The organism is Photorhabdus africana, from assembly GCF_035181445.1.
Classification (GTDB): Bacteria; Pseudomonadota; Gammaproteobacteria; order Enterobacterales; family Enterobacteriaceae; genus Photorhabdus; species Photorhabdus laumondii.
This window is the reverse complement of record NZ_JAXBVE010000009.1, coordinates 1-57,671: the sequence shown is the minus strand read 5'-3', so window position 1 is coordinate 57,671 and position 57,671 is coordinate 1. Positions and strand designations below refer to the sequence as shown.

The window sequence follows — 57,671 nt, the reverse complement described above, 5'->3', positions numbered from 1 at the left end:
TGCGAGTAAAGAGTGACAAAATCATTGCGTTAATTGTGTCGCGTCTGGGATCTTTTTCAGAGAATTTATCGATAAGTGCCATGTTACCCCTGTTTTACCAGCGTGGTTACGACCCCATTATTATGGAAAGCAATTTTGATCCACAGCTTTTACAGGAACATCTACGTCAGTTGGCATTACGTCATGCAGATGGCATTATTTTGTTCGGTTTTACTGGATTATCAGAAGAGTCCCTCTTCCCTTGGCGTGACAAAATGGTGGTATTTGCCCGTGAATATACCGGTTTTTCTTCTGTATGTTATGACGATATTGGTGCTGTCCGTTTATTGATGAATGAATTCTATCGGCGGGGGCACAGAGATATTAGTTTTCTTGGCGTAGATGATTGTGATACCACGACAGGTTTTCTTCGCCATCAATCTTATTTAACGTGTTGTGAACAGCAATATTTGCGCCCGCTTTCTGTTCAATGTGATTTAAGCTATCAGAGTGGGTTTCAGCATGTTAATAAGGTATTGAGAGAGAAAACAACAGCTTTAATCTGTGCAACCGATAGTTTGGCATTAGGTGCATATAAATATTTGCAGCAAAATAATCGGGAAGATATACAAATAGGTAGCATTGGTAATACACCGTTATTGAATTTTTTATACCCTAACACGATTTCTATTGATTTGGGTTATAGTGAGGCGGGTAAGTATGCGGCTGGTCAATTAATTGCTCAGATAAATTGTCAATACCTCAAACAAAAAGTAATCATTCCGAGTAAGTTGGCTTAAAAATAAGAAATATTTCCGTCTCAATGTGATCTTCAACCCATTTTTGGGAACGTTCCCATGACAAGCATAACCAAATGATATTAGGATGAAATTAGTTTACTAAGCGTGCTAATTAGTAATTGATACTAACTTATGATGACTGGCTATTATGAAAAACAAAATAAATTCTAAAGATATAGAAAAACTAATTACATTAATCGGTGGTTGTGAAAATATAGCCAGTGTAACTCATTGTATTACCCGATTGAGGTTTATATTAGTTGAACCAGTTAAAGCCAAGCCGGATGAGATAAAGAATTTATCGATGGTTAAAGGCTGTTTTACCAATGCTGGGCAATTCCAGGTAGTGATAGGCACGAATGTTGGTGATTATTATCAAGTTTTAAATCGTTATCTTGATCAATCTGAATTGAATAAAAAAGATAAACAGCAGGTTGAGAAGAAAAACATGAAATGGCAAGAGCGTTTCATTTCTAAGTTTGCAGAAATATTTTTTCCTCTCTTACCAGCATTAATTAGCGGTGGGCTTATTCTAGGTTTCCGTAACATTATTGGTGATATTCCTTTTAGTGAAGGCAAAACTTTAGCTCAAATATATCCTGTTTGGAAAACGATATATGATTTTTTATGGCTGCTAGGAGAGGCAATATTTTTCTATCTGCCAGTGGGTATTTGTTGGTCGGCGGTTAGGATGATGGGTGGAACACCGATATTGGGTATTATATTGGGAGTAACACTGGTCTCTCCACAATTAATGAACGCTTATCACATAGGGCAACAAATCCCTGATATATGGAATTTCGGCCTGTTCACGATTGGGAAAGTGGGTTATCAGGCGCAGGTTATTCCGTCACTTTTGGCGGGTATTACTTTGGGGTGGATTGAAGTTCAGTTAAAGCGGGTGGTTCCTAGTTATCTCTATTTGGTGATTGTTCCGGTAGTTTCGTTAATATTGGCAACCTTTTTAGCACATAGCCTTATTGGGCCATTTGGTCGGTTACTGGGTGATGGGGTAGCTTGGGTTGTTAAGGCGTTGATGACCGGAAGTTTTGCGCCTCTTGGTGCAGCTTTATTTGGATTCTTTTACGCGCCGTTGGTGATTACCGGTATACATCAGACCACATTAGCCATAGATATGCAGATGGTTCAAAGTATAGGTGGAACACCGATTTGGCCTATTATTGCATTATCCAATATTGCTCAGGGATCGGCGGTTGTTGGTATTATTTTAGTCAGCAAGAAGCATAATGAACGTGAATTATCCGTACCTGCGGCTATCTCCGCCTATTTGGGCGTGACTGAGCCAGCAATGTACGGTATTAACATTAAATATCGATTTCCTATGCTCTGTGCCATGATTGGTTCCGGTTTAGCTGGGTTGATTTGTGGGTTGGGTGGTGTATTGGCAAACGGTATTGGTGTGGGTGGTCTGCCTGGTATTCTTTCGATCAAACCGCAATTTTGGCTAATTTACGCGTTAGCTATGCTTGTCGCCATCATTGTTCCGTTGATTCTCACGACCATTGTTTATCGAAAGAAGAATATGGCCGGTATGTTAGCTGTTGAATAATGCGGCTAAATCTTCACAAGTAACAGATATAAAAATAACCATGTGGTTATTCAATTCATGGTTATTTAATTCAGGAAATATATTGATAAGGTGTTTTTGATGGACAAAATCATTCCGTGGTGGTTACAAGGTGTCATCTATCAGATATATCCTAAGAGTTTTCAGGATACGACGGGTAGCGGAACAGGCGATCTTAATGGCATTACTTACCGGCTTGATTATTTGAAGAAACTAGGCGTAGATGCTATTTGGGTGACGCCTTTTTACCTCTCACCACAGGTAGATAACGGTTATGATGTCGCTGATTATTATGCGATTGATCCGGCTTACGGCTCAATGGATGATTTTAAGCGTTTGGTTGATGAGGCACATCAACGTGATATCCGTGTCATCGTGGATATTGTTTTCAACCATACCTCGACTCAACATCCTTGGTTTAAACAAGCGCAAGATATTGATAGCCCTTATCGGCAATATTACATTTGGCGGGATGGGGTACCTGGAACCCCGCCTAATAATTGGTTGTCGAAATTTGGCGGCAATGCTTGGGCGTGGCATGAAGCGAGCAAGCAGTATTATTTGCACCTGTTTGCTGTTGAGCAGGCTGATCTAAATTGGGAACATGAGCCAGTACGGGTTGAACTGAAAAAGATTTGTGAATTCTGGGCTGGCCTGGGTGTTGATGGTTTTCGTCTGGATGTCATTAACTTGGTTTCTAAACAGCAAGATTTTCCTGAGTCAACTCAGGGGGATGGGCGTCAGTTCTACACTGATGGCCCGCGTATTCATGAATTTCTGCAAGAAATGAACAGAGAAGTATTCCAGCCAGCCGGAGTGATGACGGTTGGGGAAATGTCTTCTACTTCACTGGAACATTGTCATCGCTATTCTTCATTAGATGGTGAAGAGTTGTCGATGGTTTTTGCTTTTCATCACTTAAAAGTCGATTACCCTAATGGTGAAAAATGGGTTGCAGCGCCACCCGATTTTATTGAATTGAAGAAAATTTTTGCCAAGTGGCAGCAAGGCATGTATGAACGGGCATGGAATGCGCTGTTCTGGTGTAATCACGATCAACCCCGTATTGTTTCACGCTTTGGCGGTGAAGGTGTTTGGCGGGTGCCGTCCGCTAAAATGTTAGCGATGGTACTGCATGGTATGCAGGGAACCCCTTATATCTATCAAGGGGAAGAGCTAGGAATGACTAACCCTCACTTTTCTCATATTGAAGATTACCGGGATATAGAAAGTTTAAATATTTATCAAGAGAAGATTGAGCAGGGCAATGATAAACAGCAAATCTTATCGGTCTTAGCGAAGAAATCTCGTGATAATGGGCGAACGCCAATGCAGTGGGATACGACTGCTAATGCAGGGTTTACTCAAGGGAAACCGTGGATAGCGCTGAATAGTGATTACCAAGATGTGAATGCTGAAAACGCTATGCAGGATGAGGATTCCGTTTTTCATTGTTATGCACGTTTAATCAAGCTGCGTAAGGAATATCCTGTATTGACTTATGGCAGCTATGAAGATTTATTACCATCTCATCCTTCTCTTTGGTGCTATGTGCGTCGTTGGGAAAATCAGACGTTGTTGGTTATTGCTAATCTCAGTGTTGAAGTGCAGGAATGGTCGCTGGACGCTTCTTTATCCGATTGCTCATGGGTTAAATTGATGGGGAACTATCCTGAAAGCCAATTACCGGCAAAAAATATGCAGCTACGGCCTTATGAAGCTGTTTATTGGTTAGCGGAGTAACAACGGTCTTTGTTGTTAGTTAAATGAATCGCAGGGTAGACCGCATTTTTTGCGGTCTACCTAAATTACCATCTGTCAATTCTTATTTATACCCGTCATCTTTCAAGTTGCCTCTTTGTTGGCTGCACTCACTCACCCCGGTCACATAGTTTGCTATGCTCCCGGGGATTCGCTCCCTTGCCGTCGCGATGCATCTTGAAATCTTTAGGGTATAGAATTTACTGGAATTAACGTTTCAATGCTTCTGATAATTCATCACGCATTTCAGACAGAATATCTTTAACAACGCGTGGATTACCTGCAACAATGTTGCCAGAATGAATATAATTATGACCGCCAACGAAATCAGTTACGATACCGCCAGACTCACGAACTAACAATTCGCCACCCATAAAATCCCACGGTTTTAGGCCAATTTCAAAATAACCATCCACCCGACCAGCCGCAACATAAGCCAGATCCAGAGCCGCTGAACCTGTACGACGGAAGTCAGCACAATGAACAAATAATTTACCCAATGTATTAATAAAAACAGTGGAATGATGTTTTGCTTTGAAGGGGAAACCTGTTGCCAGAATAGTGCCATCCAGATCACGGGCATTGGTGCCACGCAGACGGTAGCCATTCAACTGCGCCCCTTGACCACGGGTTGAGGTGAAAAGCTCATTACGCATTGGGTCATAAACAACTGCAACTTCAGTACGGCCTTTAATGCGTACGGCAATAGAAACGGCGAAGTGAGGGAGGCGTTTGATAAAGTTAGTCGTGCCATCCAGTGGATCGATTACCCATTGAATATCAGCCTCTTCGCCTAGCAGCTCGCCACTCTCTTCGGTAATAATCGAGTGTTTGGGATAAGATTTGCGAATAACGTCGATAATGAGTGCTTCTGCGGCTTTGTCAACATTGGTAACAAAATCGTTACTGCCTTTTTGGCTAGCTTCAACCGCATCGGGAGTTTCATAATTTTTGGCAATTAAGTTGCCGGCTTTACGCGCTGCGCGTATGGCGATAGTCAGCATCGGATGCATGGGATATCTTCCACCAGGATGTTAAAGAACAGGTAATTAATCGGCGCATAGTATAGCAGTAATTCGGAAAAATGACTAATGCTGTGTTAAGATATTTGGCTCTTATAACTATCCAGACCATTCAGAAGTTGTCATGTTAGAAAATATCCGCATTATTTTGGTTGAAACTTCCCACACCGGAAATATGGGGTCAACCGCCCGGGCAATGAAAACAATGGGATTAACTAATCTTTATCTGGTTAATCCTTTGGTTCAGCCAGACTCTCATGCGATTGCACTTTCTGCGGGTGCTAGTGATGTTATTGGTCATGCGACGATTGTCGATAGTTTGGATAAAGCGCTGGCGGGTTGCGGCTTGGTGATTGGGACCAGCGCCCGTTCAAGAACATTATCATGGCCGATGGTCGAACCTCGTGAATGCGGTGAACATAGTGTTCAACAAGCTGAACATGCGCCGGTTGCTATTGTTTTTGGCCGTGAGCGGGTAGGGCTGACCAATGAAGAATTGCAGAAGTGCCATTATCATCTGAATATTCCAACTAATTCGGAGTACGGTTCATTAAATCTGGCAATGGCGGTTCAGCTTGTCAGTTATGAAATCCGTATGGCCTATTTGGCGCGTCAGGATAAAACTGAGCAAAAAACCGATGAAGTGGAGTATCCATTAGCTAATGATATGGAACGCTTTTATCATCATCTTGAACGTGTGTTAAATGATTCTGGTTTCATTAGAAAAGCACACCCAGGTCAAATAATGAATAGATTGAGGCGTCTTTTTACCCGTGCCCGGCCTGAGATGCAGGAACTGAATATTCTGCGTGGCATCCTGTCCTCCGTTGAAAAATGGGCGAAGAAATAGTTGAGTAAATTACTAGGTTAAATAGTTGACTAAAACACTCAGGAATGACACAATTTCTTCATATTTCACCACGGGGTAATTCATTTATGAGATTGACATCTAAAGGGCGTTATGCGGTAACAGCCATGCTTGATGTGGCGTTACACTCACAAGAAGGTCCGGTACCATTGGCCGACATTTCTGAACGTCAGGGTATTTCCCTCTCCTATCTTGAGCAGTTATTTTCTCGCCTGCGCAAAAATGGTCTGGTTTCAAGTGTCCGTGGTCCGGGTGGCGGTTATTTGTTGGGCAAAGATGCCAGTGAAATTGTTGTTGCCGAAGTGATTTTCGCAGTTGATGAATCAGTAGATGCTACCCGTTGTCAGGGTAGAGAAGGGTGTCAGGGCGGTGATCGCTGTCTGACTCATGCTTTATGGCGCGATTTGAGTGATCGTATTATCGGTTTCCTGAGCGGTATCAGTTTAGAAGAATTAGTCAATAACCAAGAAGTATTGGATGTTGCTGGTCGCCAGGATAACGATAAACGCCGTGCACCTAACGGCAGAGCACAAGAAACAATTAATGTCAATCTGCGCCCATAAGCAGAACTTGTGATGAATTGAAGTATTAGAAGTAGGGAGTATGTGAGCAATGAAATTACCCATTTATTTAGATTACTCAGCAACGACACCGGTTGATCCGCGTGTTGCTGAAAAGATGATGAACTATCTGACCAGGGACGGGATATTTGGTAACCCCGCTTCTCGTTCACATCGTTTTGGCTGGCAGGCTGAAGAAGCGGTTGATATTGCCCGTAATCAGATTGCTGATTTAGTCGGTGCGGATCCGCGAGAAATTGTTTTTACTTCTGGCGCAACGGAATCTGACAATCTTGCCATTAAAGGGGCGGCTAATTTTTACCAGAAAAAGGGCAAACACATCATCACCAGCAAAACCGAACATAAAGCGGTGCTGGATACTTGCCGTCAATTAGAACGCGAAGGGTTTGAAGTTACTTATTTGGCACCTCAGAGCAACGGGGTGATTGATTTAAACGATCTGGAAGCCGCGGTGCGTGATGACACTATTCTGATTTCTATCATGCATGTTAACAATGAAATTGGTGTAGTACAGGATATTGCCGCTATCGGTGAAATGTGCCGTAGTCGCGGTATTGTTTTCCATGTTGATGCGACTCAGAGCGTAGGCAAGCTGCCAATTGACTTAACCAAATTGAAAGTCGATCTGATGTCTTTCTCCGCCCATAAAATTTACGGGCCGATGGGGATTGGCGCACTGTACGTCCGCCGTAAACCCCGCATTCGTATTGAAGCACAACAACATGGTGGCGGTCATGAACGTGGGATGCGTTCTGGTACTTTGCCTGTTCATCAGATTGTGGGGATGGGGGAAGCTTACCGTATTGCCAAGCAGGAAATGGAGAGTGAATCTCAGCGTCTGCGTGGTCTGCGGTTGCGCCTGTGGCAGGGTATCAAAGATATCGAAGAGGTCTTCCTCAACGGAGATTTAGAGCACGGTGCGCCGCATATTCTGAATGTCAGCTTCAACTATGTTGAAGGTGAATCACTGATGATGTCATTAAAAGATCTGGCGGTTTCTTCGGGTTCTGCATGTACTTCTGCCAGCTTGGAGCCTTCCTACGTATTGCGTGCGTTGGGGATGAATGACGAACTGGCTCACAGCTCTATCCGTTTCTCTTTAGGGCGCTTTACGACAGAAGAAGAGATCGACTATGCCATTGAATTGATTCACAAATCTATTGGCCGCCTGCGTGAACTTTCTCCACTGTGGGAAATGTTTAGACAAGGTGTGGATCTAAATAGTATCGAATGGTCTCATCATTAATCAGACGGTTTCAGGAGTAATAACATGGCTTACAGCGAAAAAGTAATTGATCACTATGAAAATCCACGTAACGTCGGTTCTTTCGATAGTGAAGATCCCATGGTTGGCAGCGGCATGGTCGGTGCCCCTGCGTGTGGTGATGTAATGAAACTGCAAATCAAAGTCAATAATGAAGGCATTATTGAAGATGCGCGTTTCAAAACTTACGGTTGCGGTTCTGCGATTGCTTCCAGCTCTTTAGTCACTGAATGGATGAAGGGCAAATCTCTGGAGCAGGCAGAAGCGATTAAAAATACTGAAATTGCAGATGAATTAGAACTGCCGCCAGTGAAAATCCACTGCTCTATTCTGGCAGAAGATGCGATTAAAGCAGCGATTGCGGATTACAAAAGTAAACGCCAGGGCGGATAACGGCCCTTGATAATAACAAGATATACCCTATGGATTTCAAGATGCATCGCGACGGCAAGGGAGTGAATCCCCGAGAGCATAGATGACTATGTGACCGGGGTGAGCGAGTGCGGCCAACAAAGAGACAACTTGAAAGATAACGGGTATAGAAAAAAATTTGGTGGATACGGGTTGTTACATACCATCCGGTATCCGCCTTTGCTGGTTTTAATAAGTGAGGTTGTTGTATGTCAATTTCCCTTACAGAAAGTGCCGCACAACGCGTTTCGTCATTCCTGAGTCACCGTGGAAAAGGTGTTGGTTTGCGTCTGGGCGTCAGAACATCAGGCTGCTCAGGTATGGCCTATCTGCTTGAATTTGCCGATATGATTAACGAAGATGACACTGTGTTTGAAGATAAGGGTGTCAAAGTTATCATAGATGGCAAGAGCATGGTCTATCTCGACGGTACGGAACTGGATTTTGTTAAAGAGGGCCTTAACGAAGGCTTTAAATTCAACAACCCAAATGTTTCCAGCGAATGTGGTTGTGGAGAGAGTTTTAACGTTTAATTCCGTTTTTCGGCCAAATCCAGAGTAAGTTTAGATTATGGACTATTTCACTTTATTTGGGCTGCCGGCTCGTTATGCTGTTGATCGAGAACAACTGGCAAGCTGTTATCAAGAATTGCAGCGTCAGTTTCATCCGGATCGCTTTGCTAGTCAGCCAGAGCGTGAAAAAACGCTGGCATTGCAGCAGGCAGTGACTATCAATGACGGTTATCAAACGCTTAAACATCCACTGAAACGCGCTGAATATATGCTCTCTCTGCATGGTTTTGATTTAGCCAATGAACAGCACACCATGAATGACAATGCTTTCCTGATGGAACAGCTTATGTTGCGGGAAGAATTGGAATGTATTGCCAGTGAAACCAATGCAGAAGTGGCATTGGCTGATTTTGCTGCTCGCCTGAATAGGATGATTAAAACCCGTAGTCAGCTAATGGTGCAGCAATTGGATGAACAGCTGTGGGAGCAAGCAGCCGATACGGTGCGTAAATTACGTTTTTTGGATAAATTGCAACAGCAGGTTGAGCAACTAGAAGAACGTTTACTGGACGACTTTTAAGGAAGGCGTATATGGCTTTATTACAAATTAGCGAGCCGGGTTTATCCGCTGCACCACATCAACGTCGTTTAGCTGTCGGTATTGATTTAGGCACGACACATTCATTAGTTGCCACTGTTCGCAGTGGGCAAGCGGAAACATTGATGGATAGTGAAGATCGTTACCTGCTTCCTTCGGTTGTTCGCTACCATGAAAAGGGGCTTGACATTGGTTGGCAGGCCCGTCAACAGGCTGCGTGTGATCCTGCGAATACCATCAGCTCAGTAAAACGTATGATGGGACGCTCTCTGGCTGACATTCAGCAACGTTATCCAAATCTTCCTTATCAATTTCAAGCGAGTGAAAACGGGTTGCCGTTAATCAACACCGCAACGGGTTTGGTCGATCCTATTCAGGTTTCCTCTGATATTCTTAAATCGCTGGCGCAGCGTGCAGAAGAAACACTGGATGGTAAGCTTGATGGTGTAGTGATCACTGTTCCTGCCTACTTTGATGATGCACAGCGTCAGGGAACAAAAGATGCGGCGCGTTTAGCCGGGTTACATGTTTTGCGCTTACTTAATGAACCGACTGCGGCTGCGATTGCTTATGGACTGGATTCTGGTCAGGAAGGTGTGATCGCCGTTTATGATTTAGGTGGCGGAACATTTGACGTTTCTATTCTCCGGCTAAGCCGTGGTGTCTTTGAGGTGCTGGCAACGGGTGGTGATACAGCCCTTGGCGGTGATGATTTCGATTTAATACTGGCTGACTGGATCCGTGAACAGGCGCGGATTGACAATCGAGATGACCATAGTTTGCAACGTCAGCTACTGGATATGGCTACTCAGGTAAAAATCATCTTGAGTGATGCTGATATTGCAGAGATAAACATTGCTGGCTGGCAAGGTAAAATCACCCGTTGTGAATTTGAAGCCCTGATAACCCCGTTGATAAAGCGGACTTTACTGGCAAGTCGCCGGGCATTGAAAGATGCAGAAGTCTCTGCGGATGAGGTTCTACAGGTGGTTATGGTGGGTGGTTCAACCCGTGTACCGTTGGTTCGTCATAGGGTTGGCGAATTCTTTGGTCGTGAACCACTAACTTCCATTGATCCAGATAAAGTGGTGGCTGTGGGTGCTTCGATTCAGGCGGATATTCTGGTGGGTAACAAGCCAGATAGCGACATGCTGCTGTTGGATGTGATTCCGCTTTCACTTGGGCTGGAAACGATGGGGGGCTTGGTGGAAAAAGTTATCCCACGTAACACGACCATTCCGGTTGCCAAAGCGCAGGAATTCACCACCTTCAAAGACGGCCAGAGTGCAATGAGTATTCATGTGGTGCAAGGGGAAAGAGAATTGGTCAGTGATTGCCGTTCACTGGCCCGTTTTACCTTGCGTGGTATTCCGCCATTACCGGCTGGTGGGGCCCATATCCGGGTCACTTTCCAGGTAGATGCTGATGGCTTGCTGAGTGTCAGTGCGTTGGAGAAATCCACTGGCGTCGAAGCTTCTATTCAGGTGAAGCCTTCCTATGGCTTATCTGATAAAGAAATTGCTCGTATGATAAAAGATTCTATGGCAAATGCTCGGGAAGATATCAGTGCCCGCCAACTGGCAGAACAAAAAGTTGAAGCGGCACGGGTACTGGAAAGTGTCACCAGTGCGTTAGAAAAAGATGCTGATCTACTGAATGAACAAGAACAGGCGGCAATTGATGCTGCCGTAGAAACACTTATAACAAGCGTTCAGGGCAATGATCCTGAAATTATTGAAAACGCGATTAAACAACTGGATAAGCAAACGCAGGAATTCGCTGCACGCCGGATGGATTCATCTATTCGTCGGGCGTTGGCGGGCCATTCTGTGGACGAGATTTAATTATGCCGAAAATTGTATTTTTACCTCATAACGATCTTTGCCCTGATGGTGCAGTTCTGGAAGCCAATGAGGGGGAATCCATTCTGAATGTTGCATTGCGCAATGGGATTGAAATTGAGCATGCTTGTGAAAAATCCTGTGCTTGCACAACTTGCCATTGCATCGTTCGTGAAGGTTTCGATTCACTGGAAGAGAGTTCTGAACTGGAAGATGACATGCTGGATAAAGCTTGGGGGCTGGAACCGGAAAGTCGTCTGAGTTGTCAGGCTAAAGTTTCTGACGAAGATTTGGTGGTGGAAATTCCAAAATACACCATTAACCATGCCCGTGAGCACTGATTGGCAGGAGAAAAATAAATGAGCCTGAAATGGTCTAACAGCCGTGAAATCGGTGAAGCGCTATATGACAAATTTCCAGAGGTGGACCCAAAAACCGTTCGCTTTACTGATATGCACCAATGGGTTTGTGAACTGGACGATTTTGATGATGCGCCTGAAAAATCCAATGAAAAGATTTTAGAAGCGATTCTGCTTGTTTGGTTGGATGAGTTTGAATAACAAATAGCATTAATTTGTTATTTGTCTGTCATCGTTTTAAGTTAGGCTGAACTTCTGAAAAACTGGCTTTGGCCGGTTTTTTTGTAGGATGAATATCTGGCAGGCGAGCGAATCCCTGGGAGCATAGGTAACGATGTGACCGGGGTAAGCGAGTGCAGCCAACAAAGAGGCAACTTGAAAGATAACGGGTATATACCCAATGGATTTCAAGATGGATCGCGGCGGCAAGGGAGCGAATCCCCGGGAGCATAGCAAACTATGTGACCGGGGTGAGTGAGTGCAGCCAACAAAGAGGCAACTTGAAAGATAACGGGTATAGAAGCTTGAATAAGCTCCTCACTGCCATCAAGCGGTAATAATAAGAGGCGAGAAAAGAATGACTAAACAAATCATGCCAATAACACTGTCTTATGAACCAGCAGCAGCCTGCTGGGGTGAAAAAGCGCTGATGAGTTCTAGTGAGCAAGGGGTGATGATTCACCTGGTTGGTAAAGGTAAATTAGGGGCGGTTCAACGTGCCGGACGTAAAATTGACGGGCAGGGAATTCGTCATGTGGCTCTGGTTGGCGAAGGTTGGGATTTAGAGAAAAGTTGGGCTTTCTGGCAGGGATTTCGTGCGCCGAAAGGTAATCGTTCTATCGAATGGCCTCAATTGCCTGCGGCTGAAAAACAGGAGCTGGAAAGCAGAATTAAAATTATTGATTGGGTGCGTGACACCATCAACATGTCAGCGGAAGAGCTTGGGCCGGAACAATTGGCGAAGCGTGCGATTGACCTGATGTGTGGTATGGCTTGTGAATCAGTAAGTTATCGCATTATTAAAGGCGAAGATTTACGTGAGCAGGGTTATACGGGTATTCACACCGTTGGCCGTGGTTCTTCTCGTGATCCGATCTTATTGGCGTTGGATTACAACCCAACTGGCAACCCGCAAGCGCCGGTGTTTGCCTGTCTGGTAGGTAAAGGCGTCACATTTGATACTGGCGGCTACAGCCTGAAACAATCTTCCTTTATGGATTCCATGAAATCGGATATGGGGGGAGCCGCAACTCTGACAGGTGCATTGGCGCTGGCAATCAGTCGTGGCTTGAAACAGCGAGTTAAACTGTTCCTCTGCATAGCGGATAACATGGTCAGTGGTAACGCCTTTAAACTGGGTGATGTTATTCATTACCGTAATGGCAAATCTGTTGAAGTGATGAATACGGATGCGGAAGGTCGTCTGGTGCTGGCTGATGGTTTAATTGATGCCAGTAAAGAGAAAGCGAAATTAATCATTGATGCGGCAACCTTGACCGGTGCAGCGAAAACGGCTGTGGGTAATGACTACCACTCTGTACTCAGCTTTGATGACAAACTGGCGGCTGATCTGTTGGCGGCGGCGGCATCCGAGAATGAACTGTTCTGGCGTTTACCATTAGCTGAATTCCATCGTAGCCAATTGCCATCGAATTTTGCTGACTTGAACAACGTTGCTGCGTCATCGCATACTGCGGGTGCTAGCACCGCGGCGGCTTTCCTGTCTCACTTTGTGGAAGCATACCAAAAAGGTTGGATTCACATTGATTGCTCGGCAACTTATCGTAAATCCGCGGTAGAACATTGGTCCGCTGGGGCAACGGGTTATGGCGTTCGTTCAATTGCTAATTTATTGTTGGCGAAGGCGAAATAAATTTATTTTATCTAAAAAAACTGATTGGAGATTTTTATGGGTTCATTAAGTGAATTAATTTCGGTTGAAATTGATGTTCCAAGTGGTAGTAAGCTAACACTTAGCCAACCGGAAGAATATCCTTCGCAGCTCATTGAAGCTTTGGTCAGTTTATTTAGCCAACGTAAACCTGTTCGCCGTGCTTTTATCATTCAAGCTCATGATAAAAATGTGGATGAAACCCCCAACTTATTAATTGGGCTGGAAATAAATGGCACCGCAGACGAAATTGAACAACTGATCCATGAAGCGGGCACGATTGCGTGTGAATACACATCGGAAGAAGAGCCGATTGACTTCTGTTTAGTTGATGAAAAAGAGAGTGGCATTAGTCACTATTTGATTCAGCATACGCAGCCATTTTACCAGCGTAAATTAGGCAGTTGGTTACGTGGAAGCATTCCGGTTATGAATAAGTGATTATTTAGCGGTGATAATATAATTGTCGGTAGAATTGAAGTCTCCTATTTATTACCACAACCATTATCGAATCAAGTAAGAATTAAAGAGTCTGAGCCCAGTAAAATATAGGGCTCAGACCTTGGTAATCCAGTAGTTTAACTTGTTCAATTTTTTGAGAATAATTCACAGAATTGGGGAGTTTTGGTTGCTATATTTTAGTTCAATGGTTCCCTTCTGGCACTCTAAGCAACTATATCCTATGGATTTTAAGATGCATTGAGATGGCAAGGGCGCGAATCCCCGGGAGCATAGTGAACTATGTGACCGGGATGAGCGAGTACAGCCAACAAAAAGGCAACTTGAAAGATAACGGATATAGCAGCTTTATCTGTATCTGGTAGTCAAGCTCAATAACTTTTACCAGGTTTTTAACTTGAAAAGCCGACCAGATTCTCCTTCGTCATGCAGTTGAAGAACAATTTCTGTACTGTCAAACACTGGCAGCTCTTTAGGAGATCTAGTAGGAAGATCTGAATCTATTAGTGTGATAACAGACTGAATACCTAGTTCAACGTAATCACGTAAAATAGCCAATAAATTCTCTTTCTTTCTATTATCCAAAGACTCGAATATTCCATCATGAAAGGCAAAATGAGGAAATTTCTCATCTTTATGAGCTCTTAGTACAGATAAATCAAAAGCGATACATAGCAGCTTTCTATAAGTATGTCCTAAATCTGCACTCGTTGCGTTGCCTGATTCATCAAGAATTTCCGCTTTAAATTGCAAGTGTCCCTCTCGATTTGGAGATACACTGAGTAATGCTTTACGGCTAATGACAGTATCAACAATTTCACTAAAATAGAGCCGAATTTGAGAGAAAATGCTAGCTTGATCGGAGTTCTGAGACTCAACATTATTCTCAATTTTGGATTGTAAATGACTACACTCTTCGGAAAGCGATCGAATTTTAGTTCTAAGCTCTTGCAACTTGTGTAGATGTGCCTTTTGTCTCTCTAGAGTTTCAATATCCGCACGTAAGGAAACGAGTTCTCTTGAGAGAATTTTATATTTGGAAAAAACCTCTGTGTCACTTAAGAATGACAAACTTTTCGAACGACGTTTTCCTAGTTCGTTTAGCCTAGTGTTTATGCTTCTCAATTTGGCTTCAATTTCTGACTTTTCTTCAGTCAGATATCCAAATCGTTCTTCAGTTATCGCTTTATTAAATCCTAACAGTTGTTCGAAGTCCTTTTTTATCTGACCGCTAAAAAGCACGCCTGCCTCATTGAAAAGCTTTTCAGCTTCTTCAGTATTGAATAAAACTTTATCCTCCTCTAAGGATTTTAGGATTTTCTTTCTATTCTGATTTAACGAATATCTTTCCTGATTAAGACTTGCGATCTCTTCATCTATCTCTTCAACAAGTACTTTTGTTTTCTCTTTGTCTTGTTGTCGAAAATCAAACGCATCAAGAAGTTCCTGTTTCTTCTCCGCATCTTTCTTCTTTAATAGCAAAATGCCTTCAACTTTACTGATGTCTTCGAGTGACCCCCCCAACTCTTTCTTTACCGCTTTTTCAGTTGTCTGTTTCTCTTCCAGAGCTTTTTCTTTTTTATAGTGTTCTTTTATAAGCTCTGCATTAAATCCGAGTATATGAGAGAGATAGGGCTTCCATGATGCATCTTTGGAACGAAACTTTCTCAATTGGAAAACATCGCTATAATCATCCTGAGATCGAATAAGGTATCCAAGACTATTGCGGTAACTCCAGGGTTTTATCACGCTAAGATCAAGTAAACTATCTAGCAGCTCTTTGGCTTTATCAAAAGAGACATCTTCATGATCCCATTGATCTGTAGGCAAAAGAGAGTAATCTTGATTTTTTTCTTGATGTTTCTTGAAGCATATCTTCGAGGGTTGGGCAACATCCCTACGGATAGTCAAGAAACTTGAATCTTTTAGTTCGATCTCAAGAAAAAAGACAAACTGATTAAATATGTCAGGGTGTTTAAATAGGAAAAAGTCTGTATTTCGCCTAGATAATAGTGCGAAGTCTATCACACGACCCAATGTGCTTTTCCCTAGATTATGTGTGTCTTTTTCTTTGTTTTCTGGGAGCCGAATTTCACCATATATAACATTAAGCCCTTCGTGAAAAGCAATGGGCTCAAAAAGAGATGGCTTGTTTGAATAAATCTTAGATAGTTTCATTGTTATTAGCTACATATTCAATGGCATCAGTTTTAGAACGATATTCAATGATACCCATAATAAATAAAAAGTTTAGAGCTGGGAGAAACAATACATCACCACCGGAAACTGCTTTCTTTGTATAGCTCAGCAGGTCGCTATAATTCTCAATTCTCAATCCTTTAAGACGTGAAATAATAATCAAAGCAACATTGATTACTGTTCTGTCTGGATGGGAATGTTTAGTTGGTCGCAGCATATTCTTCTTCACTACCGATGTCGCAATTCCAATACATGTAAAAAAGCATTATTTTAGTAAGTCGTCTATGCTTTTTTAGAACAGGATCCCTTCCAAAAAGAAGATCGAAAAGGTAATTCATTACGCTATCAAAGTTTTGATATTCCTTTCTTTTTGCAATTATTTTAAGTTGAAACTCTTCAACTACATTTTCATAGAGCTGCATAATTTCTGCATTTTCTGGTGCAGCCAGAAAAGCTTTAATCTGAGCTGTCTCTTTCAAATATCTTCTTCTTAATATTTCAGCATATTCGTTGCTCATGTTGTTAATTTGGTTTTTCTGACTATAGGGTATTCTGGGGGTTGGTGGATCGTCTTTCGTAGATAAACCTTTTTTTTGCTGAGCCGCTAAAGCGTATACAACATCAGAAAGATCGTCGGGGCTTACGATTAAAGGGGAGTCCACCGGATCAAGAGCAGCTCTCCCAGCAACCTTCGGAAAAGATTTAAGCCATGTTTCCAATAATTCTATACCACAAAGGCAAATAGAGGATTCGGGTATATCGCACTCTTTTGCTAAATAGGATCTTATCTCACTTTCTGCATTACCTGCCAGCCGCCTGTTAGAAAACAACATGTAGTGATCTAATTGTTTCGCATTTCGTAGCTTTTTAATCCTGACAATTTCTTTACTTAAAACACTTGAGTTGCCATCAGGATTGTAGAAATCAGATTCCGAAAAGAGCTTGTTGTACCCGTTAGTATGTTTTGCTTGGATAATGATGGTGCCACTCCAAGGTGCAGATATGCTGGGATAAAGAGCACTGGTACCTATAAACTTGGCATCTCTGCCGCCATCGGGGCCTTTCGAGAAGCCTTGTACGGCAATCCCATGTAGTTCTTGGCATAAAAAAACGATCAGTTGCTCAAATTGGTCGTCACCCAAATCTTCATAAGCATACTTCATTTATCTATAAATTCCCCTGTTGGTTTAATAGGGATAATTTCAAGCCGCATTCCAATCGCATTTAATGATGAACACAGAGTTCTTATGGTCGGATTCCCTGTTGCTGAGAGTGCTTTGTAGAGAGATTCTCTAGATAAACCAGTCTCTTTGGCAATAAAGGAGAATCCACCATGAGCCTTGGCAACTTGTCTTGCAGTTTCCAGTAACAAACGAACATCTTGAGTTTTCCTGCTCTCATTCAATTCTGGGCTAAGGTGTCCAATAGCACTCTTGTTTTTTACAGACTTACCCAATTTTCCTGCCCCCTTTTAACTTGTTATCAGAAGTTAGAGTACTGTAGTTTAAAAGATACAAATAATAAATAATAATCTTAGCTGAGCAACTGGGATATACCCGTCATCTTTCAAACTGCCTCTTTGTTGGCTGCACTCACTCACTCCGATCACATAGTTAGCTATGCTCCCGGGGATTCGCTCCCTTGCCGCCGCGATGCAACTTGAAATCTATTGAGTATAGTTGTCGGTAGAATTGAAGTCTCCCATTTATTACCGACTATTACCGAATCAAGTAGAAATTAAAGAGTCTGAGCCCAGTAAAATATAGGGCTCAGACTTTGATGATCGCGTGATTTAATTGCTCAATTTTGGGGGGCAACTCACAAGGTCAGGATAGTTTTGATTGCCGTATTTTTTTAATAAATATTAGTTACAAAAATTTTAATTACTCTTATTGAATATTATTTGCAAAATAAATTAATTTTATCGTTGTTTTATAAGTTTTCTTTTAACTCGAATAGATACAATAAATAAGGAAGAGATAATTATAATCCAATTTTATTTTATATATAATAGGATAATATTAAATTGGAGATTTAAATTAATAAATTAAAAACCAATAAAATAAAGATATTTTTATTTTTTTATAAAGAAAATAATAGTGAGATTTAATGTAAAAGATAATGACGAAAAAATAAATTAAAGCCCTGATAATCTGTGAATAATTCAGTGCCTCCATTATGTGTTAACTTCTTGTCTTTTAAATAAATAAAATCATGCGTAATTTATTTTTATATTTTCTCATAAAAAATTAAATTTAACTCTCTCAGGGAAAATCTTTATAGAATAGATAAAGTATAATCTGGTAATACATATTTTCTTTTTTTATGGCTTGTTTTAATAGTTACTTTATAAAATTGTTAATAAATTATTTTATAAAGATTTTTAAAGTTCACTATATGGATAGTTAAATAGGTAATAATTTTAAAAGAAAATATTGTTAAAAATTAGCAATATTTTTTGCCTTAAATAGCTATGTTATACAAAACAATTGTTTATTTGTTTTATGCTATTTTTATCACATTTATATTAAAAAAATATGTTAATTGTTTTTTACGTAATTAACTTTAGTGTTACGTTTATGGACAGGGATTTTAAATTGCGTGGCCGGGATAGCCCATCACTTCTAGGTTTTATTGACAGGTGTTTAATTAAATAGAAAGGTTTTTATACCCTATGGATTTCAAGATGCATCGCGGCGGCAAAGGAGCGAATCCCTGGGAGCATAGCAAACTATGTGACCGGGGTGAGTGAGTGCAGCCAACAAAGAGGCAACTTGAAAGATGACGGGTATATCTAAGCTTTGAACTTATGGAGAAATATATGTCTTTAAAGAGGAAAGTTTCATATTCGGAAGAGGTTAGTGGTTCAGCAAAGGCAAATGAGGTATTGACCTGGCTACAGGCTTATATTCCAGGTAAAGATCCTAATATTGTCGTTGGGCATGAGCCCAGTAAAGATGCGGCGAAAGAATTAATCCGAAGTGATTACCGTTGGGGGCATCAGAGTGATGACAAATCTGAAACTTTTCAATTAACGTATAATTTTCTGGAGAGTGAACCGGATGATATGCTGTGGAGTATTTCTGGATTTTCAGCATTTAATGAAGAACAAAAAGCTGCTGCAAAACTGTCAATTCAATCTTGGGCTGATGTCGCGAATATTAAATTCACCGAAACCTATGATATCAAGGAAGCGAATATCACTTTTGGTTTCTTTGATTTTAGTTTAACAGGTGATTATGCGTTTGCTGAGATGCCGAATCCAGGTTTGAAACAAGTCGGAACTTGGTATAACTCGGAAAGCCGTACTTTCTTAAAAAATGATATTGGAGTGAATGGCTATGGTCGCCATACGTTTACTCATGAGATCGGCCATACATTAGGGTTGGATCATCCGGCTGATTATGATGCGTCTGATAAGGTAGTACCGACTTACAAGAATAAGGCTACTTATTTTGAAGATAGCGGTGCTTATACCATCATGGGTTATTTCAGTGAAAAAAATACTGGACAGGACTTTAAAGGTATTGATTCTTCTGCGCCATTACTTAACGATATTTCTGCTATTCAGTCGTTGTATGGCGCAAATAATACTACTCGTACCGATGACACGGTATATGGTTTTAATTCCAACACAGATCGCGATTTCTTTACGGCAAAAGATGCAAAGAGCAAACTCGTGTTCACTGCCTGGGATGCGGGTGGTAATGATACCTTTGATTTCTCTGGTTTTACTCAGGATCAACGCATTAACTTGAATGAAGCTTCTTTCTCGGATGTTGGTGGTTTGAAAGGAAACATTTCTATCGCTCGTGGTGTCACGATTGAAAATGTGATTGGCGGCAGTGGAAATGACATTCTGATAGGAAATGACGCCAACAATATTCTAAAGGGTGGTGCAGGTGATGACATCATCTATGGTGGCTTGGGAGCTGATCAGCTTTGGGGTGGGGAAGGCAAGGACACATTTGTCTATCTAAGCGCCAAGGAGTCACCTTTCCTTGAGCGTGATTGGATCCATGACTTTGTTTCCGGTGAGGACAAGATCGATGTGTCATTGTTCGATCTGGGTGAAGCAGAAAAAGGCACTATTAAGTTTGTCGAGGAATTCACTGGCGCTATTGGGGAAGCAGTGATCAGCTATGATAGTGTTAACAAGGTAAATGATTTCGTTATTAATATGGGGGGAGAATTATCCCATGATGGTTTTGGGGTGAAGATCGTCGGAGAACCGCTGACAGAGGCTGATTTCATCCTTTCATAACACAACCACACAACCGCATCTGACCGGATGCGGTTATTCGTTTAGTCACTTTGAGCGTCTGGGCGTGCAATTTTGCTGTCTTCTGTATTCCGTCTTCCGTCTTCTGTCTTCTGTCTTCTGTTTCCTGTCCATGTGATTGGAGTTCCTAATCTATTATTTTTCTATTATATAATAAGTCAAATACATTTGAATAAGTAATTAATGGTGTGATTTTTTTATTTTAGAACAATAAACAAATAATTTATTTTTAATTTAAAATTATTTATTGATGATATTAAATGTAATTAATGCATACATTGTTCGTATTATTTCATTATGACAAAACAATATATGTGGAAGTTAGTTTTAGTTTGAAATTGTTTCATGTCGGTGTTAAATGTAATTAACGTTTACATTAGTTGTATAATTTGATTATTATAAAATAATATGTAATCAGGCTAGTTGATAATTTTTATGTGTATAAATATACATTAATCAATATAACTAAATGATAAATAATGCATTTTTATGGTGAAATCTGTTTCCTATTGGAATGCGGATAGGTCCATTTCTCAGAGAATTATCAAAGTAAATTCGGTGTTAATTGGGGAATAGGAGGTTTGGTTTGTCTCACTAATTATTTAATTTTTCGTGAAATGATTTACATGTGATATTAATTCAAAATGGACATAATACAGCAGGGATTTAGTACTCATGCCAGTAAATATATGCAGTAAATCCATTTTCATTTAGTTATGAAATTCAGCGTAGGCCAATAAAAAATTGCACAAAATCAAAGGCGCTTATTAAAAAAATAGGAAAAAAATGGAATATCTTTTGCCGGTTCACTTGGTGAATCGTTTATTCCGTTATCAGGAAAATAATTGTCGAAGAATTGCTAATTATGCGGCTATTAACCGGGCTATTACCTCCAGCGTCCAAGAGAATGTGCTGTCTGAGGATTTTAATTGATGCCTGGTGTGTGCCCGTTTTTATTTCTTGTAGGGAAGAAATAAGGGCAAAACATTTGTGATGACTGTTGAGAACGACAGTTTTCAAATAACTAACAGATTCGTTGAGGTAGTAAGTAGATGAAAGATAGCATGGCTAAAAAGGAAATTATCTTTGACGCTGGATTAGTGCAAGTACCGTCAGACAAGGTTGGTGACGACATATCTGTTCAGAAACTTAATTTGTTGTCCGAGGCTGAACGTACATTGCTGTTGGAAACTTGGAATGCCACTGAAACCGTCTATCCTGACCAGTTAGGTATCCATCAGTTGTTTGAACGACAAGTGGAGAAAACCCCGACCGCGACGGCGTTAATCGCAGGGGATAAGACCTTGAGTTATGCGGAATTGAATGCTTGCGCTAACCGACTGACTCATCAACTGATTAAACAGGGGATTTGCCCGAATGATCATGTGGCAATCCTGTTAGAGCGGTCTATCGAGTTGGTAGTAGCACAATTGGCTATTCTCAAGGCGGGGGCGGTTTATGTCCCTATCGATACCGGCGTGCCGGACGAGAGAAAAAAGTGGTTGATAAACGATGGCTTAGCCAAATTGTTGCTCACTGGCGCACAAGTGAATATCCCGGCTAATCTGGATATCCCGCTAATTCGTCTCTCTGATGAGACAGACGCGAACAAGGCGGAAGAGAGCTTTAATCCTGACTTACTTTATTCCAGTACTGCGCCAGCATATATCATGTACACCTCCGGCTCGACTGGCACCCCCAAAGGGGTGATCGTGCCTCACCGCGCTGTGGTCCGACTGGTTATTCATAATGGCTATGTTGAAATTGAACCCAATGATCGGGTTGCTTTCGCGGCTAACCCGGCTTTCGATGCCAGTACTTTTGAAATGTGGGCCCCTTTACTCAATGGCGGGGCATTGGTGGTTATCGACCACACCACTTTGTTGACGCCGCAGGAATTTGTACAGGCATTAGACCGTTATCAAATTAATATCTTATGGTTAAGCGTCGGCCTGTTTAACCGGCTGGCGGCGGAGTTGTCCCCAGTTTTGCCGCAGTTAAAAAACCTGATTGTCGGCGGCGATATGCTTGATCCCCATGTGATTTCCCAGGTTTTACGCAAGAACCCGCCTCAGCAGTTATTGAATGCCTATGGACCGACCGAAGGCACCACCTTTACCACCATATATCGAATTGAAACCTTGGCCACGGGAACGACCAACATTCCTATTGGTCAACCAATTGCCAACACGCGGGTTTACTTACTGGATGAGCAGGGCCAGCCCGTGCCATTGGGGAAGATGGGTGAGATTTATGTTGGTGGCGACGGGGTGGCCTGTGGTTATCTCAATCGCCCTGAATTGACCGCTGAACGCTTTTTGGTTGATCCATTTAATGATACGCCGGATGCGCGGATGTACCGGACCGGCGATTTAGCTCGCTACCTGCCGGATGGCAATCTGGAGTTTTTGGGCCGCAACGATCAGCAGGTGAAAATCCGCGGATTCCGGATTGAACCGGGAGAAATTGAAGCCCGATTGGTGGAGTATTCGGCAGTACGTGAAGCGGTGGTATTAGCGTTAGGTGAGGGGCAGGACAAGCAGTTAGTTGCTTATGTGTTGGCAGCGTCGGATAACGAATTGCCTACCCACTTGCGTGAACACCTAAGTGCGCGATTGCCTGATTATATGGTGCCGGTGGCCTTTGTACGGTTGGATGAATTCCCGCTAACTCCCAATGGCAAACTGGATCGCCGGGCGTTGCCAGCGCCGGGGGAAGACGACTTTGCCCGTCAGGTTTACGCCGCACCGCAAGGAGAGCGGGAAATTGCATTGGCTACTCTCTGGCGTGAGTTACTGGGTATTGAGCAGATAAGCAGGTATGACAGCTTCTTTGCCTTGGGCGGCCATTCACTGCTCGGTGTGCGCATGATTGAACAGCTACGCCATTTAGGGTTGACATTGGCTGCCCGCGACCTGTTTCAATTGCCAATACTGGCGGAGTTGGCCCAAACATTGGGGCAGCATCAGATTGTGACAGTACCGCCGAATGTCATTACCCCGGCGACCACCGTACTGACGCCAGCGATGTTACCGCTGATTGATTTGACTCAGCCTGACCTTGATCACATCGTCGAGCAGGTGCCGGGTGGGGGGGCTAATATTCAGGATATCTATGCGCTGTCACCGTTGCAGGACGGTATCTTGTTTCACCATCTGCTGGCGAAAGAAGGTGATCCTTACTTGCTGGCCTATCCAATGATCTTTGCTGACCGTGGTTTGCTAGACCGCTATTTATTTGCGGTACAACAGGTGGTTGACCGTCATGATATTTTGCGTACCGCTTTTATCTGGCAAGGATTATCTGTTCCGGCGCAGGTAGTTTGGCGTCAGGCCCCATTGTCAGTAACAGAACTGACGCTTAACCCGGCTGACGGACCGGTCGGTGATCAACTGGCGCAACGTTTTGATCCACGGCAATACCGTCTCGATCTGAGTCAGGCACCGTTGTTACGCTTTGTGATAGCACAGGAAGAGGATGGCCGTTGGTACGTACTGCAATTACAACATCACCTGATTGGCGACCATACCACGCTGGAAGTCATGAACCTCGAAGTTCGGGCCTATCTTGACGAACAGCATGATAACCTGCCGACACCGGTACCTTTCCGCAATTTGGTGGCTCAGGCTCGGCAAGGGGTTGACCAGACAGAACATCACCGATTCTTTACCGACATGTTGGCGGAAGTGGATGAACCGACATTACCGTTTGGGCTGACCGAGGTACATCGTGATGGTTCTCAAGTCACACAAGCGCACCGGATGCTGTCTCCCACGCTGAATGATCGTTTGCGTGCGCAGGCGAGACGTATGGGGGTCAGTCTGGCAACCCTGTGTCATCTGGCTTGGGCACAAGTGCTGTCGCGTACCAGTGGACAAGAGAAAGTTGTGTTCGGCACCGTGCTATTTGGGCGTATGGCCGCCGGGGAAGGGGCCGACAGCGGCATGGGGCTGTTTATCAATACCTTACCGTTGCGGCTGGATATTGATGATACCCCGGTACACAATAGCGTCAGGGTAGCGCATACCCGGTTAGCTGGATTACTGGATTATGAGCATGCTTCACTGGCGCTGGCTCAACGTTGCAGTGGGGTACAGAGCGGTACACCACTTTTTAGTGCCCTGTTGAATTACCGGCATAATGACCAATCGATGGTTTCGCATGAGATGGTGCCGGGCATTGAATTTCTTGGCGAACAGGAGCGGACCAACTACCCGTTTGTGCTGTCGGTGGAGGATGGTGGTTCCACTCTGGGGTTGACTGCCCAAGTGGTACAACCGTTTGATTCAGAACGGGTATGCGGTTATATGCAACAGGCGCTGGAAAGTCTGGTGGATGCCCTTGAACTGGCACCGGAAACGCCGGTACGGGCGTTAAACGTTTTGCCTGCATCGGAACGCACGTTATTGCTGGAAAATTGGAACACGACAGAAACAGCCTATCCTGAACAACTCTGTATCCATCAATTAATTGAACAACAAGCGGAGAAAACCCCAGAGGCCGAGGCGCTGGTGTATGAAAATCAGACGCTTAGCTATGGACAACTGAACGCCGATGCTAACCGGCTTGCCCATCAACTGCTTGCCTTGGGCGTCGTGCCAGATCAACGGGTGGTGATCTGCATGGCAAGTTCACCGGCGCGGGTAATCGCGGTGTTGGCGGTGCTGAAAGCAGGCGGAGCTTATGTACCGTTGGACCCGGCTTATCCGGGAGAACGACTGTTGCATATCCTAACCGATGCAGCCCCGGTTAAGACAAGGGGGTTGAAGACAATTGTGCTAGTGGATAGTACCGGGCGGGCTGCATTAGGTGAACAAACGCTTGCGGAACTGACGGTACTAGACCCGAATATCTTACCTGACCAGCCGGACAACAATCTGCAGGTTTCTGCCTTAACTTCTCGCCATCTGGCCTACGTGATTTACACTTCTGGATCGACCGGGATACCCAAAGGGGTAATGATTGAGCATCGTGGGCTGGTCAATCTTATCCGGGATAAAATCACCCAATTCGACATTCGCCCTGTTAGCCGGATGTTACAGTTTGCTTCATTTGGCTTTGATGCCGGTGTTTGGGAAATCATGATGGCATTAGGCAGTGGTGCCTGCCTGGTTATTCCGACCGAAACTGTTCGTCAAGACCCGAATCGCCTCTGGCATTATCTGGAAGAACAATCGGTGACGCACGCCTGCTTGACCCCGGCTTTGTTGCGAGAAGGGGCTGATTTGCCAACGATAACAATAAAACCGACATTGATATTGGGCGGTGAAGCCCCTAGTTCCGTGCTACTACGGGCGCTAAGTCATCAAGCAATCCTATTTAATGCTTATGGCCCGACAGAAATTACCGTCTGTGCGACCAGTTGGCGTTGTCCATCACACTATACTGATGTGTTGGTTCCTATTGGGCGTCCGACGGCGAATACACGTCTTTACCTACTGGATAACCACGGCCAGCCAGTCCCATTGGGCGCAGTGGGGGAACTCTATATTGGTGGGGATGGCGTTGCCCGTGGCTATCTCAATCGGCCAGATCTGACCGACGAACGCTTCTTGGCTGATCCATTTAGTGACGCTGCCGATGCTCGGATGTACCGGACCGGGGATTTAGTGCGCTATTTGCCGGATGGCAATCTGGTATTTGTTGGCCGTAACGACCAGCAGATTAAAATCCGTGGTTTCCGCATTGAGCCGGGGGAAATTGAAGCACGATTGGCGGAACACCCTATGGTGCGCGAAGCGCGGGTCGTGGCCTTGGGGAATGGGCAGGATAAGCGTTTAGTTGCCTATGTTGTAGCCGAAGCGGATAGCGGGCTGGCGGCCAGTTTGCACACTCATTTGAGCGCGATGTTACCTGATTATATGGTGCCGGCGGTCTTTGTGCGTTTGGCGGCCTTTCCGCTGACGCCAAACGGTAAATTGGATCATCAGGCATTACCGGCACCGGGGGAGGATGCTTTTGCTCGTCAAATTTATGTCGCGCCACAAGGGGAAATGGAAATCGCAGTGGCGGCTATCTGGTGCGAATTACTGGGCGTTGAGCAAATCGGCCGACATGACAATTTCTTTGCCTTGGGCGGACATTCCCTGTTGGCAGTGCGGATGATGAACCGGATAGCCGCTTTCGGTGTTGACCTGCCGTTGGCCGCGTTGTTTATGTTTCCGTCATTGGCGACATTTACTGAGAAGATCTGCGCACAACGTAATACGGGCAGTGATAAATTGCCTGAAATTAGGTCCATATCCCGTGATAGTGTTTTGCCGTTATCGTTTGGTCAGCAGCGTCTGTGGTTTCTGGCGCAATTTGAGGGGGTTAGTGATACCTACCATATTCCGACAACCCTACGTTTACGTGGTCGGCTAAACCTTTCTGTCTGGCAGCAGGCCCTGAATCGCCTGTTTGCTCGCCACGAGGCGCTACGTTCGGTCTTTATCACAGTCGATGGTCAGCCTCAGGTTGAACTGTTACCGGCGGAATTTGGTCTACCGGTGAAAAAATACGATTTGCGTAAAGCATCTAACGTGGATGAACAATTTAAGCGCTTGTGTGTACAGGAAGCCAAAACGCCGTTTGATCTTGCCCGTGGTCCCCTCATTCGTTGCGCATTGATCCAACTGGCCGATGAAGAGCATATATTCTTACTGACTCAGCATCATATTATCTCCGATGCTTGGTCTTTAAAGATACTTGAATCAGAACTGGTTGCACTTTACGCTGCTGGTCTAAATCAACAGCCAGATCCGTTGCCGCCATTGACCATTCAATATCCTGATTATGCGGCTTGGCAGCGGCAGGTATTTTCAGGTGAAGGAGTACAGGCACAGAGTGATTACTGGCGTCGTACACTGGCAGATGCACCGGTGTTACTTGAATTGCCGATAGACAAACCTCGACCCTCTCAGCAATCATTCACCGGAGGTCGGGTAGCCGTACACATTGATGCTACGTTGGTACAGGCCCTAAAACATTTGGGACAACAGCACGGTACCACACTGTTTATGACACTGTTAAGCGCTTGGGCTGCATTGCTATCGCGCTTGTCCGGGCAGGATGATGTCGTCATTGGTATACCAAGTGCTAACCGTAATCTGCGGGAAATTGAACCACTTCTTGGCTTCTTTGTTAACACATTGGCGTTGCGTATCGATTTATCCGATATGCCGGATGTGGTCACCCTATTGCGGCGTGTACGGCAGACGACACTAGGAGCGCAGGAGCATCAAGATCTGCCTTTCGAGCAGGTAGTGGAAATTGTTCAACCGCCGCGCAGACCGGAATATACACCGCTATTCCAGGTAATGTTTGCCTGGCAGGAGAATGAAACAGAGGAATGGCAATTACCGGAATTGACGGTAACACCATTCGAGCAAGAATACGATATAGCGAAATTCGATCTGCAACTGGAATTGACAGAGAAGGCGGGCGAAATTGTTGGGGAACTGAACTACTCTTCTGCCCTGTTCGACCATGAAACCATCGAAAGGCAGGTGGGTTATTTGCAGGCCATATTGCGGGCAATGGTGAACCAATCTCAGCAACCGGTCACGGCTATCAATATTTTGTCATCCGCTGAGCGGGAGTTATTGCTGGAAAATTGGAATGAGACCGAAGAACCGTATCCTACTCAGGTATGTGTCCATCAGTTGTTTGAACAACAGGCAGAGAAGACCCCGGATGCCATAGCGGTAATGTATGAAAACCAGACGCTCAGCTATGCGGAACTGAATGCCCGCGCCAATCGGCTAGCCCATCAGCTTATCGCCTTAGGCGTAGCGCCGGATCAGCGGGTAGCGATTTGTGTGACACGCTCACTCGTGAGGATCATCGGATTGTTGGCGGTTCTGAAAGCGGGCGGGGCTTATGTGCCGTTAGATCCAGCCTATCCCGGTGAACGTTTGGCTTATATGCTCACTGATGCCGCGCCGGTTATTTTGTTGGCGGATAATACTGGGCGGGCAGCACTAAGTGAAGACATTCTGGCGACACTGACGGTGCTCGATCCGAATATCTTGCCGGAGCAGCCAGACAATAACCCGCAAGTCTCTGGACTGACCTCACAGCATCTGGCCTATGTGATTTACACCTCCGGTTCAACCGGCAGACCAAAAGGCGTGATGATTGAACATCGTAGCGTGGTTAATTTGACGCTGACCCAAATTACCCAGTTTGATTTTTGCGCCACCAGCCGAATGTTGCAGTTTGCCTCATTTGGTTTCGATGCCAGTGTCTGGGAAATCATGATGGCGCTGAGTTGTGGGGCCATGCTGGTTATTCCTACAGAAACCGTGCGGCAAGATCCACAGCGCCTTTGGCGTTATCTGGAAGAACAGGCGGTGACCCATGCCTGTTTGACGCCGGCTATGTTTCATGACTGTGCCGATTTACCGGCAATAGCGATAAAACCAACATTAATATTTGCAGGAGAAGCGCCGAGTCCCGCGTTATTTCAGGCACTGTGCGGTCGGGCCGATTTATTTAACGCTTATGGGCCGACGGAAATTACCGTGTGTGCGACTACCTGGGGTTGCCCGTCAGATTATACCGGAGGCGTCATCCCCATCGGCAGCCCGACCGCCAACAAACGCCTCTATCTGCTGGATGAACACGGCCAGCCAGTTCCATTGGGCACAGTGGGGGAATTGTATATTGGTGGCGTTGGAGTAGCGCGTGGCTATCTCAATCGCCCTGAATTGACGGCTGAACGTTTCCTGAATGATCCGTTTAGTGATGAAGCGGATGCCCGAATGTACCGTACCGGAGATTTGGCCCGCTACCTGCCGGATGGCAATCTGGTGTTTGTTGGTCGTAATGACCAACAGGTTAAAATCCGTGGTTTCCGCATTGAACCGGGAGAAATTGAAGCACGATTGATTGAACACCCTGAGGTAAGTGAAGCGCTGGTATTGGTGTTGGGTGACGGACAGGATAAACGACTGGTGGCTTATGTGGTGGCGCCAGCGGATGACGGACTGGCGACCAGATTGCGTGAGCACCTGAGTGATATTTTGCCTGACTATATGATCCCGGCGGCTTTTGTGCGTTTGGATGCCTTTCCGCTGACCCCTAACGGTAAGCTGGATCGCCGGTCGCTGCCAGCACCGGGGGTGGATGCCTTTGCTCGCCAAGCTTACCAAGCGCCACAAGGGGAAATTGAGATAGCATTAGCCACTATCTGGTGTGAATTGCTGAATGTTGAACAAGTTGGCCGACATGACAGTTTCTTTGCCTTGGGCGGTCACTCGCTGTTGGCAGTCAGGATGATCGAACGTTTACGGCGTATAGGGTTGGGCTTGTCGGTGCAAACGCTATTCCAGCATCCGACATTAAGTGTATTGGCCCAATCTTTGGTGCCGCATCGTGAAATTAGCGTGCCTGATAACGGTATTACCGCGGATACGACGGTGCTGACGCCAGCAATGTTGCCGCTGATTGATCTGACTCAAGCTGAAATTGATCGTATTGTTGAGCAAGTACCGGGTGGAATTGCCAATATTCAGGATATTTATGCGCTATCACCGTTACAGGATGGCATTTTATTCCACCATCTATTGGCAAATGAGGGTGATCCCTATCTACTGATTACTCAACAGGCTTTTGCTGATCGCCCCTTACTTGACCGCTATCTGGCTGCGGTTCAACAGGTGGTTGACCGCCATGATATCTTGCGTACCGCCTTTATCTGGGCGGGATTATCTGTACCGGCTCAGGTCGTTTGCCGTCAGGCGCCTTTGTCAATAACGGAATTGACGCTCGACCCGGCTGATGGGCCGATCAGTCACCAACTGGCTCAACGTTTTGACCCGCGCCAGCATCGTATTGACCTGAATCAGGCACCGTTATTACGTTTCGTTGTGGCACAAGAGAGCGATGGTCGTTGGATTTTGCTGCAATTGTTGCATCACCTGATTGGCGACCACACCACGTTGGAGGTGATGAACAGCGAAGTACAGGCCTTTCTCTCCGAGCGAATAGACACCGGGCAAATAGACAGCCTGCCTGCTCCGGTCCCGTTCCGTCATTTAGTGGCACAGGCTCGTTTGGGTATCAGCCAGACAGAGCATACTCGTTTCTTTACCGACATGCTGGCTGAAGTGGATGAACCAACACTGCCATTCGGGTTGGCGGAAGCACATCATGACGGTTCACAGGTGACGGAATCTCACCGGATGCTGACAGCGGAACTGAACGAGCGCTTACGTGGTCAGGCGCGGCGGTTGGGCGTCAGTGTGGCGGCGCTATGTCATCTGGCTTGGGCACAGGTGCTATCGCGTACCAGTGGGCAAACACAAGTGGTGTTTGGTACGGTGCTGTTTGGGCGTATGCAGGCGGGTGAAGGATCGGATAGTGGCATGGGGCTATTTATTAACACCTTGCCGTTACGATTGGATATCGATAATACCCCGGTGCGGGACAGTGTACGCGCAGCACATAGCCGACTGGCGGGATTGCTGGAACATGAGCACGCTTCACTGGCGCTGGCGCAACGTTGCAGTGGCGTAGCCAGTGGAACGCCGCTTTTTAATGCGCTGTTGAACTATCGACATAATACCCAGCCGGTCACACCAGACGAAATCGTGAGCGGCATTGAATTCCTTGGCGCACAGGAGCGGACCAACTATCCATTTGTGTTGTCGGTAGAGGATAGTGGCTCTGATCTAGGGCTGACGGCTCAAGTGGTGCAACCATTCGATCCAGAACGGATATGTGGCTATATGCAACAGGCGTTGGCAAGTCTGGTGGAGGCGCTTGAGCAGGCGTCCTATATGCCGGTACAGCAGTTAGACATTCTGCCGACAACTGAACGGACATTATTGTTAAAAACCTGGAACACCACTGAAACAGCGTACCCTGAGCGGTTGTGCATTCATCAACTGTTTGAACAGCAAGTGGAGAAGACCCCGGATGCCACGGCGCTGATACATGAAAACCAATCCCTTAGTTATGTGGAATTGAATGCTGATGCTAACCGATTGGCTCACCAACTTATTGGGCTGGGTGTAGCGCCGGATCAGCGGGTGGCGATTTGCGTAGCAAGTTCACCGGCGCGGATAGTGGCGCTGTTGGCGGTGTTAAAAGCGGGAGGCGCTTATGTGCCGCTGGACCCGGCCTATCCGGGTGAACGTCTGGCCCATATTTTGACTGATGCTGAACCGATTATTTTATTGGCAGACAGTGTTGGACGTTCAGCCTTAGGTGAACAAATGCTTGTGGGGCAGACAGTCATTGATCCGAATTCATTGCCTGATCAACCGGATAACAACCCACAACTGTCTACATTGACCTCCCGTCATCTGGCTTATGTGATTTACACCTCTGGTTCGACCGGCACGCCAAAAGGGGTGATGGTCGAACATCGTGGGTTGGTCAACCTTATTCAGGATAAAATCGCCCGATTTGACATTTTCCCCGCCAGCCGGATGTTGCAATTTGCTTCATTTGGCTTTGATGCGGGTGTCTGGGAAATGATGATGGCGCTATGCGGTGGTGCCGTTCTGGTTATTCCTGATGAGTCTGTTCGTCAGGACCCACACCGCCTTTGGCATTATCTGCAAGAGCAGTCAGTGACACACGCCTGTTTGACTCCGGCTTTGCTGCGGGATGGGGCTGATTTGCCGGTGATAACGGTAAAACCTACCTTGATATTGGGCGGTGAAGCGCCCAGTGTGGCGTTACTTAAAGCGTTGCGCAACAAGGCCACGGTATTCAATGCTTATGGTCCAACGGAAATCACCGTTTGTGCAACCAGTTGGCGTTGCCCGCCAAACTATACCGATGTGTTAGTTCCCATCGGGCGCCCAACGGCCAACACCTGTCTCTATCTGCTAGATGCTTTCGGTCAGCCCGTGCCATTAGGGGCAGTGGGCGAACTCTATATTGGTGGCGTCGGTGTGGCGCGTGGCTATCTCAATCGTCCTGAACTGACCGACGAACGTTTCCTTGCAGACCCATTTAGTCATATTGCTGACGCCCGGATGTATCGAACCGGGGACTTAGTTCGCTATCTGCCGGATGGCAATCTGTTGTTTATTGGCCGTAACGACCAGCAGATTAAAATCCGCGGTTTCCGCATTGAACCGGGAGAAATCGAAGCCCGGCTGACAGAATACGCCGGGGTGCGTGAAGCGCTGGTACTGGCCTTAGGCGACGGGCAGGATAAACGGCTGGTGGCTTATGTGGCGGCGGAAGCGGATGACGGGTTGGTTAACCGTCTGCGTGAACATCTGAGTGGATTATTGCCTGATTACATGGTACCGGCGGCTTTTGTGCGGCTGGATGCTTTTCCGTTGACGCCTAACGGCAAGCTGGATCGCCGGGCGTTACCTGCACCGGGGGAGGATGCTTTTGCCCGCCAAATTTACGCTGCGCCGCAAGGAGAAACCGAAACCGCACTGGCTGCTATCTGGTGTGAATTACTCGGCGTTGAACAGATCAGCCGGTACGACAGCTTCTTTGCCTTGGGGGGCCATTCATTGCTTGCGGTACGGATGGTTGAACGTTTGCGTCATTTGGGTTTAACGCTGGCAGTACGTGATCTGTTCCAATCCCCGATACTGTCTGAACTGGCACAAACATTGACGTTGAATCAGACCGAAAAAGTGCCGGCCAACACGATGACACCGGCCACCACGGCGTTAACGCCAGAAATGTTACCGCTGATTGATCTCACTCAGCTTGAGATTGATCGCATCGTCGAACAGGTACCGGGCGGGATAGCTAATATTCAGGATATCTATGCATTATCGCCGTTACAGGATGGGATCTTGTTCCACCATTTGCTGGCAGACGAAGGCGATCCTTATCTGTTGGCCGGTCAAATGGCCTTTGCTGATCGGAAGCTATTAGATTGTTATCTGGCGGCGGTTCAGCAGGTGATTAACCGTCATGACATCCTGCGAACAGCCTTTATCTGGCAAGGATTATCCGTACCGGCACAGATTGTTTGCCGTCAGGTGCGGTTGTCGGTGACGGAATTAACATTAGATCCGGCTGATGGGCCGATTAGCGACCAATTAACGCAACGTTTTAACCCACGCCAATATCGCCTTGATTTGGGACAGGCACCGCTGTTGCGCTTTGTGGTGGCACAGGAGAGCGATGGGCGCTGGATTGTTTTGCAACTGATGCATCATTTGATTGGCGACCATACTGCACTGGATGTGATGAGTCACGAAGTTCAGGCATACCTTGACGGTCAAGAAAGCAGTTTGCCTGCTCCGGCGCCTTTCCGTAATCTGGTGGCCCAGTCCCGGTTAGGGATGAGTCAGGCAGAACATACCCGTTTCTTTACTGAAATGTTGGCTGAGGTGACTGAACCAACGTTACCGTTTGGGTTGGCGGAAGTTCGCCACGATGGTTCGCGGATGGCCGAATCGCACCGGATGTTGGTCCCTGAGTTAAATAACAGTTTACGTGGTCAGGCGCGGCGGTTGGGTGTCAGTCTGGCGGCACTGTGCCATTTAGCTTGGGCACAGGTGTTGTCGCGTACCAGCGGACAGCCGCAGGTGGTATTTGGCACCGTCTTGTTTGGACGCATGGCGGCGGGTGAAGGGGCTGAAAATGGCATGGGACTGTTTATCAATACCTTGCCGCTACGGTTGGATATGGATGATACCCCGGTACGAGACAGTGTACAGGTAGCACATCACCGGTTGGCGGGATTGTTGGAACACGAATATGCCTCGTTGGCACTGGCTCAACGTTGTAGCGGGGTGCAGGGAGGAACGCCGCTGTTTAGTACCTTGCTGAACTATCGACACAATACGTCGTCGGCGACATCGAATGAAATTATGAGTGGCGTCGAATTCCTCGGTGCACAGGAGCGGACTAACTATCCGTTTACGCTGTCAGTAGAAGATTTTGGTGATGCACTGGGGCTGACAGCGCAAATCGCCCAGCCGTTTGATGCCGAGCGGGTGTGTGGTTATATGCAACAGGCGCTGGAAAGTCTGGTGGGCGTACTGGAACACGCCCCGGAAACCCCGGTTCGGCGGTTGGAGATTTTACCGGCAGTAGAAAGGAAACTGCTACTGAAAGTCGGCAATGGCCCGCAAACGGCCTATTCCGACCCGTTGTGTATTCATCATCTGTTTGAACAGCAAGTGGCGAAAAATCCTGAGGCTACGGCACTGGTCTATGAAGAGCAGACTCTCAGCTATGCAGAATTGAATGCATGCGCTAACCGACTGGCTCATCAGTTAATTGCACTCGGAGTGGAGCCCGATCAACGGGTGGCGATTTGCGTCACGCGTTCACCGTCAAGAGTGGTCGCGTTGCTGGCGGTACTGAAAGCGGGTGGCGCTTATGTTCCTTTAGATCCATCTTATCCGGGTGATCGGTTGGCTTATATGCTTACGGATGCGGCACCATCAGTGGTACTGGTGGATAATGCGGGCCGTACCGCGCTAGGAGAACAAGCGCTTGCTGCGTTAACGGTGCTTGATCCCACGATCTTGCCTGATCAGCCGGACAGCAATCCACACGTCCCGGCGCTGACCTCACAGCATCTGGCATATGTGATTTACACATCCGGTTCCACCGGCACGCCGAAAGGGGTGATGGTGGAACACTGTGGCTTGGTCAATTTGATTGGAGAGAAAATCACTCAATTTGACATTCGCGCGGATAGTCGGCTGTTGCAATTTGCCTCATTTGGTTTCGATGCCAGTGTCTGGGAAATCATGATGGCGCTGTGTGGAGGAGCGACACTGGACATTCCGGTTGATAGCGTTCGTCAAGACCCGCTGCGCCTGTGGCGTTATCTGGAACAACGGCGGGTAACACACGCCTGTTTGACCCCGGCTCTGCTACGGGATGGGGCCGATTTACCGGCGATAACGATAAAGCCCACCTTGATACTGGGCGGAGAAGCACCCAGTGCGGCGTTGTTGCAAGCATTACATGGTCGGGCAACGTTGTTTAATGCTTATGGCCCGACAGAAATCACCGTCTGTGCAACCTGTTGGCGTTGCCCGTCAGACTATACGGATATGCTGATCCCTATCGGGCGCCCGACAGCGAATACACGTATCTACCTCTTGGATAATCACGGCCAGTCAGTGCCATTTGGGGCTGTGGGAGAATTGTACATTGGTGGTGCTGGTGTCGCGCGTGGCTATCTCAACCGCTCTGATTTGACGGCTGAACGCTTTCTGGTAGATCCGTTCAGTGATCAACCGGATGCCCGCATGTACCGAACCGGGGATTTAGCCCGCTACCTGCCGGATGGCAATTTGTTGTTCGTTGGTCGTAACGATCAGCAGATTAAAATCCGAGGTTTTCGCATTGAACCGGGTGAAATCGAAGCGCGGTTGACGGAATATCCTGATGTGCGTGAAGCGATTGTTTTGGCGTTAGGTGATGGTCAGGATAAACGTCTGGTGGCTTATGTGGCGGCACCAGAGGATAACGAGTTGGCAAGCCAATTACATCGTCATTTAAGAGCTTTATTGCCTGATTATATGGTGCCGTCGGCCTTTGTGCGTCTGGACGCCTTTCCGTTGACGCCGAACGGCAAGTTGGATCACCGAGCATTGCCGGTGCCTGATCAGAGTGCTTTTGCTCGTCAGATCTATGAGGCGCCACAAGGAGAAACAGAGATTGCCTTGGCGGCTGTCTGGCGTGAATTACTGGGGGTTGAGCGGATTGGTCGGCATGATAATTTCTTTACCTTGGGTGGACACTCGCTGCTCGCTATGCGGATGATCAATCTGGCCGCAGAACGGGGATTAATTTGCTCATTGAATAATCTGTTCCAATTCCCGGTGCTAGCAGAACTGGTGGCAGAGATCACCTCAGATAAGCTGTTTCAGTGGCAAACCAGCGCCATACCGGTACGACCGGATGGTACCGAGCCGCCGCTATTCTTCGTACCGAGCGGAATGGATGATTACTCATATGTTTTCGGGCTGGCTCAGCATATTCAGGCGGATTACCCGATTTATGCGCTACCTTGGCCGTCCATCAATGAGGAACAGGTGTCAACCATTGAAGCTTTGGCGACCAGAATGATCACCTTTATGAAGGCGGTGCGACCAGAAGGGCCGTATCGGATATACGGCTACTCTTCTGGCGGTATACTGGCTTATGCCATTGCTCAGCAACTGTTGCATGCCGGAGAGACAGTTAATTTCTTGGGGCTAATTGATACACCCGCTCCTCACTGCTTCAAGACACGAGTCGATCAACCTAAACTTCAATTCCTTGCGGAATTGGCAAGGCAGTCAGTGGATGAGTATCCTCAAGAGATTGCCGCATTGCATCAGAAAATGGACGAACTGAATTTAGTGCAATTTATTGCCGCAGCGCAAGAGTTGGAATTATACCCATCAAATCTGCGTCCTGACTTAATTGCCAAACGTTGGGTACAGATGGGAAATTATGTCCAAATGGTCAAAGATTATCAGCCGAAAGCACTGGCGATAACGCTACATCAGTTCTATGCAATGGAGTCTTATCCACAGATCCCGTTTGTTACGGATGTTGCGCTACAGTCCGTCACGATGGAACCATCGTTAGGTTGGGAGCAGGTAGTTCCTGACTCTTCGCTACAGTTAACCTCGGTGCCGGGGGATCATTTTAGTCTGATGGAAGATAGTGAAAATAAAACTATTTTAGCTAAGACCTTAAGCATGGCGCTGGCAATGAATTGTGAAGCGGAGGCGATGTAATGTCAGTGATATGACGAGATAAAAAGCTATGTTTAAATAAAGATATACCCTATGGATTTCAAGGTGCATCGCGACGGCAAAGGAGCGAATCCCCGGGAGCATCGATAACGATGTGACCGGGGGTGAGTGAGTGCAGCCAACACTATTTTCGTTAACAGAATCGCTGTCAGGATAAATATCATTACAGATATTCCGATAAAGATATTTGGTTGTATGGGTGAGAGCCATGATGATACTTTTCTCAGTGAAGAGGCAATATTGCTATGGGGTTTTATTGATATTGTTGGCTATCTTATTATTCGTATGGCATGAATGAGGTTTAAAAAGGCGTGATGAGACTGAAACAGAGATAATCTATTAGATAAAATGAAAATAGGCATTGTTATCATATGGATGTGATTAAAATCGCCTATTCAGGCCGTCTTCATTTTATGGAAAATAATGCCAGTTTACTTTTGTCAATAAATGTCACGTTATTGTCATGAAGTTTAAATATTTTGTTTGGCATGCTGTTATATCGGCGGTGATAAAGAGGCGTGCATTAAAAATTGTATTTTTTTGAAAAAAAGAGTTGATTTTTATAAGCACCCGTTAAGAGGATAGTAGCATTCAGAAATCTCTCATCCTGTTTATGCATGATGTATTGCGGAAGGGTGAGTGGCCTAGGCAAATATCTTTGATCCGAATGGATGATCATACGTACAGAATGGAAAACCTCCCTTGCAAAAGCAGGTTGGGGTGGAAATCAGTCAATTGAAAATAAAAGATGAAGAGTAAATGATGAGTGAACCGAAGGAACATGAGATTTTTATTCATCCTGAATATGATGAACTTGGCCTCTCTTATTACAACGTGCCGCATGCCAGAATTGAAGAAAATCTGGTGGCGACTTGTTTGAAATACGCGACTAAAGTGATCCCGGTAATTTTCCTGCCTATTCAGAACTGCTGAATGGCAGAGATAAAATTTTAGGCATTGTGCATGGGGTGATGCCTAATACCGGTTCGCCCATGACTTATAAAAGGATGAAAACCGGTGAAGATGGAATGGTTGGAATGGTTATCGGCAGTCATGGTGTGGAGATGACCCCGGTGTTGGCGCAATCTCCCAGTTACATATTGCCGATGGTAAAATGACACACAAATTGCCGGAATCCGACCCTTATCAGGAAATCTATCTGGAAAAGAACCGAGGGTGGGGATTATGTGAAACCCGGTTTTTAAACCCGGATAAAAAAGATAAATGGAAAAAGGAAAAGAAAGTGACAACTGAAATGTTAGCCAATATGCAGACTCGTTGTATCGGGCATTATCTGATTGATATTCCCTTGGCATTTGAAAACATCATCAACAATGAGATATTTATTGGTGATGCAAAAATAGAAACTAAGCGTATGCATCTATCCACATTTGAACAGCGGATAGAGATGAGAGAGCAAAAATTGAGGACGACTAAGACTGCCGATCCGAAAGATCTGCCCTTTTTAAAGAAGACTTATCATCTCCAGGGAAACTTATATGGTGTGATTTTTGATAGAAATAATAGTGTCAGTGAACCCGGTTTTTCCCGAGTATTAGAAGCCCATTTATATGATAATGGGGTTGCTTTTATTATAGAAATGAAGTTGACAGAGATATCAGATGATAAATACAGTTATTCAATGGATCGTTATATAAAATCTGGATTGAATGAAAACCAATATAAAATGCTTTCTCAAACTCTGGACAAAATGCAGAGGCTAATTGCCAGAATCAGTGGCAGAAAGGATAGCGATATTCCGACAGCGGCAGGAATCTGTATCCCTGACGGTTTTATTGCCGACTATAATAATGAAAAAGAAAGTATAAAGTTTGTCTATCAGGGAAATCAGGATGATAATTTCATATTCAGTCTTGAAATCATTAATGACCTAAAAGGGGAAGGCACTTTACTTGAACGTATTAGTGAGATTGAAAGGGATTGGTTTATTAACTATGGCAAGGTAATAAGAAAGGAGGAAAGAGAGATAAATGGGATTCATGGAGAGGAGCTATTAGCAGTAGGTCTGCAATCTTTTGACAATAATCCGCGTTATCAATTTGATTTTATTGCAAATGATATGGTGTTGGATGATAAAAAAGTCTGTGTTGTTATTATGTTAATGAATTACCAGTTGCCTGCAACGCCATATACCGAAGATGAATTGATCATATTTTGGGATGCAATAACGAAAACTTTTCGTAAAAGACCGGATGATTTTGAATAGTAATAAAGTGAGAGATATAGTGTTTTAAATAATTCACTAATGGGAGGTCCAAGGTGTTATGGTATATTTTGCCAATGATTTTTTTGACTTATATGTTGCTTTTAAGTCCGGCAATATTGATTGTTGATATACTCATCATTTGTCGGATAGCTAAAGGTGTTGTGTGGAAAAAATATAAAATTGTTTCAGCGGTAGCCTTATTAATAGAGCAAGGCTACCGTTATTTATGCTGGTATGTCCAGATTGAAATTTATTGTCATAAGCAGAGTGGTTTAATAATAAAATTGCTATGACAATAAGAATTTTTCTGGTACATAATGATGAAAATTATTCGCTAAACAGTATTCTTCCAGTTGTTGGCTGGAATGAATCCCTATCTTGTTATATATCCGGGCCATATAGGTTTCAATGGTGCAATAAGTAATATTTAATATCTGTTTAATTTTTTGTCTGGTGTATTTTTGTAAAAAGAAAAAAATGATGTCCCATTCATGCAGCGTAAAAATATCGCTTGGTGGTTGAAGCATAATGGATGCCGGTAGTTCTTTATAATATTGATGTAGGCTGGCTAATGAGTAGCTTTTGGCTTCCCAACAATGATACATGACGCCGATACAATTTCCATCTTCATGATAAAAAGGCAATTTTTCACAAAAGTAAGATGACAAGATTTGATCTTGTCCGAATATATGTGTTTCAACTGAACATATTCTCTGTTCTTTTACCATGACCATACTATCTTGAATAATAAATTCCTTAGCAAATTCAGCGCCGTTCCAAGGGAGTTCATGATCATAAAGCCCATCATAATTAAATGAGGCTTTAAAATTATGAATATATTTCTTTGTTGCTGAGTTACCATAAATGAAATTTGAAGAACTATCTTTTATTCCCCACGGCTCATTGCTGATTTCCATCGTGTTGATAATTTGAGGTGATATTATATAGTTCTTCATAAAGACTCCTTGAAAATTTTAAGCTTGAATGAACATTCTACTTTGAGATTCCCTAGCGCTTTCTGGGATATAGCGGTAAAATTGATGTTTTTCATAAGAATTTTCTAGTGTTATATGATTTCATGATTATAAAGCTTTCTGCAATCGAATGATTTTTCAAGATTATGAATAAATTATTTTGTTGCTGGATTGCCGTAAATAAAACATGAAGAACTATCTTTTACTCCTCTACAATTCATTATCCATTGTATTGACAATCTGAGGTGATATTGCATAGTTCTTCTTCATGAAAATTTCGTTGTGATTTAGCGCCTAAGAAAACATTTTGCTTTTCCGTTTCACAAATCTCTCTGGCACGTAGAGGTCATAGTCATTCGTGCGACAATAGTCTTCCAATTGACGACTGGAATGAACACCAATTCGTTTATATATTCGTGAGAAATGGGTTTCAACCGTACGATAGGAGATATTTAACATCCTACCGATTTGTTTACTGGTATACTTATGTAACATGAGGAAAATAACATCCCATTCCCGTTTCGTAAATATATCGGTTGGTGGAGAGAACAGAATAGATGACGGTAGTTTTCCATAAAATAGACGGGTAAATGAGAAGTCCTGAGCTTTCCATGCGTGGAACATGATTCCGATACATTCGTTATCATCATTATAGAATGGATATTTTTCTTGGAAATAAGATGAAAGAAATTTATCTTTCCCGAACATATGTGTTTCAAGCGAACATACTCTTGAATCTTTCTCCATTACAGTTTTATCATGAATAACAAATTCTTCTGCAAACCCCGCTCCATCCCAAGGAATTTCATTATCATACCGGCCTTCAAAATCAAATGAATCTGAAAGATTTTCGGCATGATTAAGTGCTAAATTACCATAAATAAAACATGAATTTTTATCTTTGATCCCCCAAGGTTCATTACTTTGCTGCATGGTGTTAATAACTGAAGGTGAAATATCTACCTTATTAATTTTGTTCATAATGAGATCCTATTGTAAAGTTAAGTTAGTAATTATGGTTTATAACTCTCTACTGCCAATAGTGATAAAACGTTCAGGAATATAAAGATGATAGTTATTTTTCTGACAGAAATCCGCTAATTCTATCTGTAGTGGTAAATTAAATTTCTGGTAAATTGACTGAATATGATTAACAACATCTTCTGTGCTCATCGTTAATTCTTCACCGATGCTCTCTTCATCCTGTGAACGCAGGGTTAGAAAAAGCACTTCCCACTCGGTTTGCGTCAATATATTATTTGGTGGCGTAAATTGCAGGTTTGATGGCGATATTTTGTCATAATAGTAAGAAACAGAAAAATCTTGAGGTTGATACATATGAAAGAAGATCCCAATGCAATCATTATTCTCATCATAAAGGGGAAATTTATCACAAATATAGCTTTGTTTGACGTTATTTTCTCCAAACCGATGTGTTTCCAGTGAAGTGATGCGTTGCATAGTTTGGATGGCTTTTTGATCCTGACGGTGGAATTCTTCTGCATATTCGGCGATAGGCGAGGGTAATTCACCCGTGGTAAGCCCGATAATATCGAAATCTTCAGGAAGGTTGAGTAGTTGATAGAAAGCAGGGTTAGCATAAATAAATCTTGACTGATGATCTCTGGCACCCCAAGGTTCATTGCTTTTGTCCCACATCAGGGTTAATTGTGGTGTAATAAGGGTGGATTTGTTTCGTATGTTTGACATAGTAACTCCTAAATTCCTATTTAAATCATTATCTGAATGGTTGCTTTTTCGATTATATCTTAAGTGGACAGCCATATAATAGAATATAATGCTTTTCTCGTCAAAAAGCGTATGTTTATTAATTGAATTTTTACTATTTAATAATGAAACTTTAAATAGAGAGGAATATAACTATATATACTATTTTGGATGAGGATTATTTAAATGATTTATTGAAAGAGCAAGTAGAGGTTGTTGCTATGCTCGCTGCTGTGCCTGATATCAGCTATTTTTAGCTGAAAAATAGGTATTATTAATGGTAAATGAGTGCAAATTATGCTTGAAATTATCAGCATCCTCATTGTTGTCAGTTGCTCAATAGTTATTTGTCCTAATGCTTAAGAGCTGTTCTGTTAAACTATTTGATTTACTCGTCTTTGTAATAAAGAACAAATCTGAGCAGCGGCATGAAAAAAATGAGGGTTTTTGGTCATATTTTTGATGTGACATAAAGATTAAACTCAATAAATTACTCCTGTTGTGTTAAGTATATGCTGTTAGTTTTTTACATTGTTTGTGCTCATTACCCCTTTAAAAGGGGTGTTGCCAAGAGTGATTCTCGTTGGGATTAAGTAGTCAATACTTAATGAGCGACGCTAACATAAATTTTTTCCTAACTTTATCAATGCATATTCAAAGGATTTGAGCAAAAAACCAAGGTGTGATTCAGAATGCATTATTGACGAATTTTATCTTTGAGTCATTTTCTCTTGATATACATCAAGAATCAGAGGATATCCTGATTGGTGGAATTGCATATAATGATTTTAATTTTATCGACAAAGAGGCCATTAAAACGGGTAAGCAAACAAAGGGGTATGCCGCTGAATTACGGTTTTTTTTAACTCATCTCGCTATACCCTATGGATTGCAAGATGGATCGCGACGGCAAGGGAGCGAATCCCCGGGAGCATAGGTAACTATGTGACCGGGGTGAACGGTTATTTTTTTACTATAGATATTTTATTGCAAAGAAATAAGTTAAATTTTCTTGAATTTCTGGTGCAACAACATTAATAACTCAACGTTATTAATTTTATTTATGAAAAAATTTTTAATAATTAAAATAAAAAAATTGGTTGAGTTGCAATTTAATTTTATTTTTTACTATCTTATTTGTATTGTTAATACCAATGTAGGGATATAGGGCAATATATGGGGGGTAAACAGACTTTCTTATGTGTTAATGTTGATTTTGAGTTTTGGCTCTATATTATTTTATTCTACTTATTCATTTAACCGTATTTGCAGATATATAAACTCATTATGTCTCTGAGCTTAGGGTTTTTGCTTCACTATATATTTTACAATCTTTGTGAGTAAATTTCTTGTTGAGGAAGAAATATGTTTAAAAAATTCTAACAAATCACTTCTGATATTAATGATAACAAAGGCGTTTTTTCTTATTATTTCATTGCTTGGAAAGCAAACAATCAATGGAATAATAGCTTAATAGAGTTAGAATAATCTGCCTAATTAGACAGGATTATATAAATAATGCCCGATTGATGGCTGTCATTATATTTTTTTACCGTGGGAATAACGGTGGAGTTGCTCTGTCCATGGAAAACTAGATTCTCAAAACCGTTGCTGTATCTGTCAGATGCAGTGGTTTTCTATACCCTATGGATTTCAAGATGGATCGCGGCGGCAAGGGAGCGAATCCCCGGGAGCATAGATAACGATGTGACCGGGGTGAGCGAGTGCAGCCAACAAAGAGGCAACTTGAAAGATGGCGGGTATATTTAACCTCAGATTAAATTAAGGGATTATTTATGGGAAAATCATCAAACCGCAGTACAGAATATTTCTTCACTGGAAAATACTACGATGATGATGATGGCAATAATATTGTTGCCATTGGTGTCGGAGGGGTTATTTATGCCAAAGGAGGAGATGATCGTATTACTCTAGGGTCAATTGGCGCGACGGTCTATGCTGATTCTGGTAATAAGGTTGTCAATGGTGGCGCCGGATATTTAAAAATAGTGGATAAGGAAGGTAATCTGGCCGTACAGGGCGCTGCGGGTTATTCGGGTATTGATAAATGTGGTAATGGTAATATTTCATTTACTGGTGCGGCGGGGGGTGTTTCTATGGATCACCGGGGTGACCATGGTGATCTCAATTTCTCAGGAGCGGCGGCTTATAATGGTCTGAGTCGCAAAGGGCAATCCGGTAATGTGACTTTTAACGGTGTTGGTGGTTATAACGAATTATGGCATGAAACGAATCGAGGTAATTTAAATTTTACCGGCGTTGGTGCTGGCAATAAAATTGATCGTACTTGTTATGAGCATTATGAGAAAAGCCACGGTGATGTGAAATTTGAAGGTGGGGGAGCAGCGAATAGTATCAGTTCTCGGGTTGAAAGTGGCAATATTAATTTCACAGGTGCCGGGGCTGATAACCACATTATACGTAAAGGTAAAGAAGGCAATATTATTTTGCATGGCGCAGGGGCATCGAACCGCATTGAGCGCTTGCGTCAAAATCAAGATCAATATGAACAGACCCGCGGTAATATCGAATTTGAAGGCGCCGGTGGTTATAACCGAATTTATTCTGATATTGCTCATGGCGATATTACCTTCGACGGGGCCGGTGCTTACAATGAAATATCAAGAATCGGCGAAGATAGTGATTCTCGTGATGAAGCACTGGAATATGCTAAAGCTGAAGAGATTGTATTAACAACGGCGACGATGGGAGAAAATTGGATTCAGCAATTCCAACAAGTAACCGGTATTAAATCAATGACCGAGCCTAACACTTATCTCTTTGCATTTGCCGACGAAATGTACACTAAGATTAGCAAAATTCAACTCCGAAATGATCCTGAAACCGGTAAGCTCAGTTATTACGCCACTTCTTGGTACAAAGAGGGCAATCACCTTAATCATCTTGCTACGCAAAATATCTCTTCAAGTAATGGATTTTTCGATATACGTTCCAATCGTGGTTACCGTCTCTTTAATCTAATCTTTGAACATCATCACCCCGTTATTATTCAGCATACTGTTGAAGAAGATTTGCAGGAAAACCAGTGGGTGACTTATGCCGGTGGAACCAATGCCAGAGCAGGAAATGTCACGTTGACTAATGCCAAAATGCATGGGAATGCAATCCATTCTAGTGGTTTGATATTGGATGTTTCAGCGGTGAAATCGAACCGTCAACCGAACACTTATATTTATGCCAAGTATGTTGAGTCATATACCAAAGTAGTGATGGTTGAGTTGAGAAATGATGCTAAAACCGGTGCGCTGCAATATTACGCCAGTGCGTGGTACAAAGCGGGTGATCATACCGGCAATCTGGCTGCTGAAAAGGTTTCCCCCCAAAATGGTTATCGCTCAATGGATATAGACGGATATTCGTTAACCAATCTGCAATACAAAGTGAATACAGTGCGCCGTGTTTCTGAACATTTAGCACACACAGAAGAATATAGTCATCAGGAGTTGGTGAAATCATCCGCGGATATGGGGGACAGCTCCGGTGACATTAATTTCAATGGCATGGGAGGTGGCAATGTCATTATTTCCAGTGTCACACGTGGCAATATCAATTTTGAAGGCGCGGGTGCTGCTAATGTCATCGTGAAAAAGGGGGAACAGGGCGATTTGACGTTCCGTGGTGCAGGTCTGGCAAACGTGCTGGTTCATCAAAGCCAACGTGGAGAAATGGATGTTTACGCTGGCGGTGCGGCAAACGTATTGGTCCGAATCGGTGATGGGCGGTATCTGGCTCATCTTTTGGCGATAGGTAATATCTCAATCCACCAAGGCAATGGCGATAGCCGAGTTATCATGCTTGGGGGTTACAACACTCATAGCCAAATAGGTAATGGCAACGCAAATTGGTTAGGTGCAGGCGGTTTTAATGTGATGACCCAAACCGGTAAGGGGAAACTCTCCTCGGTACTGGTGGGGGGTGCCAATGTGCTGACTAAGCTTGGTGCTGGTGATTTAGTTGCCGGTATGCTTGGTGGTGCAAACATTATCACGCATCTCAACGATGATGAAATATCAAATACCACAGCGGTTGCGTTAGGTGGCGCCAATATTCTGACGAAAAAGGGCAGAGGTAACGCTATTGCGCTGATGGGCGGTGGCGCCAACGTGTTTACTCACATTGGCAATGGGAGTACGACGGGGATGATGTTAGGTGGCGCTAATATCTTGACTAAAGTCGGAAACGATGACACCACGGGTATCATGCTCGGCATAGGTAATGTGCTGACTCATGTCGGTGGTGGTCGGACGCTGGGAATTATGGGAGCCGCAGGCAATGTTTTTACCAAAGTGGGTAGTGGAACTGCGATTGCGGCCATGATTGGCGTGGGCAATATCTTTACTCATGCTGGCAGCGGTGATGCATGGGGGTTGATGGGGGGCTTGGGGAATGTTTTTACCAAAGTGGGGGAGGGTAAAGCGTTGGCATTGATGATAGCCGCCGACAATGTGTTTACTCACATTGGTGATGAAATGAGTGTTGCCTTGATGTTGGCTAAAGGCAATATCGCCACCAAAGTGGGTAACGGCATGACGCTGGCTGCAATGATCGGTGAAGCTAATGTGATGACCCATATTGGTAATGGCTCAACCTTTGCCGCGATGATCGGACAGGGCAATATCCTGACGAAAGTGGGCAATGATTTGGCGTTCGGTTTGATGGTGGGTGAAGCTAATATCTATTCGCATGTAGGTAATGGCACCAGTATTGGCTTGTTTGCCGGTGAGCTGAATGTGATGACTAGGGTAGGTGATGGTACAACATTGGCGGCAATGTTTGGTCAAGCCAATATCATGACTCATTCCGGCAATGGCTTAACCGGCGTTTTAGCGTTAGGAGAGGCGAATATTGTCACCAAAGTGGGGGGTGATTTTATGGGCGTGGTTGCGGCGGCGGAGGCTAATGTCATCACCCATAAGGGATCATCAACCACTGCTGCCGTGCTATTTGGTAAGGGTAATATCCTAACGAAGGTGGGCGACGGGACAACAGTCGGTTTACTTATTTCCGATGTGGGTAACATCATGACCCATGTTGGTCATGGCACAACGGTGGGCTTTGCTAAAGGTAAAGCCAATATCATTACCAAAGTGGGGAACGGTACCGGCGTTAATGCGGTTTGGGGGGACGCGAATATTCTAACGCAGGTTGGTGATGGTGACCGTTATAACTTCGCGAAAGGTAAAGCAAATATTATTACCAAAGTGGGTCATAATCAGGAAGTCACGGTTGTTCAGGGTGATGCCAATATCATCACCCATGTGGGGCAAGGTGATGATTATACCGGCACTTGGGGCAAAGCTAATGTGATTACCAAGGTCGGTGATGGGCGCAATGTCGTGCTTGCCAAAGCTGATGCCAACATTGTGACTCAGGTCGGTAACGGTGACAGCTTTAATGCCTTGTGGAGTAAAGGAAATATTGTCACCAAAGTGGGTGACGGTATGCAGGTTACTGCGGCGAAAGGCAAAGCCAATATCACGACCACGGTGGGAAATGGTTTAAGTGTCACTGCGACGCATGGCGATTTTAATATCAATACCAAAGTGGGTGATGGTATTTCTATTAACGCCGCGTGGGGTGAATATAACGTTAATACTAACGTTGGGCATGGTCTCAATGTTGCGATCATGAAAGGTAAAGGCAATGCCAATATTCATATTGGTGATGGTCTGGGGATTAACACCTCTTATGCCCGTAATAATCTAGCGATTAAGGTGGGTAACGGTGATTTCCACACGCTTTCTATTGCTGAAAGTAATACGCAAAGTAATAACCTTCCTTTTCTGTTTAAAAACATTAAACGAACTGTGTTGAGTGTGGAAGGTAGTCAGGCAATTAATTATCTGATTTACGCTAATGAGACGAATACTTCGGGTACGTATAGAGGACGAGGAGCGATTAATTTAACTGAAGTTTCTGCCATTGATGGTTTCCAGATGAATGCCATTGATGACGTTAGTTCGAATCTGCGGGATAAATTAAGCGGCACGGTAACTCAGGTGGAGATTCCTGATACTGAGGCCATCCAGAACGCCTTGCATATTGGAGACAAGGTTGATTCGACGCAGAGTGAATCATCATCACAAGCTGACGCTGTTATTAAACATGCAAAACAGGGTAGCGCTGAGCAAAATGCGTTAAATGATAAAGAGAAAGCGGAGGAAAATTATCGCATTCTGGCACAAGAAAGGGATAACCAACTTAAAACAATTTCAAAATCACAATTCCAATTGGAGTCAACAGATCAAAATGTGCTGAATACCAATGGGCAAGTCCAGCGTGATGCAATAAGTGGAGAGTCCAGGGCAGTAACGAAAGAGTTGCTTTCCCTAACTCAACGTCTGAATGCGCTTAATGACTATGCCAATGACTCGGGTCAATCGGGTGATGAGTGGCGTGACCGGTTTGCTGTGGGATATTTGGATCGTACTCAGGGGAAATTAGATGACGCCAAATTTATTTCACAGAAAAAATTAGCTGATTTATCGCCGTGGCTTATTGATAACCAACAACAAGTAAAAAATGCAATTGGCAAATCAGAAGCAGGTTTAGAGCAAAGTTATCAGAATATAAAGAACGCAGACGACAATATGGAGGATGCGCGTACAAAAGCGAAATCAAGACAGAGAGAAGCAGATTTACAACGTCTGTGGGCAGAAAAAGCGGAAAGCGACGCCTATGCCGTGTATGAAGAAGCGAAACAACGCGGTGAACATGATAGTTCGGTAGCGAAAAATAAAGCCGCTCAGGTACAGGTTGACGCGAAAGGGGCGAAACAGGCGGGTGATGCAAAACCTGATCGTAGCGGAGCGACCGGCAGTGGCTTGTCTGGAAAGGTTTATACACCAATCGACGTAGCGAAACCGAAAAGTCATATCAATCCTGAAGCCAAAACGGAAGCTAATGGCTGGAACAGGGAAGATCTAACATTAACAGCCGCAGATTTGGCGGCATTGAATAGTGCGCAACGGGCGATTAATCGGCTACAGATCAACAGGAGTATTCGCCCAGAGAATGTCGGTGCTTCGATCATTTCGCTGCTTACCGGAACACCATCCGATAGGGTTGTGGAACCTATCTCGAATCAACCCAGAAAGTTAATCACAAAAGCACCTGCAATTTCGGGTATCAATTTGCAAGGGTTAGGGCAAGTTGTTGGTGGAGATAGCCTTAAATCCCATTCTTCCATCCTGAGAGAGTTTGAGCCTTTCTTGCTGAGTCAGGGTGACAAACGGTTTATTGATTCAACGAAAAGATATCTTGGTCAGATAAATACCGATCGGCCCAGTAAGGCGCTGGTGGCAGTACGTGAGGCGTTCAACAATGCGGTCGAACAACCTGATGAACAGCATGTGTTGCAACTTGAGCAAGCGCTTGCTCATTGGCAACAGCATGATCCCAATGAATTTACCAAGCGAGGTCGATTAGTCAAAAGTCTGCGTTTTGAGATGGGCGAACGGGTTGCCTACCTTCAAGCAAAAAGAGCTGAATCAGCCGGGATTTTAGGGGTTAGCTTAGCGCCTGACCATGTTGCACAGTTTGACCAACAGGTATCCTTTGACGGGTTCGGGCGTGTGGTCGGTCTGAAAGGCGATATCGCACAAAGCGAAATTAATCGTCTTACTGATTTACAAATCAAGTCATTGACCCAGATTAACTCTGCGGCGGAGCGGGAAGCGCCTAAAACTGAAAGTGAAAGTCTCATTGTTTTCGTTAGCCGATTGCAACAGGAAGCGATTCCCGAAGGGATGCCGCTAATTGAACGAGCGAAAAACCTTTGGCTTAGCGGACAAGTAACACGACAGGAAACCACTAAGCTATTTGAGGATGCGGTTACCCAATTGCAGACACATCCTGAATTACACACGTTAGCTCAGCAGTTACTGGCTGATGCCCGTAAGGAAAAGGCAACGGGACAATATATTGACAACCTGTTTGGTCGCCATTTTGATTCTGAATTTGCCCATGAATTGGTGAAAACCGCGCCACAGGATGCCATGACCACTTCCAGGCAGACAGGACAATTTCTGGTAGAGAGATTTGAACAGTGGATAGGGCATTTTTATCCTGATGTCGCCGAGCGTGAAAAGATTATTGCTAAAAAGATGGCCGGTTTTGCCAGGGCCATTAACAAAGACTTTCGTCCCTGGTTTAGTCAGGTGCCTGAATTGACGACGTTCCTGGACGAACCGACTTTTGCCAACTTCAAAGTCATGATGACTCAGGTTAATGATGGTTTTGCTGTGATTAAGGTACCATTTCTGGCAGTAAAAATGGCCATTACCTCAGGAATGGGGATGGATCGTGCGGAGTGGAAAGTTAAAGGGGATCATTTCTATGGGGAGGTTATCACTGAAACCCGTTCGACCAGTAGTCAACTGACTAGCGGGGCTGATGTCACATATGACGTTGAAATAACCGAAAAGCAGACTAACGATTATGGTACGGCGTTGCCCTACCAGCCTGCTAATAACAAGCATGATGACTTTTTGTATGGCAGAAAGGTTGCTGCTGGCCGAATTTTGGTCCCCGGATGGGAAACAAGATTTGAGCATCATGCGTTAGCGCAAGGTCACTCTGTGGTGACAGGAGCCTCCGGCTCGACCAATATCATGGTTCACCTCAATAACTATATTGCCAGTGAACAGATTGCCAGTGAACAGCCAGTTTTCTCGGCTAGACAGAGCTATCTCAACACGCTGGCGTTTCTGGTATTTGATGGTGGTCATTCTGTCAACGAAAGTCTGGCGGTTTATCAGGCACTACAGGTAACCGGTGATGAACAACGTAAGCAGTTACTAAATAGCTACACTGCCAATTATAGGGAGCTGGTGGATATTGCCGGTGGAGAAGGCAAAGTGTGGATAAGCCAGGCGCTGGATAACGCTTTCCAGGAAACTGGGGAGTTCTATCAGAAACATGCCAGGGTGAAGCCACAAAGTCACCCAGCGGTGGAAGAGTTAGACCGGTTATCGAGTAAGAATAAGCGGCCAGAGCCGACTATCATCGACGATACTCATCAGGATAAGAAAATAAGCAGGCCACTCGGTGACTGGCAAATAGAGACGGTGACGCCACAAGCTGATGGCCGTGAAACTCGCTTTGATGGTCAGATTATTATCCAAATGGAGGATGATCCAGTCGTCGCTAAAGCTGCGGCCAATCTGGCGGGTAAACACTCAGATTCTAGCGTAGTGGTTCAACTTGATTCTAAGGGCAAATATCGTGTGGTTTATGGCGATCTTGCCAGATTATCCGGTAAGTTACGCTGGCAGATTGTCGGTCATGGTCGTGATACGTCGGAGCAGAATAACATTCGTCTGAGTGGTTATACCGCTGATGAACTGGCGACCAGATTAACGTGGTTTTATCAGGATGTTAATCGGGGTAAAAGCATAACTCACAAACCTGATCACATCAGTATTGTGGGCTGTTCTTTGATAAGTGATGACAAACGGGATGGCTTTGCTCGTCGTTTTATCACTGTGTTAGATAAGCAAGGCATGCGCAGTGATGTTTCCGCTCGCAGTAGTGAAGTGGCCGTTGATGCCAGTGGACGCAAATTTACCCGTGATCAGAATAACCAGTGGGTTAACAATCTGCCTGATAACAAAATCGTATTGAGTTGGAAGAACCAAAATGAGTTGATCACGCATACCGAGCTAGTTCGCCGTGGTATTGCCGAAAGTGATATCAACCTCTCCAGGGTAGGACATACCGAAGCTGATACCGTTATTAAAGGCGTGATTACGGGTCACAATGGAGTGTTGGTTAAACCAAAGGAACGTGAAAATACGATTCAAATTGATTCCAATGAGAAAGCGAATAATCAACTCAGTTACTCCGGCAATATCCAGGTGAATGTGGGAGATGGGGAATTTACCGCGCTCAATTGGGGAACCTCGAACGTTGGTATCAAAGTGGGTAGCGGTGGTTTTAAATCACTGGCCTTCGGTGATAACAATGTGATGGTGCATATCGGTCATGGTGACAGTAAACAGAGCTTCGATATTACAGGTTATCAAGCGCTTGAAGGGGCGCAAATGTTTATCGGTAATCGTAATGTCAGCTTCAACCAAGGCCGCAGTAATGACCTGATTGTGATGATGGATAAATCTATCCCAACGCCGCCGTTGGTTAATCCGTTTGATGGTGTGGTGCATATTGCCGATGTACTGCAAGGTGTCGCGGGTTCCAGTGAGGATCAGGATTGGTTAGCGGCACAAGATCAGCAATGGACCATTGCCGGTGCGAAGAAGTTTGTACAGGATCTCTCTGGCTTAGACCAAACCAGCAATGTGGACTACAACACGCTGGTGGAGCTGGATTCGCAACATGAACGTAGCAGCCGTGGTTTGAAATATGATGCCGAATTAACCCTGAACAAGAAGTTTAATCAGTGGCTAGGGGAACATGGCAAGGGCGCTGATATGGGCAAAATAAGTCGTATAGAACAATTCCGTCAGGCTAATCAGAAACTGGCCTTCAACTTTGCTGTAGGCGGGCGTGGCGCGGATATTCAGGTGACAACCGGTAACTGGAACCTGATGTTCGGTGACCATATCCAGTCGATTCTGGATACTAACTTAGGTTCGCTGTTTGGCCTGATGACGCAGCAATATTCAGCAACCGGCATGGCGAAGACTACCTTTACCTATCATCCACAGGACTTGCCGCGTCAGCTTAAGAATAAACTGATTGGCCGATTAGCGAGTGTAAATGCAGATACCACCTTAGCGGATATTTTTGGGGTGAACTACACCGCAGAGGGGAAAATGATTTCCCGCACAGGCGAATCGGTTGATGGTGAGGCAATTCTGCAAGAGATGTTGGAAGTGATTGGGGAGTTTAGCGGTGATCAACTGCAAGCGTTCGCCAATCCAGAAACGTTACTTGATAGCTTGGAGGCGGGTATCGATATGGGCGAGGATGGCGTCAGGTCATTTGTGGAGAGTCATGGCCTGAAAGAGAAAGCGCCCGATGAGCGTCAGGAACCAGGATCTTCGGTGAATATCAATGGAGAAAATGCTCAAACCAATAATAAACCCAAGCCTGCATTTGGTTTTAATTCGCTGAACTTACCTAATCTGTTTGCAACGATGTTCAGCGAAAAGAAGCAACAAGAGATGAAATCGTTAGTGGCTAATCTGAAAGAAAATCTGACGACCGATCTGCTTAATATGGAGGAAAAAACGTTTGATTTCCTGCGCAGCAGCGGTCATCTGCAAGGGGATGGCGATATCCATATCTCGTTGGGGAACTATAACTTCAACTGGGGCGGTGACGGTAAAGATCTTGGTGCCTATCTGGGCGATAACAATAACTTCTGGGGTGGCCGCGGTGATGATGTTTATTACTCGCTAGGGACTTCCAATATTTTTTCGGGTGGTGAAGGCAATGATTTAGGCGTCCTGATAGGGCGTGAAAACTGGATGTTTGGCGGTCATGGGGATGATACCGCAGTGGTGGCCGGGCGGATTAACCATGTCTTTATGGGGGAAGGCAATGACCAGACATTTGTCTTTGGTGAAGGCGGTTTTATTGATGCGGGTAACGGACAAGATTACGTTGTCACCTCCGGCAACTATAACCGGATGGATACTGGGGAAGGTCAGGATTATGCGGTGATCATCGGCAATAATAATCAAGCCGAATTGGGTGGGGGCGACGACTTTGCCAGAGTATTTGGTAATGACAACCGGATTGATGGTTATTCCGGCAATGATGCAATTAAGCTGATGGGCTACCATGCGGTGATCAATGGTGGAGAAGGTGATGATCATTTGATAGCCGCGGCGATTTCGAAGTTCAGCCAGTTTGATGGCGGTGAAGGTCAGGATCTGCTGGTGTTAGGTGGGTATCAGAACCATTTCCGGGGCGGTGCAGGTGTGGATAGCTTTGTGGTCAGCGAAGAAGTGATTGATAACCGAGTGAGCGATATTAACACAGAAGATATGATCTTGTTTAACGGTGTTGACTGGCAAAATTTGTGGTTGCAGCGTAGTGGGTATGATCTGGTGCTGTCAGTGAAGCGCCATATTCAGGACAACACGGCTCAAGGGAGATTTGAATCGGAGGGTTCTGTCATCTTTAATGATTACTTTAATGGCAATCGTGCCAAATTGGTGACTCGGATGAGTGATAAGAACGCGTCAGGGGAACGCGAATTTACGGCATTGTCAGACAATGCCGTGGATTCTTTGATCCAGGCAATGAGCGGTTTTGCTCCGGCAGTGGGTGATAATGGTTTTATTGCGGGTCTGGACAGTCAGGCGAAAACGGCTATCGCAACGGCGTGGACTGATGTCACGATTGGTAAGGGGAAATTTGCTTAATCAGCTCTTTATAAATCAGTAAAAAAGTTTTAATAAGGTGGCTCACAGAAAGGTGGGCCATTTTTTGGAATTTTTATTCAGTAATTGTTTATAAGTTTTATTTGTTAATGCTTTTACTGATTTTTTATTAATATTTTAATATTAAATTTATGGTTTTGTTATTAAATATAGTTAATTGCAACGTTTAATTGTTTTTACAGTGGGACTATATTGTTTTTGTATGTTCATATTAATGAGTTAATTTATTGTCAGTGTGTCTATTTTGGTTATACATTAAAATAGGAATGTCAAAAAAATATAATTTTTAAAATGAAATTTAACTAGTATTACAAGAGTATGAGAACATAGAATAATAACTTTCTCCTTGTTTATATATTCTTATTCCTAGCATATGTTTGGTTTTTTTCCATAAAATAAATACGATTAAATCAGTTAATGATTTATTAATTTATAAGATTGAATTTAATTTCTCAATTGTATTAATTTATGCAGTGTAAAATATATGACAGATTTAAATTGTAAGTTCTTGAATCGTTATTGTTATCTGGCAAAGGAAAATTTTAAAAAAAAGTCAGAATAACAAGTAGTACAAATATAAAAAAGGAATAATGGAATGAATACAGATACTTATTTATTTCTTAGCACAGAGAACACAAAATATAGTGAACAATTTTATGCAGCATATAACGATTATCCCCAGCCTATTAATAAAAATTGGCCTAACCTTCCGGCCGATTTCCAAAGACATATTGATGATGTGATTAATTTGAATGGTTATTTGTATTTTTTCAAAGGATCACAGTACCTTAAATTCGATATAGCAAAAGCACAGGTGAGTGATGGACCAAAGCCCATTGTGGAAGGATGGCCTGGATTGAAAGGTACTGAATTTGAAAATGGAATAGATGCCGCTACAGAATTAATGGATATAAAAAAAACCAATTTGACAGATGTGGTTTGCTTTTTTAAAGGAGGTGATTGTATCGATTATACCGTAAGTTCACATACCATTAATCAGAATCGCATTGCGACCAGATGGAAGATGGCTGGAAAATACGCAGGATTCGCTGAAAATCTGGATGCTGCTGTTTTATGGCGAACCAGGGGGCACCATTTTATTTATTTTTTCAAAGGAAACGCCAATACCCGATTTAATTTGGAGTTGAATACTATTGATCATGAGCTGCTCTCTATTCAAAGCAATTGGAAAGGCGTTACTTTCAAAAAAGTTCAAGCGGCGGTATCGGTTGATACCGATTTATTAGGTAGTGATCGAGGCAATGATAGAGGAGGAAGTTGTGGTGGAGAATGCGGTATTAATGATATCGGTAAACATTGTTTCCAATTACCCTACAGTATAAGATTTGGTTTGGCAGCTTATGTTAATACGGACATCCATCAACAAGTCATAAAAATATATATTGACGACCTTTTGGTAGATACATTAACTAGAAAAGGAACAGATAATGCCATTGGTATCAAAACTTATACATCAGGTAAAGGGAAGGTCTGTGTTGAAATTGAGGGAGATGGTAAACCTTGTAAACTTCGTTATGCCTATAATACATTTGACGGAAAACCGGGGATAGCCGTTATCGGTGCAGAAAATGGCTCCAACAATAATTATAACGATAGTGTGGTGGTATTAAATTGGCCATTAGTGTGAGTTAAGAATGCTTTAGGTGTTAATATAAATAACATCGATGAAACTATTAACAATTTTTTAGGTGGAAATGAAAATGGTAAAAATAATCTCATTTATAGTTTGTTTGCTTCCTTTTGCTGCGTTTGCCGGAAATCCATTAGTTGCAGTTTGCGATGGTGTATTTATTAAAGAAACCCGCATAGATAGTGTAAGTTACTCATCAAACTGGCTAGGATCAGGACCCGGTGTGAATGTTAAAGTTAATGGTACTTGGTACGGGAAATTAATGTCTGATAACGCAGATAAATTTACTTCAGCACTGAATGACGCCTATTTGAATAGAGTTGTTGTGAATGTTTGTGTTGTAGGCGGTTACTTGCGAGGATTTGAGTTTCAACCTTTGGATTCTGGGAAGCAATTATCCGAAAGAGAAAAGCTAGTGATTAAATAACCTGAGCTTTGCGTGATAAGAGGGAATAAGAAGAAAATTCGATGCCTGAGAACCTGTTTACAATAAAGTTAATCACGGAGTTCTCAGGTATGAATAGTGTGTATATTAAAGCATTATTTGAATTATGTTCTTGAATCATTGAACAGTGTGATACGGAACGCCCTTAAGAAACATAAAATCTTGCCCCGGCTAACACAGGGGCAGATTTTGCTTAGTGCTGTCAGTCTAGTGTCCAATCTTCCACTCTCAACCCATCAACTCTATTGAATTCCTTCGTGTTATTGGTAACAACTATCAGCCCCTTGCTTCTTGCATGCCCTGCAATATGCAGATCGTTATCTCCGATCCGTTTTCCGATTTTTTCTAGCGATGCACGAATATTTCCATAGTGAAATGCGGCTTGTTCGTCATAAGGAAGAATAGTTAATCGAGAAACAAAATCTTCTATAACTGCCAAATTTCTCTCAGGATTTCCACTTTTTTCAGCCCCAAAAATCAGTTCTGCTAATGTGATCGTAGAAATAGCCATGAGGTCTATATTCTTATTGAATTTAGGCAGAATAGATTCAGGGCGTTTTTTTATCGTGAAAATCACAATATTAGTATCAAGCAGATACTTAATCATCGAAAGATTCTCTTTTACTTGTGACTTGCTCAGGACGTTCAGGCAAAAAATCGTCAGTCACAGATTGATCAGACAGAAAAAAACTATCCCATGTGTTCTGTACGGGAGCAATAATTCGTTCCTTGCCTCTTGACCTAACAGTAACTTCTTTAACATTATCAGGGAAACGGAGATCTGCGGGTAACCTTACATTCTGAGTTCGGTTGCTCATAAAAACTTTACTTTGATATATCATGGCACACCTCTTTGATTGCTGCTATATATCACGAGTATATAGCATAAAATCAAATATGGGCAAAGTCTATGTTAAAAGATTGGAAGATTTGCTGGTCTCTAAGGGGCCTGTTAGCCCCGATTTTAGGATTCAGGTCAATATTCACTTCATATTGTGTTCTACCTCCTGCATAGATTGCTGCACGAACTCTGCAAATGGCTTCACATTCTTTCCTACCGAGGCTGATTCTAACGCTGATAGATACTGAGTTCTATTTTTGAGTTTAATCACCGTCCAGGGGTATCCTCCGATTACCAGTAAGAAATTCAT

The 57,671-nt window shown here is 44.1% G+C and carries 34 protein-coding genes and 1 pseudogene (1 of these 35 running past the window's edge); 25 read left to right on the top strand and 10 right to left on the bottom strand.

What is annotated here, in order from left to right; genetic code table 11:
* From treR to treC, 3 genes are all read left to right on the top strand, one after another.
* Nucleotides 1-779, top strand: partial view of a trehalose operon repressor TreR gene (gene treR, locus SLS51_RS07320; protein ID WP_323836895.1) — the 3' portion only. It extends 169 nt beyond the left edge of the window; only the last 779 of its 948 coding nucleotides appear in the window; its start codon lies off the left edge, out of view; it ends in the stop codon at nucleotides 777-779.
* A 148-nt stretch (nucleotides 780-927) separates the two neighbouring features.
* Nucleotides 928-2,349 (top strand): PTS trehalose transporter subunit IIBC, encoded by a 1,422-nt coding sequence (gene treB, locus SLS51_RS07315; RefSeq protein ID WP_323836893.1) that lies wholly within the window; start codon nucleotides 928-930, stop codon nucleotides 2,347-2,349.
* A 99-nt stretch (nucleotides 2,350-2,448) separates the two neighbouring features.
* Nucleotides 2,449-4,110 (top strand): alpha,alpha-phosphotrehalase, encoded by a 1,662-nt coding sequence (gene treC, locus SLS51_RS07310; RefSeq protein WP_323836891.1) that lies wholly within the window; start codon nucleotides 2,449-2,451, stop codon nucleotides 4,108-4,110.
* 227 nt (nucleotides 4,111-4,337) lie between these two features.
* Here treC and suhB read toward each other — a convergent pair whose 3' ends face one another.
* Nucleotides 4,338-5,141, bottom strand: a complete 804-nt coding sequence (suhB, locus tag SLS51_RS07305; protein WP_323836889.1) for an inositol-1-monophosphatase — start codon at nucleotides 5,139-5,141, stop codon at nucleotides 4,338-4,340.
* Nucleotides 5,142-5,274: 133 nt separating this feature from the next.
* On the opposite strand from suhB, the gene trmJ reads away from it, so the two are divergent.
* From trmJ to SLS51_RS07250, 11 genes and pseudogenes are all read left to right on the top strand, one after another.
* Nucleotides 5,275-6,000, top strand: coding sequence for a tRNA (cytosine(32)/uridine(32)-2'-O)-methyltransferase TrmJ (trmJ, locus tag SLS51_RS07300; RefSeq protein ID WP_323836887.1), 726 nt, complete (start codon nucleotides 5,275-5,277; stop codon nucleotides 5,998-6,000).
* Between the two features lie 86 nt (nucleotides 6,001-6,086).
* The gene (gene iscR / locus SLS51_RS07295) at nucleotides 6,087-6,581 is read left to right on the top strand and encodes a Fe-S cluster assembly transcriptional regulator IscR (protein ID WP_323836885.1); all 495 of its coding nucleotides are present in this window, start codon (nucleotides 6,087-6,089) and stop codon (nucleotides 6,579-6,581) included.
* 49 nt (nucleotides 6,582-6,630) lie between these two features.
* Nucleotides 6,631-7,845, top strand: a complete 1,215-nt coding sequence (locus tag SLS51_RS07290; protein ID WP_323836883.1) for an IscS subfamily cysteine desulfurase — start codon at nucleotides 6,631-6,633, stop codon at nucleotides 7,843-7,845.
* Nucleotides 7,846-7,869: 24 nt separating this feature from the next.
* Entirely contained in the window at nucleotides 7,870-8,256 is a 387-nt protein-coding gene (iscU, locus tag SLS51_RS07285; protein WP_323836881.1) for a Fe-S cluster assembly scaffold IscU, read from the top strand.
* A 227-nt stretch (nucleotides 8,257-8,483) separates the two neighbouring features.
* Nucleotides 8,484-8,807: an iron-sulfur cluster assembly protein IscA gene (gene iscA, locus SLS51_RS07280; protein ID WP_113041710.1), complete on the top strand. Its 324-nt coding sequence runs from the start codon at nucleotides 8,484-8,486 to the stop codon at nucleotides 8,805-8,807.
* A gap of 37 nt (nucleotides 8,808-8,844) precedes the next feature.
* On the top strand, nucleotides 8,845-9,366 hold the full coding sequence (gene hscB / locus SLS51_RS07275; protein ID WP_323836879.1) for a co-chaperone HscB: 522 nt from the start codon (nucleotides 8,845-8,847) through the stop codon (nucleotides 9,364-9,366).
* Between the two features lie 11 nt (nucleotides 9,367-9,377).
* Nucleotides 9,378-11,228 (top strand): Fe-S protein assembly chaperone HscA, encoded by a 1,851-nt coding sequence (hscA, locus tag SLS51_RS07270; protein ID WP_323836876.1) that lies wholly within the window; start codon nucleotides 9,378-9,380, stop codon nucleotides 11,226-11,228.
* A gap of 2 nt (nucleotides 11,229-11,230) precedes the next feature.
* Nucleotides 11,231-11,566, top strand: a complete 336-nt coding sequence (gene fdx / locus SLS51_RS07265; protein ID WP_323836874.1) for an ISC system 2Fe-2S type ferredoxin — start codon at nucleotides 11,231-11,233, stop codon at nucleotides 11,564-11,566.
* Nucleotides 11,567-11,584: 18 nt separating this feature from the next.
* Nucleotides 11,585-11,785 carry a Fe-S cluster assembly protein IscX gene (iscX, locus tag SLS51_RS07260; RefSeq protein ID WP_323836872.1) on the top strand — a complete coding sequence of 67 codons (201 nt, stop codon included), beginning with the start codon at nucleotides 11,585-11,587 and terminating at the stop codon, nucleotides 11,783-11,785.
* Between the two features lie 376 nt (nucleotides 11,786-12,161).
* Nucleotides 12,162-13,457: an aminopeptidase PepB gene (gene pepB, locus SLS51_RS07255; RefSeq protein ID WP_323836870.1), complete on the top strand. Its 1,296-nt coding sequence runs from the start codon at nucleotides 12,162-12,164 to the stop codon at nucleotides 13,455-13,457.
* Nucleotides 13,458-13,523: 66 nt separating this feature from the next.
* Nucleotides 13,524-13,916, top strand: a pseudogene (locus SLS51_RS07250) (enhanced serine sensitivity protein SseB C-terminal domain-containing protein); the annotation flags it as partial.
* Between the two features lie 399 nt (nucleotides 13,917-14,315).
* Here SLS51_RS07250 and SLS51_RS07245 read toward each other — a convergent pair.
* From SLS51_RS07245 to SLS51_RS07230, 4 genes are read right to left on the bottom strand one after another with little or no spacing between them, the layout of a single operon-like run.
* Nucleotides 14,316-16,112 (bottom strand): DUF2326 domain-containing protein, encoded by a 1,797-nt coding sequence (locus SLS51_RS07245; RefSeq protein WP_323836868.1) that lies wholly within the window; start codon nucleotides 16,110-16,112, stop codon nucleotides 14,316-14,318.
* Complete coding sequence (locus SLS51_RS07240) at nucleotides 16,099-16,350, bottom strand: ABC-three component system middle component 8 (protein ID WP_323836867.1); 252 nt, start codon at nucleotides 16,348-16,350, stop codon at nucleotides 16,099-16,101. Before SLS51_RS07240 ends, SLS51_RS07245 begins: the two co-directional genes overlap by 14 nt.
* Nucleotides 16,334-17,296 (bottom strand): ABC-three component system protein, encoded by a 963-nt coding sequence (locus SLS51_RS07235; RefSeq protein ID WP_323836864.1) that lies wholly within the window; start codon nucleotides 17,294-17,296, stop codon nucleotides 16,334-16,336. Before SLS51_RS07235 ends, SLS51_RS07240 begins: the two co-directional genes overlap by 17 nt.
* On the bottom strand, nucleotides 17,293-17,589 hold the full coding sequence (locus tag SLS51_RS07230) for an addiction module antidote protein (RefSeq protein WP_323836862.1): 297 nt from the start codon (nucleotides 17,587-17,589) through the stop codon (nucleotides 17,293-17,295). The genes SLS51_RS07235 and SLS51_RS07230 overlap by 4 nt, the downstream gene beginning before the upstream one ends.
* 1,365 nt (nucleotides 17,590-18,954) lie before the next feature.
* On the opposite strand from SLS51_RS07230, the gene prtA reads away from it, so the two are divergent.
* From prtA to SLS51_RS07195, 7 genes are all read left to right on the top strand, one after another.
* The gene (gene prtA, locus SLS51_RS07225) at nucleotides 18,955-20,397 is read left to right on the top strand and encodes a serralysin (protein ID WP_323836860.1); all 1,443 of its coding nucleotides are present in this window, start codon (nucleotides 18,955-18,957) and stop codon (nucleotides 20,395-20,397) included.
* Between the two features lie 804 nt (nucleotides 20,398-21,201).
* Nucleotides 21,202-21,348: a hypothetical protein gene (locus SLS51_RS07220; RefSeq protein WP_323836858.1), complete on the top strand. Its 147-nt coding sequence runs from the start codon at nucleotides 21,202-21,204 to the stop codon at nucleotides 21,346-21,348.
* A gap of 119 nt (nucleotides 21,349-21,467) precedes the next feature.
* The gene (locus SLS51_RS07215) at nucleotides 21,468-37,082 is read left to right on the top strand and encodes a non-ribosomal peptide synthetase (RefSeq protein WP_323836856.1); all 15,615 of its coding nucleotides are present in this window, start codon (nucleotides 21,468-21,470) and stop codon (nucleotides 37,080-37,082) included.
* Between the two features lie 126 nt (nucleotides 37,083-37,208).
* Complete coding sequence (locus SLS51_RS07210; protein ID WP_323836854.1) at nucleotides 37,209-37,394, top strand: hypothetical protein; 186 nt, start codon at nucleotides 37,209-37,211, stop codon at nucleotides 37,392-37,394.
* A gap of 465 nt (nucleotides 37,395-37,859) precedes the next feature.
* Entirely contained in the window at nucleotides 37,860-38,033 is a 174-nt protein-coding gene (locus SLS51_RS07205) for a hypothetical protein (protein WP_323836852.1), read from the top strand.
* A gap of 59 nt (nucleotides 38,034-38,092) precedes the next feature.
* Entirely contained in the window at nucleotides 38,093-38,218 is a 126-nt protein-coding gene (locus tag SLS51_RS07200; RefSeq protein ID WP_323836850.1) for a hypothetical protein, read from the top strand.
* Complete coding sequence (locus tag SLS51_RS07195) at nucleotides 38,215-39,327, top strand: Tli4 family immunity protein (RefSeq protein WP_323836848.1); 1,113 nt, start codon at nucleotides 38,215-38,217, stop codon at nucleotides 39,325-39,327. Before SLS51_RS07200 ends, SLS51_RS07195 begins: the two co-directional genes overlap by 4 nt.
* Before the next feature lie 287 nt (nucleotides 39,328-39,614).
* Here SLS51_RS07195 and SLS51_RS07190 read toward each other — a convergent pair whose 3' ends face one another.
* The 3 genes from SLS51_RS07190 to SLS51_RS07180 form a co-directional block, all read right to left on the bottom strand.
* Nucleotides 39,615-40,283: a LuxR C-terminal-related transcriptional regulator gene (locus SLS51_RS07190; protein WP_323836846.1), complete on the bottom strand. Its 669-nt coding sequence runs from the start codon at nucleotides 40,281-40,283 to the stop codon at nucleotides 39,615-39,617.
* A gap of 312 nt (nucleotides 40,284-40,595) precedes the next feature.
* Nucleotides 40,596-41,282, bottom strand: coding sequence for a helix-turn-helix transcriptional regulator (locus SLS51_RS07185; RefSeq protein WP_323836844.1), 687 nt, complete (start codon nucleotides 41,280-41,282; stop codon nucleotides 40,596-40,598).
* Nucleotides 41,283-41,321: 39 nt separating this feature from the next.
* Entirely contained in the window at nucleotides 41,322-42,011 is a 690-nt protein-coding gene (locus SLS51_RS07180; protein WP_323836842.1) for a PAS domain-containing protein, read from the bottom strand.
* A 718-nt stretch (nucleotides 42,012-42,729) separates the two neighbouring features.
* Between SLS51_RS07180 and SLS51_RS07175 the strand changes: the two genes are divergently transcribed.
* The 4 genes from SLS51_RS07175 (at nucleotide 42,730) to SLS51_RS07160 (ending at nucleotide 56,502) form a co-directional block, all read left to right on the top strand.
* Nucleotides 42,730-42,966, top strand: coding sequence for a hypothetical protein (locus SLS51_RS07175; protein ID WP_323836840.1), 237 nt, complete (start codon nucleotides 42,730-42,732; stop codon nucleotides 42,964-42,966).
* An 859-nt stretch (nucleotides 42,967-43,825) separates the two neighbouring features.
* Nucleotides 43,826-54,406 carry an MARTX multifunctional-autoprocessing repeats-in-toxin holotoxin RtxA gene (gene rtxA, locus SLS51_RS07170; protein ID WP_323836838.1) on the top strand — a complete coding sequence of 3,527 codons (10,581 nt, stop codon included), beginning with the start codon at nucleotides 43,826-43,828 and terminating at the stop codon, nucleotides 54,404-54,406.
* A 613-nt stretch (nucleotides 54,407-55,019) separates the two neighbouring features.
* Nucleotides 55,020-56,072 (top strand): fucose-binding lectin II, encoded by a 1,053-nt coding sequence (locus tag SLS51_RS07165; protein ID WP_323836836.1) that lies wholly within the window; start codon nucleotides 55,020-55,022, stop codon nucleotides 56,070-56,072.
* Between the two features lie 67 nt (nucleotides 56,073-56,139).
* On the top strand, nucleotides 56,140-56,502 hold the full coding sequence (locus SLS51_RS07160) for a hypothetical protein (protein ID WP_323836834.1): 363 nt from the start codon (nucleotides 56,140-56,142) through the stop codon (nucleotides 56,500-56,502).
* Nucleotides 56,503-56,722: 220 nt separating this feature from the next.
* Here the strand turns inward: SLS51_RS07160 and vapC are convergent, their stop codons facing one another.
* A complete protein-coding gene (gene vapC, locus SLS51_RS07155; protein WP_323836832.1) occupies nucleotides 56,723-57,127 on the bottom strand; it encodes a type II toxin-antitoxin system tRNA(fMet)-specific endonuclease VapC in 405 nt (134 codons plus the stop codon).
* A complete protein-coding gene (gene vapB, locus SLS51_RS07150; protein ID WP_036771313.1) occupies nucleotides 57,120-57,362 on the bottom strand; it encodes a type II toxin-antitoxin system VapB family antitoxin in 243 nt (80 codons plus the stop codon). Before vapB ends, vapC begins: the two co-directional genes overlap by 8 nt.
* Nucleotides 57,363-57,671 lie beyond the last annotated feature (309 nt).

Excerpts from the sequence above, each read along its gene's own strand:
- SLS51_RS07240 (WP_323836867.1), bottom strand. The coding sequence starts at position 16,350 with ATGCTGCGACCAACTAAACATTCCCATCCAGACAGAACAGTAATCAAT.
- vapC (WP_323836832.1), bottom strand. The coding sequence starts at position 57,127 with ATGATTAAGTATCTGCTTGATACTAATATTGTGATTTTCACGATAAAA.
- SLS51_RS07195 (WP_323836848.1), top strand. The coding sequence starts at position 38,215 with ATGACACACAAATTGCCGGAATCCGACCCTTATCAGGAAATCTATCTG.
- SLS51_RS07200 (WP_323836850.1), top strand. The coding sequence starts at position 38,093 with ATGACTTATAAAAGGATGAAAACCGGTGAAGATGGAATGGTTGGAATG.
- fdx (WP_323836874.1), top strand. The coding sequence starts at position 11,231 with ATGCCGAAAATTGTATTTTTACCTCATAACGATCTTTGCCCTGATGGT.
- iscA (WP_113041710.1), top strand. The coding sequence starts at position 8,484 with ATGTCAATTTCCCTTACAGAAAGTGCCGCACAACGCGTTTCGTCATTC.
- pepB (WP_323836870.1), top strand. The coding sequence starts at position 12,162 with ATGACTAAACAAATCATGCCAATAACACTGTCTTATGAACCAGCAGCA.
- treC (WP_323836891.1), top strand. The coding sequence starts at position 2,449 with ATGGACAAAATCATTCCGTGGTGGTTACAAGGTGTCATCTATCAGATA.
- SLS51_RS07215 (WP_323836856.1), top strand. The coding sequence starts at position 21,468 with ATGAAAGATAGCATGGCTAAAAAGGAAATTATCTTTGACGCTGGATTA.
- hscA (WP_323836876.1), top strand. The coding sequence starts at position 9,378 with ATGGCTTTATTACAAATTAGCGAGCCGGGTTTATCCGCTGCACCACAT.
- SLS51_RS07180 (WP_323836842.1), bottom strand. The coding sequence starts at position 42,011 with ATGTCAAACATACGAAACAAATCCACCCTTATTACACCACAATTAACC.
- SLS51_RS07160 (WP_323836834.1), top strand. The coding sequence starts at position 56,140 with ATGAAAATGGTAAAAATAATCTCATTTATAGTTTGTTTGCTTCCTTTT.
- SLS51_RS07190 (WP_323836846.1), bottom strand. The coding sequence starts at position 40,283 with ATGAAGAACTATATAATATCACCTCAAATTATCAACACGATGGAAATC.
- SLS51_RS07165 (WP_323836836.1), top strand. The coding sequence starts at position 55,020 with ATGAATACAGATACTTATTTATTTCTTAGCACAGAGAACACAAAATAT.
- suhB (WP_323836889.1), bottom strand. The coding sequence starts at position 5,141 with ATGCATCCGATGCTGACTATCGCCATACGCGCAGCGCGTAAAGCCGGC.
- rtxA (WP_323836838.1), top strand. The coding sequence starts at position 43,826 with ATGGGAAAATCATCAAACCGCAGTACAGAATATTTCTTCACTGGAAAA.
- iscR (WP_323836885.1), top strand. The coding sequence starts at position 6,087 with ATGAGATTGACATCTAAAGGGCGTTATGCGGTAACAGCCATGCTTGAT.
- SLS51_RS07235 (WP_323836864.1), bottom strand. The coding sequence starts at position 17,296 with ATGAAGTATGCTTATGAAGATTTGGGTGACGACCAATTTGAGCAACTG.
- treB (WP_323836893.1), top strand. The coding sequence starts at position 928 with ATGAAAAACAAAATAAATTCTAAAGATATAGAAAAACTAATTACATTA.
- SLS51_RS07205 (WP_323836852.1), top strand. The coding sequence starts at position 37,860 with ATGATGAGTGAACCGAAGGAACATGAGATTTTTATTCATCCTGAATAT.
- iscU (WP_323836881.1), top strand. The coding sequence starts at position 7,870 with ATGGCTTACAGCGAAAAAGTAATTGATCACTATGAAAATCCACGTAAC.
- iscX (WP_323836872.1), top strand. The coding sequence starts at position 11,585 with ATGAGCCTGAAATGGTCTAACAGCCGTGAAATCGGTGAAGCGCTATAT.
- SLS51_RS07245 (WP_323836868.1), bottom strand. The coding sequence starts at position 16,112 with ATGAAACTATCTAAGATTTATTCAAACAAGCCATCTCTTTTTGAGCCC.
- SLS51_RS07185 (WP_323836844.1), bottom strand. The coding sequence starts at position 41,282 with ATGAACAAAATTAATAAGGTAGATATTTCACCTTCAGTTATTAACACC.
- trmJ (WP_323836887.1), top strand. The coding sequence starts at position 5,275 with ATGTTAGAAAATATCCGCATTATTTTGGTTGAAACTTCCCACACCGGA.
- SLS51_RS07290 (WP_323836883.1), top strand. The coding sequence starts at position 6,631 with ATGAAATTACCCATTTATTTAGATTACTCAGCAACGACACCGGTTGAT.
- hscB (WP_323836879.1), top strand. The coding sequence starts at position 8,845 with ATGGACTATTTCACTTTATTTGGGCTGCCGGCTCGTTATGCTGTTGAT.
- SLS51_RS07220 (WP_323836858.1), top strand. The coding sequence starts at position 21,202 with ATGGAATATCTTTTGCCGGTTCACTTGGTGAATCGTTTATTCCGTTAT.
- prtA (WP_323836860.1), top strand. The coding sequence starts at position 18,955 with ATGTCTTTAAAGAGGAAAGTTTCATATTCGGAAGAGGTTAGTGGTTCA.
- vapB (WP_036771313.1), bottom strand. The coding sequence starts at position 57,362 with ATGATATATCAAAGTAAAGTTTTTATGAGCAACCGAACTCAGAATGTA.